This window comes from Ruminococcus sp. 1001136sp1_2201st1_G3_2201SCRN_220225, assembly GCF_040924365.1.
Lineage (GTDB): Bacteria > Bacillota > Clostridia > Lachnospirales > Lachnospiraceae > Blautia_A > Blautia_A faecis.
This window is the reverse complement of sequence record NZ_JBCOME010000013.1, coordinates 1-57,671: the sequence shown is the minus strand read 5'-3', so window position 1 is coordinate 57,671 and position 57,671 is coordinate 1. Positions and strand designations below refer to the sequence as shown.

Sequence of the window (57,671 nt, the reverse complement as noted above, 5' to 3'; positions counted from 1 at the left end):
AAGTGGCCAAGATGTTGATGGATAAGAGAACTTACCTTGACATTTCTGAGAAGACCGGTGCTTCCACAGCCACGATCAGCCGTGTAAACCGTTCTCTGAATTATGGCAATGACGGTTATGATATGGTATTTAAGAGAATGGAAGAGAAAAAAGAGCAGAACCGTTCTCTGGATCAGAAGGACGAATAAGCGTCAGAGGATCTGAATCCGAAATAGAATAAAATATACGAAAGAAAACCCGCGAAATTGTGCTATGAGATAATTTCGCGGGTTTTGTACTGTTATTTGTCTTTATTCTTCTTATGTTTGTCCCTGGGCTCAGATGGGGAAATGTCATCGATCATTTTCTCAATGATCATCTTCTTAATGTAGACATCAAAGCTCATGAGACAGATAAAACTGAATCGCTTCAGAAATTCCTGATCTTCCTCATCTGCATCCTGGAAAGTGGCGCTGGAGAAACGGTAATCCTTCAGAAGATTCTTGATCAACTGGTCAATCTTGCGGTTCTCCATTCCAAAAACTTCATTATATACATAGGTCATGTCCTTGCCTGGCTCACCTTTAAAGTATTTCGCTGTGATGGGACCGAGAAGCTTCTGGATGTCTGTGATGGACAGAATATTCTTAAAATAATAAATGAAGATCAGCATGAGCAGATGATCTTTGGAATAGCGCTTCTTCTCAGGGGAAGGGAGCAGGTTATTCTTGGCGTAGTTATTGATCATGGTCTTTGTCAGGATCTTGTCATCATCGTGACGCTTTGTGGACGCAAGCTGATCCTCCATAAACGTGGTGACCTGATCCATGTACAGGTCGATGTTTGGAAGATCTTCTGGTTTTATATAATCCATTCCGGAAATGTGCTCCAGAATGCTCTTTAATATGGATTTATCATCAGCTGTCATTTTTATCACCTCTGCTCCTTATTATATAGTTTTTAAAACTACTTGTAAACTGTTTTTTTCAGATCTTGTGAAAAACAGAAAAAAACCAGAACTTTGTTTACAAAAAACACCTCACGGAATGTTACTGGTAAACAGTAAAAACCCGAATCTATGTTTGGATTTTCTGCACGTTCGGGGTTGTGGGAGATAAGGATTTCATGTATAATGAGATTTAACTATTTGAAAAATCATTCCCGCAATCTGCATGCCCCATTTGACGGTATATTTCGTCCGAATTCAGTTGTCGCAGTCCGCTGTGACGCCCTCATCAGGGCGGAAGCTCCTACAAATTGTGGCGCACATCCTGCAGAAAGCTTTTTTCAAACATGCGTTAGCGAAAAAAGGAGAACATAAATGAGCATATATGATACATTAAATCCCCCTCAGCGCGAGGCGGTAGCACAGACAGAGGGACCAGTCCTGATCCTGGCGGGAGCTGGTTCCGGCAAGACAAGAGTGCTGACACACAGGATTGCCTATCTGATGGATGAAAAGGGAGTAAATCCGTGGAATATTCTGGCTATTACTTTTACCAATAAGGCTGCTCAGGAGATGAGAGAGCGTGTGGATAAGCTGGTGGGCTTTGGTTCTGAGAGTATCTGGGTGTCTACTTTCCACTCAGCCTGCGTAAGAATCCTTCGGAGACATATTGATAATCTGGGATATGACACGAATTTTACAATCTATGATACAGATGACCAGAAGTCTCTTATGAAAGATGTGTGCAGGAAGATGAACATTGACACCAAGATTTATAAAGAGCGTTCCCTTCTTGCCCAGATTTCCCATGCCAAGGACGAGCTGCTTACACCAGATGATATGGAGATGAAAGCTGCCGGAGATTACAATATGAAGAAAGTGGCTTCTGTTTACCGTGAATACCAGGCTGCTCTTCGCAAGAATAATGCACTGGACTTTGATGATCTGATCGTAAAGACGGTGGAGCTTTTTGAAAAATGCGGTGCAGTGCTAGAGTACTATCAGGAGCGGTTTAAATACATTATGGTGGATGAGTATCAGGATACCAATACTGCACAGTTTAAGTTTATCAGTCTTCTGGCCCAGCGGTATCAGAATCTTTGTGTGGTAGGTGATGATGACCAGTCCATTTATAAATTCCGTGGGGCTAATATTGGAAATATTCTTGGATTTGAGCATGTTTTTCCAGATGCCAGGGTAATCCGTCTGGAGCAGAACTACCGCTCTACAAGGAATATCCTGAATGCAGCGAACCAGGTGATCGCGAATAATACAGAACGTAAGGCAAAAACCCTGTGGACAGAGAACGAAGAAGGCAGCAAGGTGCATTTTCGCCAGTTTTTGAATGCTTATGAGGAAGCAGAGTATGTGGCAGGGGAAATCGGCAAGTTAAAAAGAAACGGTCTTGGGAACTACCGTGATTGCGCTATTCTTTATCGTACCAATGCCCAGTCCCGTATTTTCGAGGAGAAATTTATTGCAGCCAATATTCCATATAAACTGGTAGGAGGCGTTAATTTCTATGCACGTAAGGAAATCAAGGATCTTCTCTGTTATCTGAAAACGATTAATAATGCCAGAGATGATCTTGCTGTGCAGAGAATCATAAATGTGCCAAAGCGTGGAATCGGTGCAACGACACTTGGACGTGTTCAGGATTATGCGGACAATATGGGAATCAGTCTGTATGAGGCATTGCGCGTGGCTGAAGAGGTTCCTTCTATTGGAAGAAGCTTGTCAAAGATCGATGGCTTTGTAACTTTTATACAGATGCTGAAAAGCAAGGCAGATGTGATGACTGTGGAGGAAATCCTGCAGGAGGTAATTGATTCCACAGGTTATGTGGCAGAGCTGGAAGCTGAGGATACAGAAGAATCGAGAGCAAGAATTGAGAATATTGATGAGTTGATTTCCAAGACTGTAGCTTATCAGGAGGCTATGGAGGAGCAGAATCAGTCGGCTACGCTTTCAGGCTTTCTGGAAGAGGTGGCTCTGGTAGCAGATATTGATACTGTAGATCCGGATCAGGATTATGTGCTCCTTATGACTTTACATAGTGCCAAGGGTCTGGAGTTTCCGAAGGTGTTTATGGTAGGAATGGAAGACGGCATTTTCCCTAGTCATATGACCATCAGCTATGGCGATGACGGGGAGATGGAAGAAGAGAGAAGACTTTGTTACGTGGGAATTACCCGTGCAATGAAAGACCTTACTTTGACTTGCGCCCAGCAGAGGATGATCCGTGGAGAGACTCAGTATAACAGGGTTTCCAGGTTTGTGAGAGAGATTCCAAGAGAACTGGTAGATCTGGGACACACTATTCAGGAGAAGAAGCCGAAAGTGGAGGAACTAATCCCAACACCGGCGAAATACTCCAAGATGAAAGAGATTCTCCAGGGCAGAAATTATAAGCCAAGAGAATTTAAAGTAACAAAAGCTAATTCGCTGGATTATGAGGTGGGAGATACGGTACGCCATATTAAATTTGGCGTTGGAATTGTGAAGGAAATCGTGGAAGGCGGCCGTGATTATGAGGTTACAGTAGAGTTTGATAAGGTTGGTGTGAAGAAGATGTTCGCAAGCTTTGCCAAGCTGAAGAAAATTTGATTGGAAATTGGGTTTGGAAAAATTTAAAATTAATATATTAACTATGGTAAAATAATTGCAAAAGTGGTATAATAAATAAACCTAATGAGTACTTTGAAAGAGAGGATGGTATCACATGAACATTAAAATGGATAAGCTCGAGGAATTATTATCATTACTTAAGAAAAAAGAAGATGAGAAGCAGAAGAATACAGTCCTCTGGGTACTGGCTATCATTGGCGCTGTAGCTGCTGTTGCAGGAATTGCATTTGCAGTATATCGCTTCTTCGCACCGGATTATCTTGAAGACTTCGAGGAAGATTTTGATGATGATTATGACGATTATTTCGAGGATGAGGAGAAATAAGTAAGGCGTTTAGCGGATATCCACGGTCGTCCACAATTTTTGGAATACAAATCTGGTTTGGATGTGGATAATTTCGGGGATTTTTTATAAGTGAGTGCATATTAAATGAAAAGGTATACGGGCATATAGCAGTTATGCTCCCCCGTATACCTTATTTTTGATTTAAGGTAACTGTTCAGTATCTTCATAGTAATACGCTTCGCGCTGCACAGAAATCATGCATTCGCATGATTTCGCGCCGCAATTTTCGGGTTTTCTGTGAACTTTGTTCACAAAAAACACCTCGCGGAACGTTACCAGTGAACAGTAATCTATTGGCGACAGTATTATATATAAAAGACAGCTGCGGAATAGTTACGATCTATATACAATTATTTTATGGAGGATTTATGAAAAAAGGAGAGATTTACGAAGGAATTATCGAGAAAGTTGATTTCCCTAACAAGGGATATGTGAACATAGATGGAGAAAAAGTAATTGTAAAAAATGGAATTCCAGGTCAGAAAGTTCGCTTTATGATCAATAAGAAGCGTTCGGGCAGGGCAGAAGGCAGGCTTTTGGAGATTCTGGAGAATTCTACCCTTGAGGTAAGAGAGCCTGTATGTAAGATTTTTCCAGCATGCGGTGGCTGCATGTACCAGACAATGTCCTACGAAGAACAGTTAAAAATGAAGGAAACTCAGGTGAAAGGACTTCTCCAGGAGGCAGTAGGTATTGGTACAGACCTTCACTGGGAAGGAATCCACGGAAGTCCTATTGAATTTGGTTACCGTAATAAGATGGAATTTTCCTTTGGAGATGAATATAAAGATGGTCCTCTTTCTCTTGGTTTGCACAAGAAAGGCAGCACTTACGACGTACTGACAGCGTCTGACTGCAAGCTGGTGCATCCGGATATGACGGCGATCCTTTCCAGTGTGCTGGACTTTTTTACAGAGCTTGGGGCTGTGCATTATAAGAAAATGCAGCATACTGGTTATCTGCGCCACTTGCTTCTGCGCCGTGGTGTGACCTCTGGTGAAATTCTGGTACATGTGATCACCACAAACCAGGCAGAGTACGACTATGCGCCGCTGGTATCAAGGCTTCTGGCTCTTCCGCTGGAGGGAAAAATCGTGGGAATTATGCACATTATCAATGATTCTCTGTCTGATGTGGTGCAGAGCGATGAAACCAGATTACTTTATGGACAGGATTACTTCTATGAAACGTTGCTGGGTCTGCGGTTTAAGATTAGTACATTTTCCTTCTTCCAGCCAAACTCACTGGCAGCCGAAGTATTGTACTCCATTGTGCGTGATTACATTGGTGACACCAAGGATAAAGAAGTATTTGACCTCTACAGCGGTACTGGAACTATTGCCCAGCTTCTTGCTTCTGTTGCGAAAGAGGTTATCGGCGTGGAAATTGTTGAGGAAGCTGTGGAAGCTGCAAAAGTAAATGCCGCCTTAAATGGTCTCACCAATTGCCGTTTCATCGCAGGTGACGTCCTGAAAGTCCTAGACAATCTTACTGAAAAACCAGATATGATCATTCTGGATCCCCCTCGCGATGGAATCCACCCCAAAGCGCTGCCGAAGATCCTGGCATATGGAGTAGAAAACATCGTCTATATCTCCTGCAAACCAACAAGTCTTGCAAGAGATTTACCAGCATTTCTGGCAGCTGGTTATGAGGTTCAGCGCAGCTGCAGCGTGGATCAGTTTTGCGAGACGGTGCATGTCGAGACGGTAGTCTTGATGTCAAGGAAAGATAAATAAGTGCCAGAAAGCGGCGTATTTCCGGGCTTTTTCGGAAGTTAGGAATAGAAGCCTAACTCTTGAAAAAGCTCGGTTGTTTTATATGGAAACATATCTACCGCGAAATCTGTGTCAGGTTGTAACATCGGATTAGATGTCACAATTTGAGACAGTGGATTAGATGTCAGGCATTTGGGGATGATTTTGGGAAAATGAAAACGGATGACAACCAATCCGGCAATTCGACCATTTGGGGTGTTTGTAGGCAGTGGATTAGATGGCAAGGAGGAATGAATGAGTGGCAGATATTAAATACCTGTTGAAATTTGGAAAGAGAGAACATTTGGAAAGTCTAGTAAGTGGAAATATATATTGTTCAAATGCAATTACTTTCTGGGGGATTGAAGATAAACTGAAAATCAAAGGACAAGGAGATATTCTTGAAGCTGGTACTAGAATGTTTGCTCAAAAAATGATAATGCAGCATCCAGATACCAAAGAGGTAATTGCAAAATGTGGAAAAGCAAATGGCTTGGTGAGAATAGAACCAGCAGAGAAAATGCCAGTTTTTTGTATGTTTGCTGTTTATGAAGACGATTGCAAAGTCGATATTACTGGAGCTTCAATCATCAATCTTTCAGATGATAAAAAACAGACTATTAGGGAACACTTCCCTAATGCTGATGCTGTTGCAGTAATTCCGAATCCTGAGGAATTTATTGAAGATGTTAAAAGAAGTATCGGTACTGAGATTAAGGCTGAAAAAGTCAATTATTTTCATATAGATAAAGGTTACGAAACCACCGATGGTGAAATAGCTATGGACATGGAGTATATGAAATATTTGATGCAAGATGCATCTCCAGAAAAAGTAGACGGAGGAATAAGATATACTTTTTATGCGGATTATGCATTTAGAGTTTTATTCTGCAAAGATGTATTTTTTGAGCAAGAACAGGAGTATAGAATAGTTCTTCCAAATGAGACTATAGAGGCTGGAAAGAGTTATCCCGTGCGGCTTTCAAAAGATTACGAAATAATTGATTTACATACTTTCTTTGATAATTAGAGGAGGGCGTAAACATGCCAACAACGATAGAAGTAAATAAACAAAGCGTGGAAGCGCTCCTGGGTAGCGGAAAATCAAAACCGTTTGTCATTCCTGAGTACCAGCGACCATATGCTTGGACGGATGAACAGGTAGAAACACTTTTTGAGGATTTATGGGATTTTACTGCTACAAGTGGCGGTACAGAAAGAGAGAGTTCCTACTTCCTCGGAAGTGTGGTTTCCTACGAAAATGAAGATGGTGAGCAGGAAATAATTGATGGACAGCAGCGTATTACGTCTTTGTTTCTGCTGCTACGTGCAATTTATACGAAGCTTGTTGCTACGCCTGCATCAGAGAGAACGGCAGAGGCCAATAACTTTATTGGAAAGATTGAGCCTACTATCTGGAGAACCAATAAACTTACTGGAACGGTGGATTTCAAAAATATCCTTTTGACCTCACGTGTTGTGAATAACGAAGGAAATGAAATTCTGCGATCAATCTTGGAAACCGGAAAAGCGGATGAGGATGCGAAAGATAACTATTCAAAGAATTATCGCCATTTTCAAGAGTTGTTTGATAAGCATTCCACAGAGAATCCATTGATGGTATATCAGTTTATCTATGCGCTCTTGAACCAGGCTATTCTGCTTCCTATCACAGCAGACACCCAGGATACTGCGTTGACTATTTTCTCAACGTTAAATGATAGAGGTCTTCCTCTGTCGGACGCAGATATTTTTAAGGCAAAGATTTACAACCAGCTTGCGCCGGATGATAAGAAGGCATTTATTGACCGCTGGAAAGATTTAGATGAGCAGTCTACAGATGCTAATGAAAGCATCCAGCAGCTGTTCTACTACAATATGTTTTATTATCGAGCACTGGATAAGGATACGAAGACGACTACTCCTGGTGTCAGGAAGTATTATGCGGTTAATAAGTTTGAACGCTTGTATAAGCCTGAATTGTTGGATACTCTTTTTGTTATCCTGAATCTGTGGAAGGTTGTAAACAAAGGAGAGGAACTTGAAGATGAAGCCTGGTCCAAGAATATTAAAATTAGGCAGACACTGGATATTCTGACTTCATATCCGAACGAGTACTGGAAATACCCGGTTGTTATTTACTATGTTTGCTACAGGAATGAAGAAAATTTTGAAACACGATTTGCTCGGTTCTTGAATAAGCTGCTCATGGAGCTGATGACAAAATACTTGATGATACCGACAATCAATGCTGTAAAGCCGGATATTCTGAAGCTGAATTCTGCAATTGTAGCATCGGATATACCTACGTTTGAATTTAAGACTGTCGATATGACACAGCTGGAGCCATATATCCAGAATCCGAATCGTAATGTAGTGCGTATGCTTCTGAAGACGCTTGCGTATGAACATCAGGATGATTTGCTTCCGGCTAAGTGGGAGATAGAGCATATCTTTCCACAGAAGTGGCAGACGAATTATTTTCCGGATGAGCCAGACGCAACCATCAAAGAGAAAATTGAGCATATAGGCAATAAGCTCCCATTCGAAAAGAAGCTGAACATTGTCGCTGGTAATGGATATTTTGGCAAGAAGAAAAAAGAGTACATAGCTTCCAAAATTGTAATTACTAAGGCAATGGGAACCTCTGATGTAATGGATTGGAACCTGGAATCCATCACGAAACGTGATATTCGTGTATCTGATGAGGTTGTCAAAATCATGAACAGATGGAATAACGAATATTTAAACACTCCGGTCAGCGAGGGTAAGGCGGGCGAACCATCTGAGGAAGAATTAGCTCAAATTGAGAAATTTAAAAAGAATGGCTGGATCTAGTGATATGTAGAAGGGAGGCATTCTATTTGGCAAAGAAAAAAGATGAAATAACCATCCGTTCCAGCGCAGCAGAGTACCTGACCTATGTTGCCTCTGTAGGTGATCAACAGGACAGCATAGAGATGCGCTATGAGGATGAGAATATATGGCTGACACAGAAGATGATGGCCACATTGTATGATGTTGGTTCACCAACGATAAATGAACATATTAAAAAAATATATGCGGATAGTGAATTGGAAGAGGCCGCAACTATTCGGAATTTCCGAATAGTTCAAACCGAAGGTTCTCGCCAGGTCACACGCGATACCAAGCACTATAGCCTTCAAATGATCATTGCCGTAGGCTTCAAGGTCAATTCCGAGCGTGCGGTACAGTTCCGAAAATGGGTAAACCAGATCGCAAAGGACTACACCATCAAAGGCTGGGTCATGGATGATGAGCGGCTGAAGCGCGGAACGTATCTGACAGAAAAGTATTTCGATGAGCAGCTAGAGCGCATCCGAGAGATCCGTGCCAGCGAAAGAAAATTCTATCAGAAGATCACTGACCTGTATGCGACAGCCATTGACTATGATAAAAATGCTGCAACAACGAGAAGATTCTATGCGACTGTTCAGAATAAAATGCATTATGCCGTTCATGGACATACGGCGGCGGAGATGATCGTGGAAAGAGCGGATCACACAAAAGAGCACATGGGATTAACCACCTGGGCAGATGCTCCTGACGGAAAGATTAAGAAAAGCGATGTCACGGTTGCTAAAAATTATCTGAGTCAGGATGAAATGAAGCAGCTGAATCGTATGGTGACGGCATACCTGGATTTTGCGGAAAACATGACCTTACGACATATTCCGCTTACGATGCAGGACTGGGAAAAGAGGCTCAACAGCTTCATTGAAATGTTTGATTATGGCATTTTACAGGATGCGGGTAAGGTGTCCGCAGAAATTGCAAAGCTTCATGCTGAGACAGAATTTGAAAAATATCGCGTGATCCAGGACAGTTTATTCATGTCCGACTTTGATAGGTATATGCTGGAGTTGGAAGAAAGCGCAAAGAAATAAGGATCAGATATCAGGTCGAGACGGTGAAATCAGGCAACTCAACTCCCTGCGAGTGTATGGCAAATCCGTGGTTTGAACGGATGGATTGTGTAGAAGTTAAGCGGCCTTCACTGTCTCAACGGTCGAGACAGTGGCAGGTGGCAGCAGTGTAAACTTGCCTTGCATTGTATAGGTAGAAAAGGCCTTATACCGACTTGTTCCCATAGACTTCAATGGTTAAGACCGAGCATAAGGTGCTGTGGGAGCTTGCTCACAAAGGCACCATTATGCGATGGGCTGTATGCGGCGAATGCCGCGGATAAGCGTAGGAAGCTTTGCTTCCGTAGCGCATCCGGCGTGGCGTAGACAAATTAAAAAACATAGATTCCGAGCTTTTTCGGAGGTTTGGATTTGAAGCCAGACTTTTGAAAAAGCTCGGTTTTCTTATATGGAAACATATCCGCTGCAAAATGTGTGTCAGGTTGTAACCCCGGATTAGATGTCACGATTTGAGACAGTGGATTAGATATGTGGAGAATTGTTTAAATCGGAAGTTGATGGAATGGCCTGGTAGAGATGGTTTCAGCGATGGGGGACGTATCTAACCGAGGCGAAATAATCCCTGCGGAATAAAAGAGGAAGGCAGAGATGCTGATGAATTTCAGTTTATTACAAAAAGGAGAATTAGTCATGATAAGACGAGCAATAGATAGAGATGCATCGAGAATTGCTGAGATATCAGTATTCTCCAAGCGGATGAACTATAGAGAAATTTTTCACGATGATATGGTTTCATTTGGTGAAATACAAGTTTATCCGTTGGCAAAAGAATACATCGAGCACCCAGAGATACTTAAGGAATTTTATGTATATGAAGATGATTTTGTTAAGGGGTTCATTCATATTCAGGGAACGCAAGTCTTGGAATTGTATGTAGATACGTTTTTCGTGGATCAGGGAATCGGAGGTAAATTATTAGATTTTGCCGTAAGTAGGAATTGTAATTCACTATGGGTTCTTGAGAAGAATACAAAAGCGCAGCACTTTTATTTGCGACACGGTTTTACTCCAAGTGGAGTAAGGCAATTGGAAGAGGGAACAGAACAATTTATCATTGAAATGATACGTTGAAGTAAGTAGGTTATTCTAGAAGTTAACTGTACCAAAAACATACAATGGAGAAGCTGTAATCCATTGATATGTTTCCACAAACTGATGAGACGTTGGACATATTTTCGCAAACCAACGAGTAAAAAAGAGAGCAGTTCAGACGTCTCAACGCATGTTGAGACGGTAGTCTTGATGTCAAGAAAATAAAATCAAGTGCCAGAAAGCGGCGTATTTCCGGGCTTTTTCGGAAGTTGGGAATAGAAGCCTAACTCCTGAAAAAGCTCGGTTGTTTTATATGGAAACATATCTACTGCAAAATGTGTGTCAGGTTGTAACCTCGGATTAGATGTCACGATTTGAGGCAGTGGATTAGATGGCAAGGGAAAATTCGGTGAATCGCGATTTGTCAGAGCGTTATAGAGGATAAAATTATGTTTTTTGGATATTATCAATTTCACGAAAGTAATTATGCAATCCTTCATATGCAGAAGGGTGCCATTGCTTCGCAAGAGAAGCATATAAAGGGTATCCAATTTTAAGAGACAACAGGTATAAAATATATCTAATTTCCTGTTGTCTCAAATCAACGTATGAAGGGAATTAGAAAAATGAATAATCCATTTAAAAGAATGACCAAAAGAGAATGGGCACTTTGGTTCGTGTCTATTGCTATTGTTGTTATGTCCAATATTATGGCAGGAAGAGTAGATGCTTTGACACTTACTGCAACTTGTATTGGTGTAACTTCACTGATATTTGCCGCACAGGGAAATGTATGGGCACCGATATTGATGACGATTTTCTGCATCCAGTATGCGATAATATCATACCGTTTTCGCTACTGGGGAGAGATGTTTACTTACTTATTTATGTCACTTCCGATGTCTGTTTGGTCGATTGTGACATGGCTGAAAAATGCGAGAAACAGTAGTGATGGAACAGTAGAAATACGAAAAATTACAAGAAAAGGAGCAGGAGTTCTTGTTCTTTGCAATGTGGCAGTGACAATTGCATTTTATATATTACTAAAAAAACTTAACACGCCGAATCTGATATTTAGTACCATTTCGGTAGTAACAAGTTTTTTTGCTGCATCACTCACTATGTTACGGTCTTCCTATTATGCTTTGGGATATGCATCGAATGACATCGTGCTGATTATCTTATGGATACTGGCATCAATTAAGGACCCGGGGTATATTCCAGTGGTTGTAAATTTCTTGATATTTTTTCTTAATGACATGTATGGATTCATATGTTGGAAGAAAAGAGAAACAGCACAGTGTTAAGACAATTCTGGTTTGTGGATGTAGAAAATACCCTCCCGGTATTCCCGGTAGATGCGCTTTACCACCTCTGCCTGTTCCGGATCGATGATGAGATTCTCATCTGCATCCTTGGTGTAGCCGAGGAAGTGATTGTGATTTACCTGTACCTGGCCATTCTGGTAGCGAAACTGGAGTCCCAGCTTCACATTCTGACTGAGGGATTATGATTCCTGCTGCGCAAGGGAAGCCATAATCGTAATCAGAACCTCACCCTTGGCATCCATTGTATTGATGGCTTCCTTTTCAAAGAAGACGGGAATGTTCTTATCCTTCAGCTGGCGGATGTATTTCAGGCAGTCCAGCGTGTTTCTGGCAAATCGGCTGATGGACTTGGTGATAATCATGTCGATGTTTTCGGCTTCGCAGTCGCCAATCATCCATTGCCTTTGTATTTGCGTTAGAGCTTGCCGCTGCAAGGATATCTGCGAAATGCCCAGAATCTTTGGCTGTCAGACCAAATGCAGTCAGTGCATCGGTTACGATATCCGATGTGGTGGCGAGGTCCTCACCAGATGCCGCAGCAAGGTTCATGATACCTTCGATACCATCCAGCATGTCGGAGGTTTTCCATCCAGCCATCGCCATGTAGTTCATAGCATCCGCAGCCTCGGATGCTGAGAACTTGGTTTTCGCACCCATCTCATGAGCCTTTGCACGGAGCTTATCGAAATCATCTCCGGTTGCACCAGACACGGCGGCTACCTGGCTCATAGAAGAATCAAAATCGGAGTCTGTTTTTACAGCAGCAACGCCAAGAGCTGTAACTGCAGCAGAGGCAGGAAGGAGCTTTTCGCCGGTGGAGGAAACCTTATCGCCTGCAGACTTCAGGTTTTCACCAGCAGTAGCAATCTTCTGCACAGCAGTGGCAGACTGATTGGCCTGCGCTTACAGCTTTTTGAGATATTCTTCCGTTTCGATGATCTCCCTCTGAAGAGCATCATATTTCAGGAGCTTTTCGACATTCTTAAGTTGTGACTGCGTATTCTTGATTTCTGAATTGACACCCTTTAAGGCACTCTGAAGCTTGGTAGTATCGCCACCGATCTCGACCGTGATACCCTTGATTCTACTTCCCGCCATAGCGCACCTCCTTTCCTGGATTTGGGCATAAGAAAAGCACCTACCATTTCTGATAGATGCTTTCTGAATTGCTATTCTGTTTTTTAAATCTATTTTTTGAATAGTTCTGAGTGCGTACCAAGCCTATAAAGCATGAGTACTAAAACGTTGTTCTGAATCTCATAAATGAGCAACCAGTCCGGTTCGATGTGACACTCACGCGTGCCTTTATAGTTTCCTGTAAGGTCATGATCCCTGTATTTTGCATCCAGCGTACCGCCATTCGCCAGAATATCGATTACCTCAAACAGCTTATCAAGATTTTTATTTTGCTTTTTGGCAAGCTTCAAATCCTTTTTAAACTGATTGGTAAACTGAATGTCGTATTTCATACGTCGAGAGCTGCCTTAAGCGCATCCATACTGGAATAACGCGGAGCAGAAGGATCCTTCATCATTTTTCTGCCATCCTCAATGGCAGCGGCTGTCGTATCATTCGGTACTTCCAGTTTTAATTCAAAAGGAATACCATGCTCACGGATAGCGGTTCTCAGGAACATATTTACAGCAGTTGTCATATTCAGACCAAGCTCATTGAAGATTTCCTCCGCCTGATCCTTGATTGCCTTCTCTGTACGAATATTTAAATTAGTTGTTGCCATACAGAACACCTCCATTCAAGTATAGTATACTCAAATGCGTGTCTAATGTCAACACACTGTCATTATATAAGGCACATAAATTTGCTAAAATGCATCAAAATCCCTCTGCGTAGCGATCTGCGCATAGCCTTTGTACTCATCATTGCTGCTTTCTGCGTACATGTCGTTCACCATCCCAATCGTAAGAAGATCCAGATCCCGGCTGGAGATTCCGAGCTGTACGCAGCGAAGCAGAAACAAGGGTGTGGTCATCGGGCGGTCAGTTGCGTGAAGCTTTTTTTAGACTCCACATCCGTCTGGATATTCTATAGATTGAACAGGTGATCCGTGCCGGGACAGCAGACATCGGAGAAAAGTATTTGGCTGTAATCCGTAAGGCTGCCAGTGATTACACAAGAGAAATCTTTCATAAGCTGAGAGAAAGGGAATACAATCCGGAGCTGATGCGTTTATATGTAGTTGTTGGTGGTGGCTGCTGCATGATTCAGAACTTCGGGGAATATGACAAAGACAGAGTAACGATTGTGCGAGACATCTTCGACTTTGCGAATGGTTCATAAACACAGATTTTCTATCAAAATATTATTGACGCACCGGAAACTTCATGGTATTTTATTTTTGATGAAAAATGGGAATTATTTAAAGGCAAACTTGCTGAAAGGCAGGGACGCAAAGCCAGAAGGGGCTAAAGTCAGAAAGTCTGACCATGTCAGCCGGTTGCTGCTGTTTCCATATATAGAAAAGACGTGAGAACGGAAGCGATTCCGATACCTTTTATACTATATGTATATGGATGTGTGAGTTTAAAAAGATGTAGCAGGGACACTGGCAGGATGTTTGTCAGGTGTCCTTTTTATATGCCAAAATATGTACGAGAACTTGCCGGAGCATGTTCTGGAGCGTGGTTGAAAAAGCATTCCTACAATCTGCGCGCCACATTTTGCAGAAAGCCTTTTTCAAACACGCATCAAACAGAGTGAGGGTTTTTATAAAATGTTATATAAGGAAAATTATGAGGATAAAATATATTCTTTAAACAAGACGGTACCTGGACAAACACAGGATTTATCACAGGCAATACAGAAAACACTGGAAAATAATGGCGGGGTAGGCATGCTGACCGGATACTATGATCAAAATCTGTCTATTCTGTCTGTGAGTAATCTGCTGCTACATAGTACAGGACATACATTCGATTCTTTTATGAAGCAGACAAAAGGCTCATTAAAGAATTTTTTTTATGGCAAGGATATAAGTATATTGGATCGAGACCGTTTTTTGCAGCTTCACGGAGCAGGGGAAGCACAGATCCTTACAGCAGACGGTACAGTGAATAATGTACGGCTTTATAAAGAGGATGCGACAGATGAAGCAGGCAGACAGATCTGGATTATGTCCGTACAGGTCAACTGGGATCATGTAAATCTGGCACTGATCAATGAGGCTATCTGTTCCGGCTTCTGGTATTTTGACTGTGACGAAAACAGTGAGATTGTGAATGCAAACTGGAGCCATGAGTTCCGAAAAATGCTTGGCTATCATGATACTCTGGATTTTCCGAATAAACTGGAATCCTGGTCAGATCTTCTGCATCCACAGGATAAAGAAAGAGTAATGATGCAGCTTCAGGCGGCAATTGCGGATAAGACGAATCAGGTAAAATACCAGGTAGAGTACCGTATGAGAATGAAGGATCATCAGTACCAGTGGTTTCGGGCATCAGCAGAAGTAATACGCCGGCTGGATGGTTCTGCCAGCAGGATTGCCGGGATTTTTATTAATATTGATGCGGAAAAAAAAGAAATTATGCAGGCACAAAAGTCAGCTGCTTTCCACCGTGCCTTTACGAAAACAGATCTGTGCGAATATTATGTTAACCTGGAGGCAAACACATTTGATACCTTTAAGGTTGAACCGTCCCTGATGACTGTTTTTGAACAGAGTCATACATGGGATGAACTGATCCGGCATTTTGTGGATTCCTATGTTGTGGAAACAGATAAGAAGGAAGTATCCGCTTTTTATGATCGTGGCTATATTGCGGAAAAACTGAAGGGTCTGGAAACCGAATTGTCTTTGGAGTGCCGAATCACTCTGAAGGGAGAAGAACGATGGGTCCGTAATGTGATCATACGTGGCGAGATAGAGGATTCAGAATATGCCATGATTTTTCTGCGGGATATTACGGAGGCAAAGGTAGAGAGCGCACGGCATCTGCAGATGGCAGCGGATAATGCTTCCATGGAGCAGCTGATTCAGAGCATAGTGCGTCTGGTTGACCGTTTTGTTGTCTGTGATCTGGAAAATGACAGATATGAATTCTACAATCTGAATGGACAGATGATATATAAACCTCTGGGCTTCTATCATGATTTTCAGATGCAGGTTCTTGAAAAGTATAAGACACTGGAACCGTTGGAAGCTATAGATATTCTGATAGCCCCGGAAAATATCCGGGAAAATCTGAAAAGCGAAAATGATATTTATAAGTTTGAGTATTGCAGCCTGGATGAAAAGACTTATAAAATCGCTTCTTATATTCCCTTGGAATGGAAGAATGGAAAGCTGGAAAAGGTATTGCTGGCATCCATGGATGTGACACAGGAGAAGAAAGCAGAGATTGAATCCCGTCAGGCACTGAAAGAGGCTTACCGGTCCGCAGAAAATGCAAATCGTGCAAAAACAGAATTCCTTTCCAATATGTCCCATGATATCCGAACACCGATGAATGCCATTGTGGGTCTGACAGCAATCGCCGGAGCAAATATTGAGAGTCAGGACAGAGTTATTGAATGTCTCAGCAAGATTACAGAATCAAGCCGTCATCTGCTTGGGTTGATCAATGAAGTGCTGGATATGGCACGTATTGAAAGTGGAAAAATGACACTGGCACAGGAAGATTTCAATCTGTCAGAGTTGGTGGATAATCTTATTACACTTACGCGACCGGTGCTTGATGAACATAAACATAATTTTGATATACACATTAATCATATTGAACATGAGGATGTCTGCGGTGACAGTCTGAGGATTCAGCAGGTATTTGTGAATCTGATGAGTAATGCGATCAAGTATACACCGGATGGCGGGAATATTACTTTTTCCATAGAGGAAAAGCCAAATGGATTTTCGGAGCTTGGATGCTATGAATTCACGATTGAGGATAATGGAATCGGTATGTCGCCGGAATTCCAGAAAATCATGTTTGATCCCTTCAGCCGCGCAGATGACCATCGGACAACCAGAGTTCAGGGAACTGGTCTGGGAATGGCAATCAGCAGAAATATTGTAAATCTGATGAATGGTAATATTAAAGTGGACAGCACCTTACACAAGGGAACTAAAATTACGGTAACAATTTATCTTGAACTTCAGGAAAAAGAGAAAGAAAAGGATGAAAATCTGATGAATTTGCCGGTTCTGGTTGTGGATGATGATAAGACATGCTGTGAAAGTACAGTTGCGACATTGAAGGAGATTGGAATTACAGGCGAATGGGTCCTCTCCGGCAGAGAAGCCGTTGAGCGCTGCTATGCACGTCATGAGTTAAAAAATGATTACTTTGCTGTTATTTTGGACTGGAAGATGCCGGATATGGATGGCATAGAAACTGCCAGACAGATTCGGAAACGGATAGGGAAGGAGATTACCATCATTGTACTGACATCTTATGAGTTCAGCGAGATTGAAGAAGATGCAAAGGCAGCAGGTGTAGATGCTTTTATTGCAAAACCGTTATTCCGTTCCAGGCTGACCGCTACACTGCGGCAGTTTGTTTCTGACAAAAAAGAAAAAACAGCAAGGAATTATCTGGAGAATCTGTCAGAAGCAGATTACACAGGAAAAAGGATTCTGCTGGTCGAGGATAATGAGTTAAACAGAGAAATTGCAGTGGAAATCCTGCAGATGACAGGGGCAGAAGTTGAGACAGCCGAAAATGGAAAAATTGCAGTTGAAAAAGTGGAGGTTTCTCCAAAAGACCGGTATGACCTTATTTTTATGGATATCCAAATGCCTGTTCTGAATGGTTATCAGGCAACCGCAGCAATTAGAAGCCTCCCCGGTGAAAAAGGAGAACTGCCAATTGTTGCCATGACTGCTAATGCTTTTGCAGAAGATGTACAGCTGGCAAAAAATACAGGTATGAACGGACATATCGCAAAGCCGCTGGATATGAATAAGCTGAGTGATGTTTTGAAAAAATGGCTGTAATGATACTGCGAACGGAGTGAACAGGAACGCTGTAATTTATTTATGTGTAGGCGAAAAAATAATTGACAGAAAAACACAGTCATTATAAAATATTTCCGAAAGGTAATGTGGACAAAAGTCTGGGTGGATAAGCTTCCCAGGCTTTTTATGTGAAGATAGAACAGACCGCAGTTTTCTTATTGAAAGAGAAATGTCTGTTTGAAAGTCTGTTGCCTGTCTTTCATTGAGGAGAGAAAAATTTATGTTAAATCAGTTTTCAAGAACCCAGCTTCTTCTTGGAGAAGAGGGGATGAAGAAGCTTGCCGGTGCCAGAGTGGCAGTATTTGGAATCGGCGGTGTTGGCGGATATGTGTGTGAGGCGTTGGTGAGAAGCGGGGTAGGTGCTTTTGACCTGATCGATGACGACAAGGTATGCCTTACGAATCTGAACCGCCAGATCATAGCAACGCGAAAAACAGTGGGAAAATACAAGACGGATGTTATGAAAGAGCGTATGCTGGAAATCAATCCGGACGTGAAGGTGGAGACACATAAGTGTTTTTTTCTGCCGGAGAATGCAGACGATTTTCCATTTGAAGAATATGATTATATTGTAGATGCAGTAGATACCGTTACTGCAAAAATCTCCCTTGTCATGAAGGCGAAGGAGAAAGGGGTTCCGATCATCAGTTCTATGGGTGCCGGAAACAAACTGGATGCAAGCCAGTTTAAAGTTGCGGACATTTATAAGACTAAGGTCTGCCCTCTTGCCAAGGTTATGCGCCGCGAACTGAAGAAACGTGGCGTCCGTAAGCTGAAAGTGGTTTATTCCGAGGAAATCCCTACAAGACCGATAGAGGATATGTCCATCAGCTGCAGAACCCACTGTATCTGCCCGCCAGGTGCCAAGCACAAATGTACAGAGCGTCGTGATATTCCGGGAAGCGTAGCATTTGTGCCGTCTGTTGCAGGACTGATCATTGCCGGAGAGGTTGTGAAGGATCTTTGCAAGCCTTGAAAGATCCCACAAAGTGGGGAGTGCAGGTAATTGAGGATTATGCTCTGAAACGTGACGATTATGCAGATTTCTCCCCGAGAGGGAACGTTGTGTTATAATAAACTAGTCAAGTACAAGGAGGCTTTGGGAGAGCTTTGGTAAACAGAATTGCCATATGTGACGACGTGGAAGTTGAGCGTTTTGTGCTGAAGCGTCAGTTGATGGTGTACTTTCAGACAAATGGCAGGGAGGCGCAGATCCAGGAATATGAATCTGGAGAGAGCCTCCTTGCAGACATTGAAGAGGGCTATATATGGCCAGATCTGATTTTTCTTGATATTTATATGGGCGATCTGAATGGAATGGACACGGCACGGAAGCTGCGTGACCTGGGAGTAAAAGCGCCTATTGTATTTCTGACTGCTTCACCTGATTTTGCGCTTGAAAGTTATGAGGTAGAAGCATCCGGCTATCTTCTGAAACCTGCAGAAGAGAAGCAGACCACAGCAATTTTAAACAGACTGCTGAAGTCTGAGCTTCGCAGGCGGATTTCCGTGAAATGCAGAAGACAGTATCGTTATCCTTTCGTGGATGAAATTTTATACCTGGAAAGTGACCGCCATACAGTAACCTTACATATGCTGGATGGTTCGGTGCTTGAAACTGCGGAAAAACTTGGGAATCTTGAGAAAAAGATAGAGGATCCCCGTTTTTTGCGTTGCCACCAAAGCTTTCTGGTAAATATGGATCACATTACAGATGTAGAAGAGGAGTTTTTACTCCGAAATGGAGAACGGGTTCCCATTCGCGTGAGAGGACGTAAGGATGTGCTGGATGCTTATAATCACTATTTCAGGATAAAGTCATCCGGCAATTGAAAGAGAGCAATTGCCAGTATGGTGAATAAAAAACGGATTTCATAGACAACAGGCAGGAAACACAGTGATTAAACGGAGCTATTGCTCTCTTGAACGCTATGTTTCCTGCCTGTTTTTGTATGGTGCAGATTGCGGTATATTTTGCTCGAATTCGACCTACGCAGCCCGCTGCGGCGCCCTCATCCGGGCAAAATCTCCCACAAATTGTGATGTACATCTTGCGGAAGCCTTTTTTAGACACGCTTTCGTTTCTTAATCCCTGGAAAACAGATCCCTTGTATAAACCTTTTTCTTCACATCGTCCAGGACCTTGTCATAACGGTTCGCCAGAATACACAGGCTTTTTTCTTTAAACTCTTCCAGATTATTTACAACCTTGCTGCCAAAAAATGTGGAACCGTTTTCCAAATTGGGCTCATAGATGATGACAGTGGCGCCTTTTGCCTTGATCCGTTTCATAACACCCTGAATGCTGCTTTGCCGGAAATTATCGGAATTACTCTTCATAGTGAGGCGGTAGACGCCGATAACCACTTCTTTTTCCAGGCTTGACTGATAAAGGTTGTCCTCATTGTAGTTGTAATAGCCGGCTTTTTGCAGTACCTGATCAGCAATAAAATCCTTTCGGGTACGGTTGCTTTCCACGATTGCGGACATCATATTCTGAGGAACGTCGTTGTAATTGGCAAGAAGCTGTTTGGTGTCCTTAGGCAGGCAGTAGCCGCCGTAGCCAAAGGAAGGATTATTGTAATGAGTTCCGATCCGGGGATCCAGACAGACTCCATTGATAATATCGCGGGTGTTCAGCCCCTTCATTTCCGCGTAAGTATCCAGCTCATTAAAATAGGAAACACGAAGTGCCAGATAGGTGTTGGCAAAAAGTTTTACAGCTTCTGCTTCCGTATATCCCATGAACAAGGTGTCGATATTTTCTTTAAGAGCACCCTCCTGAAGAAGTGCTGCAAAAGTATGAGCTGCTTCTCTGGTGTGTTCATCACAGGAGACAATGATCCTGCTTGGGTAAAGATTGTCGTACAGGGCCTTGGACTCTCGGAGAAATTCCGGGCTGAAAATAATATTGTTATTGTGAAGCTTCTTTCGGATAGATTCTGTGTAGCCTACAGGAATCGTAGATTTGATCACAATTGTGGCAGCAGGATTCACCCTTGTGACCAGGCTTAGTACAGCTTCAACAGCGGAAGTGTCGAAATGATTTTTCCTGCTGTCATAGTTGGTGGGGGTGGCCACTACCACAAAATCAGCCTCTGCGTAGGCGGATTCTCCGTCTGAGGTGGCCGTAAGATCCAGTTCCTTTTCCGACAGGTATTTTTCGATATATTCATCTTGGATTGGAGATTTCTTCTGGTTTATCAAAGCAATCTTCTCCGGAATTATGTCAACTGCAACAACATGATTATGCTGAGCCAGCAGTACAGAAATAGAAAGCCCTACATATCCGGTACCTGCGACTGCAATAGATTTATTCATGGTAAGTTCCTTTCTTAAAAATGTGTGAAATCGGGAAAAAAGAGTTTAAATTTTCACAGTTTGTGCTACAATATATAACACTAATTGATGAACCGTTCATGCACAATTTTTATAAATAATAACATGACAGATTGGAAAATACAACGCCTTGGGAACTTTTTGGAATATGCAGATTACAGAACGTTACCAGTGAACAGTAATACAGAACTGACTTTTAAACAATCTCTGATGAATGGAGGAACAGAAGATGTGTACAGCAGCAACCTATAAAACAAAGGATTTTTATTTTGGAAGAACTCTGGATTATGAGATTTCCTATGGAGACCAGGTAGTGATCACGCCTAGAAATTATGTATTTGATTTAAGAGAAGGCGGTCAGCTGAAAAGTCATTATGCCATGATCGGAATGGCATGTGTTATGGAGAACTATCCGCTGTATTATGATGCGGTCAATGAGAAAGGTCTTGGAATCGCCGGTCTTAATTTCGTTGGAAATGCCAGCTACAAGAAGCCTGTAGAGGGGAAAGACAATATTACTCAGTTCGAACTGATCCCATGGATTCTGGGAAAATGTGCTACAGTGAAAGAAGCACGCCAGCTTCTTAAGAATATGAACCTGATTGACACCCCATTTCTTCCTGATCTGCCAGTTGCGCAGCTGCACTGGATTATTGCGGACAAAGAGGAATGTATTACCCTGGAGTCGTTGGAAGAGGGAATGAAAATATATGATAATCCAGTAGGTGTCCTCACAAACAATCCGCCCTTTAACTATCAGATGTTTAATCTGAACAATTATATGCAGCTGGCTGTGGAAAACCGCAGTAACACGTTTTCAGAAAATCTGAAGCTGAATCAGTACAGCCGGGGAATGGGTGGCATGGGACTGCCGGGAGATCTCTCCTCCCAGTCAAGATTTGTGCGGGTGGCCTTTGTAAAAATGAACTCTCTGTCCGGGGATTCAGAAGAAGAAAGTGTAAGCCAGTTTTTCCACATTCTTGGCAGCGTAGACCAGCAGAGAGGCTGCTGCAAGCTGGGAGAAGACAAGTATGAGATTACGCTATATACTTCCTGCTGTAATACAGATAAGGGAATCTATTATTATAATACTTACGACAATCACCAGATCAGTGCTGTGGATATGTACAAGGCGGATTTGGATGGTGAGAAGCTTTATACCTATGCGCCCATAAAAGGGGAACAGATCAGAATGCAAAATTAGCTCCCGTTTCGAAATAAATGTTTCAAAAAACTACCATGTTCCAGAAAGAATGTTCGATTTTTATTGCAAAATTTTAATTTAGTGCTATAATGAACTATCATAGATTCAGATGGCGAATTCATATGAGTTCGCCATTTTCTATAGAATAAATCTGGCACTCATATTAAAGGAGTGCTGACAATACAAGGAGGAAACATGTATGATTACAATACCAGTTTATGAACTTCTTCTTTTACCGGAAGTTACATTTTTCTTTAAAAAAGATATGTTTCCGGAAGGCAGAATTAAAGAACAGAATATCGGAGAAGAAATTCTCTTCGTTTTACAGAAGAAAGAAATAGCCCCAGAGGAAATTTCCATGGAAAATATTTTTCCAGTGGGCGTGATGGGAATCATTGAGAATATAGACGAGGAAGGCAGCGTCAAGATTACTACCAGAAGAAGAGTGCAGGTGACTCATGTAGAATATTCTGACGGTATGGTTCAGGCAGAAGCGGTAGATCTTCCGGATATCCAGGATATCTCCCCGGAAGAAGAAAAGGAGAAATTTGATAAGATCAAGAAAGAACTGATGGATTTTGCAAAAGGCTTTCAGTGGGGCGTCTGGGTACGAAGCATGATCTACCATTGGAAAAGCTATCCGGAAGCCGTCAGTGCCCTGGCTGGTTACATGAGCCTTTCCTGGGAAGAAAAATACCATATGATCGAGGTGGATTCCAGGAAAGAACGCATGCATCTGATGGAAGAGGCTGTCTATGAGCTGATGGAGATTTTCCGTGTCAGTGAGGAGGCTGAGACTGCGCAGAAGAACTCCAATGAGAAAGTTTACCGGGAGTCCGCTATCCGGAAGCAGATCGAATTTCTTCAGCAGCAGTTGGACGAAATGCATCCGGAGAATATTTCTGATGTGCGCCGTTTCCAGAAGAAAATCCAGGAATCCGGCATGAATGAGGAAGCACGCAAAGAAGCTGAAAAGGTGCTGAACCGCATGAAGCAGGAAGGAAAAGACAGCCATGAGTATGGCATGCTGTACGATTATCTGGATTTTGCCACAAGTCTTTCCTGGAAGACAGAGGAACCTGCTGAAATTGATTTGAACGAGGCAGAAGAAATCCTGAATGAAGACCATTATGGGTTGAAAAAAGTAAAAGAGCGAATTATCCAGCAGCTTGCTGTTATGGCTCTTAATAAGAAACAGTCTGGTTCCATTTTATTGTTTGTAGGTGCGCCTGGAACTGGAAAAACCAGTATCGGACAGAGTATTGCCCGTGCGCTTCACCGTAAATACGTGCGTATCAGTCTTGGTGGAATCCGTGATGAAGCGGAAATTCGAGGACACAGAAGAACCTACATAGGTGCTATGCCAGGCAGGATTATGGAAGGAATGAAGAGAAGCGGAGCTGCAAATCCGGTTATGGTACTGGATGAGGTGGACAAGCTCGCCAAAGATTACGGCGGTGATCCGGCAAGTGCTCTTCTGGAAGTGCTGGATCCGGAGCAGAACGGAAGCTTTACAGACCATTATATGAATGTTCCTTATGATCTTTCCAATGTGCTTTTTGTGTGTACAGCCAATTCCACCGATACCATTCCTGAGCCATTGCTCAATCGTATGGAAGTAATCCAGTTTCCTGGATATACTGCAGTAGAGAAGTTTCAGATCGCGAGACGTCATCTTTTGCCGAAAGCAATGAAGAGCATGGGAATCAAAGCCCAGAATCTGAAGGTGACAGATGAGGCAATCCGCCGCATTATTGAAGAGTATACAGCGGAGGCTGGTGTCCGCGGACTGAAGAAGCAGATGGATGTGCTATGCAGATATGCAGCTGTGAAGCTGGTAAAGGGTGAGCAGAAGAGTATTACGGTAAGTGAGAAGCGTGTAGCAGAATTTTTGGGACATGGAATCCATCATGAGAAGATTCTGGAAAATCCAGTGCCTGGAGTTGTAACCGGTCTTGCCTGGACCAGTGCCGGCGGAGAAATCCTTTTTATCGAAACTTCTTTTACAAAAGGCGATGGAAAGGTGATCATTACCGGACAGCTTGGAGATGTGATGAAAGAGTCCGCCCAGATTGCCATTACTCTTGTGAAGTCCCTCTATCCGGAATTCGCGGATAAATTCAAGGAAAATGATCTTCACATCCATGTGCCGGCAGGAGCAGTTCCTAAGGATGGCCCATCAGCAGGCATCACGCTGGTAACTGCTTTATCCTCTCTGGTGACAGGAAGGCCTGTACCTGCAGAAATTGCAATGACAGGAGAAGTTTCCCTTCGCGGCGGTGTTATGCCTATTGGCGGACTGCCGGAGAAGCTGATGGCTGCCCAGAGAGCTGGCGTAAAGCATGTGTTTATTCCATATGAGAATATGGATGATCTTGATGATGTGGCCGATGAGGTAAAAGAGAAGCTTGAGATTACACCAGTTAAGACCGTGCAGGAGGTTCTGGATTACTGTTTACAGCCTGCACGGTAACAGGCTCTGGAAAAGCTGCTGATATAATAATTTTTTTACCAAAACATATTTTCATGTTCAAAGAGAGAATTAACAATTAAAATTACAAAAACTATAAGAAGTATGTTATAATAAGTGTACTAAATGAAACAACTGCAAAGACAGAAGTGCAGTGCATGGAAGCCGTTACAGAGTATGAGGCTTTCATTAAAGATCAGATTATAACCCAGACAGAAAGTTGGAGGAAAAGTTATGAAGAAAGGCAAATTATTAGCTACGCTACTCTGCAGCGCATCAATGGTTATGGGAAGCATGGTTTCCACAGTACCGGCTATGGCAGATGCTATGAAGGTTGTTACACTTGGCGCAGATCTTTCAGATGAGCAGAAGAACACCATGCTGAAATATTTTAAAGTAGATTCCAGCCAGGCACAGATTATCTACGTTACCAATCAGGATGAGAGGGATCACTTAAGTTCCTATGTTCCGCTGGAGCAGATTGGTACAAGAACAGTGAGCTGTGCTTATGTGAAGCCTACCACATCCGGTGGTATCAAGGTTCGTACCGCCAATTTGAACTGGGTTACCTGCAATATGATTGCAAGTTCCCTTTCCACATCTGGTGTTACCAACTGTGAGGTTGTTGCTGCATGCCCATTCGAGGTATCCGGTACAGGAGCACTGACTGGTATCCAGATGGCATATGAGACTGCCAGTGGACAGAAGCTTGACGAGACCAAGAAGGAGCTTGCTACTGAGGAGATGGTAGTTACAGGTAATCTTGCTGATTCAGTAGGACAGAATGACGCTACCACTGTTATCAACCAGGCGAAAATGCAGGTTATTGCAGACAATGTTCAGAATGCAGATGATATCTACAATATTGTTGTAAATATCTCCAATAATAACAATGTAACTCTTACAGATGATGAGATTAATACCATCGTAAACCTGCTTCAGCAGATTTCCCAGCAGGACTATGATTACTCTGAGATGCAGGAAACTCTGGAGCGTGTAAATGACAATGTAACAGGAAAGGCAGAGGAGAGCAGTGATTCATCAGATGATGAGGACAGTATTGTGGATAATGTAGACCAGAGTGCTCTTGGTGACAATGTTATCGAGAGTTCTACAGAGGATCCGGGACTTGCTGAGGAGACTGGAGCTGCAGACGAATCCGGTGAAGAATCCTGGGAAGAATTTCCGGCTTCTGATGATTCCGGCGAGAACACAGATGGAAGTACAGATGAGCCAGCTGATGGTGACATCAGTGAAGTTGGCGGAACAGATACTGGTGATGGCAGTGATTCTTCCGAAGAGATCACAGATATATCCCAGCTGAATACAGATTTCCTTGGCGATGATGCGAAAGCGAAATTTGAAAAAGCGAAGACCTTCTGTCAGGGAGAGTACAGCGGTGATGAGGATGCTCTTTACGAAGTAATGGGAGATGATGCTGCAGTTACTGTAACACTTGATTCTGACACAGCCAACAAGCTTTCCATCAAAGTTCTTCAGAAATACCTTGGTATCCTTGGAAATGGTGCTGTTTCCTATCAGGAGGATGGAACTGAGAAATACATTACACCAGAACTGAATATGCTGGATAAAGAGATGAAGAAACTTTTCGGCATTGATGTGATCGATGATGGTGAGTCTTCTGAGGATATTGATGTTCTTGGCGATGCAGTATCTTCTGATGATAAAGATACCCTGTATAAAGATACTATGAAGTTCTTTGAGAAACTTTATGGTGAGAGTTCAGAATCCAGTGATTCAGCTGACGGCTCTGAAAATGTGACAACAGATGAAAGTGCTACAGATGAAGTAGGCGATGAGTCTTATGACGAGACTATTGATGAAGAGTCCTACGAAGAATAACAGACCTGAATTCGGAAGAATACTGTTGAATAGTATGTGTTGATGCTCCAGGAGATGACATGTCTGCTGGTGGAAAAGGTACAGAAACTGATATCCAGTGGGATATTGGGGACTGTACCTTTTTTTGCAGAAAATAACTGTCCTCTTAAAAATAATCAAAACTGTCTATTGAAGACATACCAGTATCTCGCTATGATAAGTGCTAATTAGATACTGCAGTATAAAAAGCAGTGATTAAACAGGAAACATTGGAGCTTGTTTGAGAAATCATTCCTGCAACTTGTGAGGCACATCTTGCAGAATGTTTTTCAATATGTACCAGGTTTCCGGGAAAGAGAGAGAAACCTATGAACAAACAGAATTCTACCATTATGAAACTTGCAGAGACTGCACTTCTTGCAGCACTTTGCTATGTATCTTTTACATTTTTGCAGATTAAGATTCCGGTACCGGGTGGAGATGCTACTTCTCTTCACATCGGAAATACCTTCTGCGTGCTTGGAGCTCTGCTTCTTGGCGGTTGGTACGGCGGTCTTGCTGGTTCTATTGGAATGACTATTGCAGACCTTATGGATCCGGTTTACATTACAGGAGCACCCAAGACTTTTGTCCTGAAGCTTTGCATCGGTCTTATAACAGGTCTTGTAGCCCACAAGATTGCAAAGATCAATGAGACGAACGACAAGAAATACGTATTCAAATGGAGTCTGATCGCTTCCATTGCAGGTCTTGCTTTTAATGTGATCGCAGATCCCATCGTTGGCTATTTCTACAAACAGTACATTCTTGGTCAGCCCCAGGAAGTAGCGAGCATCCTTGCAAAATTAAGCGCCGGTGCTACATTTGTAAATGCAATTGTATCTACAATCCTGGTTGTGATTATTTACAATGCAGTTCGTCCAGCCCTTATTAAGGCAAATCTGATTCATGTATATGTAACTGCAGCGAATGCGAAATAAGAAGAAAATAACCATCTGGAAAAGTCAGAATATAAGACAAGTGAAAGCTCTGGAATGTCTGAACCGTGTACCGCCATTGAAAGTCAGATTTAGAATCTGACGATAGGAAGCGAGTTCAGGCAGTCCGGAGTTTTTTGTGTTGTTAATGAGACTGAGATGTCTGTTAAAAAAAGAAGATGAATGGCTGGCAGTTTATAAAATTTTAAGATTAGTGAAATTTTTATGACTTTTTCTCAGAACCCCTGGAAACACTGGCAAATTGAGAAATTGTGTGCTACAATGTTACCTAAATCGCAAAAGCAAAGGAGTAGTGCTATGAGTCTGGCAGTAGTAACCCTGAAAAAGGGAGAAGGACGTCTTTTGAAATCCGGCGGAATGTGGATTTTTGATAATGAAGTAGCTTCTATTATGGGAAGCTTTGTAAATGGAGATATTGTACTGGTTCATGATTTTGACGGATATCCTCTGGGAAGAGGATTTATCAATACGAATTCCAGGATTGTGGTACGTCTTCTTTCAAGAGATGAGAATACTGTGATCGATGAGGAGTTTTTTGAGAAAAGAGTGCGGGATGCATGGGAGTATCGTAAGAAAGTAACGGATACTTCAAGCTGTCGCGTGATCTTTGGAGAGGCAGATTTTCTGCCAGGTTTTATTGTGGACAAGTTTTCTGATGTACTGGTGGTACAGTCCCTTGCACTTGGAATCGACCGTTATAAAGAGATGCTGGTGGAACTTCTGAAGAAAGTTCTGGCAGAGGATGGTATCCGGATCTGCGGCGTTTACGAGAGAAGTGACGTGAAAGTACGTAAGCAGGAGGGAATGGAGCCATATAAGGGCTTTATTGGCGAAGAGTTCCCTACTTTGGTTGAAATTGTGGAAAATGGTGTAAAATATCAGGTAGATGTAAAAGACGGTCAGAAGACAGGATTTTTCCTGGATCAGAAATACAATCGTCTGGCAATCCAGAAGCTTTGCAGGAATGCCAGAGTTCTGGACTGCTTTACCCATACTGGTTCTTTTGCTTTAAATGCAGGATATGCAGGAGCGAAAGAAGTAACAGGTGTGGATGCCTCACAGCTTGCAGTTGATCAGGCTACAGCCAATGCAGCTTTAAACGGACTTTCTGATTCTGTAAAATTTATCTGTGAGGACGTCTTTGATCTTCTTCCGAAACTGGAAGAGAAAGGCGAGAAATATGACGTGGTGATTCTGGATCCACCTGCATTTACCAAGTCAAGAAGCTCTGTTAAGAATGCGGTGAAAGGCTATCGTGAGATCAATCTTCGTGCTATGAAACTGGTGAAAGACGGCGGCTTCCTTGCAACCTGTTCCTGTTCACATTTTATGGATTACCAGCTTTTTACCCAGACCATCGGTCAGGCTGCCAGAAATGTGCATAAACGTCTTCGTCAGGTAGAATATCGCACCCAGGCACCAGATCATCCGATCTTATGGTCTGCTGATGAATCTTATTATCTGAAATTTTATATTTTCCAGGTCTGCAGCGACAGATAGGAAAAGGGCTGAATGATTGCCGATTGTTTTGTGAACCATATACAGAATCAGGGATAGGGAAATAATATAATAACAAAAGAGAGACAGAAACTTATTTCAGGAAGATAAGTTCACAAGAAAGAAGGTATTTTATTGAAAGAAAAATTTATGAGATTTATGCAGGGACGCAATGGAGTGGATCAGTTCGCGAGATTCACCATGGGAGTGGCACTGGCTGCTATTGTGCTCACCTTATTTACTGGGACCAGAAGTGGAATCGGCGCATTTCTGGATCTGTTTGGAATGGCTGCCATTGTTTATACTTATTTCAGGATTTTTTCCAAAAATATTTCCAAACGTTATCAGGAGAATCAGAAGTATCTTCAGATGACGGATAAGCTAAGAGCCCGTTTCCAGAAAGAGAAGCGAATGATGAGCCAGCGCAAGGACTATCATATTTACAGCTGTCCTGGCTGCGGTCAGAAAATCCGTATTCCCAGAGGCGGATTTAAGAAAGTGGAGATTGAATGTCCCAAGTGTCATACCAAATTTATAAAGAGGCGCTGATATGTTTGGATATATTGTAATGAACAAGCCGGAGATCAAGATGAAGGATTTTGACATGTACAGAACCTTTTACTGCGGACTCTGCAGGGAACTGCGTGAGAAATACGGGATATCCGGCCAGATTACATTAAGCTATGATATGACTTTTGTGATCATGCTTCTTTCCGGCCTTTATGAGCCAAAGACGTACAAGGGCACTACCAGATGCATTCTTCATCCTGTGAGAAAACAGCCAGTTCGAAAGAATGTGATGACAGAATACTGTGCAGACATGAATATACTTTTAACTTATTATAAATGTCTGGATGACTGGAACGATGACAGAAAATATGTGAAGCTTGGTTACGCCAGGCTTCTCGAGGGGAAAAATAACCGTCTGTTAAAACTTTATCCAGATAAGGCGAAGCGGATCGTCGAACTTCTGGATGAGCTTTCCGCTTTGGAGAAACAGGGAGAGACAGATATAGACAGAATGTCCGGGATTTTTGGGCATATTATGGAGGAGATTCTTGCTTACAGGCAGGATGAGTGGGATAAAAGCCTTCGAAGAATTGGCTTTTATCTTGGCAAATTCATCTATCTTCTGGATGCATATGATGATGTGGAAGAAGATGTGAAAAATAAAGATTACAATCCTTTCGCAGAAAAATATACAATGGAAGGGTTTGAAGGGGAAGTACGCCAGATCCTTATGATGATGATGGCAGAAACCTGCAGAGAATTCGAGAAGCTTCCTATTATTAAATATGGGGATATTCTTCGGAACATTTTATATTCCGGTGTGTGGTGCCGCTTCGAGGAAGTGAGCAGGAAACGCAAGGAAGAACGGGAGAAAGAACATGTTGGATCCATATAGCGTACTGGGAGTTTCCAGAAATGCAACAGATGAAGAAATAAAGAAGGCATACAGAAAGTTAAGCCGGAAGTACCATCCGGATGCGAATATTAACAATCCAAACAAAGATCAGGCAGAAGAGAAGTTTAAGGAAGTACAGCAGGCATATGAGCAGATCATGAGAGAACGCGAGTATGGAAGCAGTGGTGGATCTTCCGGCGGATACGGTAGTTATGGATATGGAGGATTTGGCGGCTTTGGAGGACAGCAGCGCCAGAGCACTTACGAAGATGAGGAAAGTGTGCGCAGACGTGCAGCAGCTAATTTTGTTCAGAGCGGACATTATCAGGAGGCTATGAATGTGTTGAATTCCCTTTCCCAGAAGAATGGAGAGTGGTATTATATTTCCTCCATGGCGAACATGGGAATGGGGAATAATGTAAAAGCGTTGGAGCATATTCGTGAAGCTGTGCGCCAGGAGCCGAATAATCAGCAGTACCGTATGCTCCTGAACCGGATGGAAGGTGGCGGAAGCTGGTATGAGACACAGCAGGGACCGTTTGGAGGAATGCCGGTGGCAGGGGATGATATGTGCCTGAAGCTTTGTCTGGCGAATGCGCTTTGCGGAATGTGCTGTCCGGGAAGCGGAGTGCTGTGTTGTTGATAAAGTAGAAGTTTATGATACTGTACCGTGGAGAAGGATGCCATTGTACAGTATTCTTTTTTGAGGTGTTTTGATGTTACCAGAGAACAGTAACCTTTGAATGACAGATTTTGTTAAAAATCAATTGACAAGAAAACTCGCACGTATTAAACTGTTAAAGCGTGAAATAGATATAGATACCGCAGACGTGAAGCATCTGACGTTCGTATGGGATAATACAGCTTTTGGGGGCTGCATGACCATTTGTGGGGATTGTGCATCTGGCGTGCGGTAGTATAGGAGGAATCAGATAATGAGTATTCGTATTGGTATCCTGGGATACGGTAACCTGGGACGTGGCGTAGAATGTGCGATCAAACACAATCCTGATATGGAACTGGTGGGAGTTTTTACCCGTCGTGCTCCTGAGACTGTTAAAATTCTGACAGAGACAGCGAAGGTATATTCTGTAGATGATGCTGAGAAGATGAAAGACCAGATTGATGTTATGATTCTTTGCGGCGGAAGTGCTACTGACCTGCCAGAGCAGACACCTAAGTATGCCCAGTGGTTCAATGTGGTAGACAGCTTTGATACCCATAAGAGAATCCCGGAACATTTTGCAAATGTGGACAAAGCAGCTTCTGAGAGCGGTCATGTTGGAATTATTTCTGTAGGCTGGGATCCGGGAATGTTTTCTCTGAACCGCATGTATGCAAATGCAATCCTGACAAACGGCAAGGATTACACATTCTGGGGAAAAGGCGTAAGCCAGGGACATTCTGATGCAATCCGCCGTATCAAAGGAGTAAAAGACGGCAAACAGTACACCATCCCAGTTGAGTCTGCTCTGGAAGCAGTAAGAAGCGGAAAGAATCCGGAGCTTACTACAAGAGAGAAACATACCAGAGAGTGCTTCGTAGTAGCAGAGGAAGGCGCTGATCTTGCAAGAATTGAGAATGAGATCAAGACTATGCCGAATTACTTTGATGAATACGATACCACAGTACATTTTATTTCCGAAGAGGAACTGAAACGTGACCACAGCGGAATTCCGCACGGTGGATTTGTAATCCGCACAGGCAAGACCGGTTGGAATGATGAGAACGGCCACGTGATCGAATATAGCCTGAAACTGGATTCCAATCCGGAATTTACTTCTTCTGTAATCATTGCATATGCAAGAGCTGCATACCGCATGAACCAGGAAGGACAGAATGGCTGCAAGACGGTATTTGATGTAGCACCTGCTTACTTAAGCGCTCTGAGCGGAGAAGAATTAAGAAAACATCTGTTATAATTACTTTATAACAGAAATATTACAGAATTTATAAAAGGACAGTTCTTTCACATTGTGTGGGGCTGTTCTTTTTTTATGGAAAATACCTTTGAAAACATTGCTTTTAAAGAGAAAATAATACGAAAATATTGTGAAAACTTTACAGAGTTTTACTTTCGGGTTGACGATAGATGGAAACTGTAATATAATGAGCTACATAAAGCTGTAACAACTTTGTAAAAACTTGAAGATGATAATAACAGGGGTTGTGTTTGCTGGACAGCAGTATTACCTGTGGACAGCAACAGATTAATTAAAAAGGAAGGTAAGTATGCAAAACAAATGTAAAAAATTCAGACTTTGGAGTATCCTGCTGCTGGTAATGCTTATGGCAGCCGGTTTTACATGCCATAGTACATCAAGAGATGTACAGGCTGCCACGAAGAATGGATTCCGTACAGTAAAAGGAAAAACATACTACTATAAAAACGGCAAGAAAGTCAAAGGATGGCTTACCCTGAACGGTAAGAAATATTATTTTAATAAATCTACCGGTGTTCAGGTGAAAGGCTGGGTGAAAGATAAAAAGGGCAGAAAGCGTTATTTCACAAGCAAAGCAGGTGTTATGGTAACTGGATGGCTTTCCAATTCCAAGGGACAGCGCCGTTACTTTGCACCGTCAACCGGATACATGAAGAAAAAGTGGCTGAAGCTTGGCGGAAAGACCTATTACCTTTACGCGAAATCAGGCGTTGCAGCTACCGGTTTTGTAAAGGACAGCAAAGGAAATATCCGCTATTTTTCCAAAACGGGAATTATGGCCACAGGCTGGCTGACTAGCTCATCAGGAGTGAAGCGGTATTTTGACACTACATCGAAAACTGCTACCAATGGAATCATGGCAGTTGGATTTAAGACAATTAATAATGTTACCTATTATTTCTACAGCGGCTCCGGAGCTATGGCGACGGGCTGGGTGGAGAATACAGACAAGGGTACAAAGTACTATTTTGATCCTACTACAGGCGCGATGTACACAGGCACACAGACTATTGATGGTGTTACATATACATTTTCCAGTACTGGTGTATGTCAGGGAGAGAAGAAGGATGATCCTTCTCCGAATGGAAATACAGGAAATAAGACCATCAAGAATTATCTTGCAGGAGCACTTTTACCTGTTGGAAAAGCACTTTACGTATGGGGCGGCGGATGGAATGATTCCACAAGAAAGGGTCTCAGCGATACCATGACCAGCTGGTATAATAAATGGTCAGCGAATCCATCCAGTTATGATTACAATAATTACCGTGATCTTTCTACTTCCAATCGTGCGAAAGGATTTGACTGTTCAGGCTTTGTAGGCTGGTCTGCTTATCAGGTAATGCAGACACAGTCCGGTGTAGGATATGGATACACAGTGGTTTCAGGTGAAATTGGAAGCTATTACAAGGGGAAAGGCTGGGGATCAATCGTAAATCAGTCTTATCTGTCACAGAATGGATGGGAGCTGAAGCCTGGCGATATCGGATACAATGATGGTCATACATGGATCGTTCTTGGACAGTGCAGTGATAAGAGTGTTGTTATCATTCATTCCACTCCGCAGGCAGGTGTCCAGATTTCCGGAACTACCACACCTACGGGAAGCTATTCCAGTGAGGCTGCAGCCCTTGCGAAGAAGTATATGTCCTTGTATTCCGGATACAGCATCTTCAACTATCATCCATCCGTTGGAAACTATATCCGAAATGGAAACTATCTGAGATGGAATGGAGATACACTTTCCGATCCGGATGGTTATTATAATATGACAGCAGACCAGATTTTGTACGATCTGTTTGGAAAATAATGGTTAAGTAATATACAAGAGAGAATCAGTGAAAATACTGGTTCTCTTTTTATGTAACAGCGGAAATCTTTGAATTCCCCCTCTGTTGCACAAACACGCTCTGTGTTCTCTTATTTAGACAAATGTATTACGAAATGTTACAAAGTTTTAAAATTTATTGCGATTTAGGGTTGAAATCTTTGCGAGAGTGTGCTAATATGTAGCAAGATTGAATGAAATGTTGCAAACATATTACAAATTGAGCTTTTTAGATTATCAAAAAGATTAACGAGGGTGATGAAACATGAAGAAAAGAATTGTATGTCTGACACTGGCAATTTTAATGTGCGGCTCACAGGTTGTAAGCGTAATGGCTGACCGTGAGAGCGATTTAAGAGAAGAGCAGGCCTGGACAAGCCAGCAGCTGGATGCTACATACGCACGCATGAGTGCCCTGTGGGATCAGAAGCAGCAGCTTGAGAGCCAGATCGAATCTTTGAATTCTGATCTTGTAAATGTAATGGTTTCCATTCAGACTCTTGAGAGTGATATCGCTTCCAAGGAAGCAGAAATTGAGAAAACACAGGGTGACCTGACCAAGGCTCAGAATGCCAAGGATAAACAGTACGGCGCCATGAAGAAACGTATTCAGTATCTTTATGAAAAAGGTGGAAACAATGCATGGTTCCAGATGATGTTAAATGCAGATAACCTTGCAGACCTTCTTACCAGAGCTGAGTATACACAGCAGATGTATGAGCAGGACAGAGAGAGCCTTCAGAAATATGCTAGAACGATTGAGGAGGTTCAGAAGTTAGAAGATCAGTATGAGCAGGAGAAAGCTGATTTTGAGACCATGAAGGAAGAATATGAGGCTCAGCAGTCTAACCTTCAGTATCAGTTGGATGTAACCCGTGCGAACAGTGCTGATTGCGAGAATGAGATCGCATACGCACAGCAGCAGGCTACTGAGTATGCGAACCTTCTGGAACAGCAGCAGGCAGAAATTGAGCAGCTTGAGGCAGAACGTATTGCAGCAGAAGAAGAGGCAAGACGTCAGGCAGAGGCAGAGGCCGCAGCGGCTGCAGCAGCACAGGAAGCAGCTCAGAACGGAGATAATTCCTCAGAAGAGGTTCAGTATGATGAAGATGGAAATGTTGTAAGTGGTTCTTCTGATGGATCTTCTGATTATGAATATGATGAGTATGGTAATGTAATTGATACTGACAATACAGTTGATTACAATTCCGATGCAAACAGCTCCGACAGTTCCTCAGATAGTTCTTCTGACAGTTCATCAGCCAGCAGTTCTTCAGGTTCCGGCTCTTCTGTTGTATCCTATGCAACACAGTTTGTTGGAAACCCATATGTATGGGGAGGAACAAGCCTTACCAGTGGTGCTGACTGCTCCGGCTTCGTGCAGAGTGTATATGCAAACTTTGGCGTAAGTCTTCCAAGAACATCTTATGAGCAGCAGAATGCAGGATACGAAGTGTCCTATGCAGATGCACAGCCAGGCGACTTGATCTGCTATGGCGGACATGTTGCAATCTATATGGGAAATGGACAGATCGTACATGCATCCAATGCCAGAGATGGTATCAAGGTCAGCGATAATGCTGCATACAGAACGATTACTTCTGTAAGACGTCTTGTGTAATCTGAATAAATGAATTTGTGAGCCCTTTCCGGAAATGAAAATCCGGAAGGGGCTTTTTACTGAAAATAATGTGGAAAAGCAAAGAAAAAAGAAGTATAGTAAGAATAAAAGTATTGTCTGAAAATCGTAACATAAATATTTCGTATAGCCAGATGAGAGGTGGAGAAAAATGCTTAGCCATTATCAGATGAAGGAAATTCCATATTTAAGAATATTAGGAAGAACGAATGGCAGTCTGGAACCGGTAACACTATTTTGGACCGCTTCCGGAATTGAACTGAATGTAAAAGCAACAGAAATATGGGTGAAAATCCGCTCCGATTATGATGTTTTTGAGCCATGGGTGGATGTGATCGTAGACGGCGTATTGTCCCAACGGCTTATGGTAAATAAGGGAGAACAGGAAATCTGTCTTTTCCGTAATATGGAAAGGGATAAGGTAAGAAATGTAAAGCTTCTTCGTGATACTCCTGCGTTTCCCACAGATGAAAAAACATTGCTTCAGCTTCTGGAGGTTGAAACTGACGGTGAGTTTTTACCTCTTGAAACACCAAAGCTCAGATTGGAGGTAATAGGGGACAGCATTACCTCTGGTGAGGGCGGCAGCGGTGCAGGAGAAGAAATGACATGGAATTCCTTTTGCTTCAATGCCGTGGATAATTATGCATATATGGCAGCAAAAGAACTGGGCGCGGTGTACAATTGCATCAGTCAGAGCGGCTGGGGCGTTTTCTGTTCCTGGGAAGGCAATGAGCAGCAGGCAATCCCGCTATATTATGAGCAGGTGTGCGGTCTTTTAAATGGAGAAAGAAACAAACAACTGGGTGCTATGGAAAAATGGGATTTCCAGAAGTTTCAGCCTGATGTGATCGTAGTGAATCTGGGGACAAACGACAGCAGCGGCACGAAGAATATGGACAGAGTTGGAAAGGCTGTGGAAGACTTTTTGAGAAAACTGCGCGTATGTAATCCAGAAAGCTATATTCTGTGGTGTTATGGAATGCTTGGAGATGAGATTTTGCCTACGCTTGAGAAAGCGGTGGGGAATTATAAAAGAAAAACAGGGGATGAGCGCGTGGAATTTGTGAAGCTTCCGGATACACAGGAAGGAGAATTTGGATCAAGGCAGCACCCAGGGCACAGATCTCATGAAAGAACAGCGAAAATCCTGGTGGAGAAGATTCAGGAAAAAATGACGCTGCTGGTCACGCCGTGACTAGCAACACCAGGTTGATAAAAAAATAACAAAAATCCTTCCAAAGGGTTGACAAAGACAGTGACCGGTGGTACTATGATGTTAGTATAATTCCATAGTGAACATATTAAGTGCTGACAGCTATAAGCTGGCAGAAAGAGGGAATCAGGTGAGAAACCTGAGCGATCCGGTCACTGTAACAGAGGAGCGAATCTCATAGTCCATTGTGCTTACGCATGAGAAGGAGAGAGGAAGTGATGATTCTGGAGCCAGGAAACCTGCTTGGTATGGCGAGGTTAAACTTCCGATGAAAGTGTAACAACCAGTTTTGGGGAATCCGCAGCCCTGAGATGTTGTCCGCTTTTGTGAGTGGACATTTTTTATGGAATGATCGCCTGTTCAGAAGAATTATACAGATTAAATGGCAGGCGATACTACTTCGGATGAAACCGTTCCCTCCGCGTATATATGAACGGATCATATTCTACCCCGGAGTAGCATCGCTCCCTCTTAAATAATGATGATCCAGAAGCCGCATATGCGGTATTTTTTTTACACTTTTCCAGAGCATGCTTGAAGAATCATTCCCGCAATTTCCCGCAAATTGTGACGTACATCTTGCAGAAAAACTTTTTCAAACACTCTCTGGCCGTATTCTATTCCTGTAAGCGGGATTCTTTTTTAGCATTTGATTTTTGGGCATTACGAAATAGAATATAAAGAATATTTTGCTTTGAGTTGTATGAGATAAGGAGAGAAATATGGAGAAAAAATATTGGGAAGACAAAGAATACGCTTATTTCAGTCATAAAAAATGTGAGTATTTTCCCTGTCATAGAGGAGCTGATCCGGAGGACTTTAACTGTCTGTTCTGCTATTGCCCGCTTTATGCCCTTGGAGACAAATGCGGCGGAAATTTCAAATATAATGAGAAGGGATTTAAAGATTGTACGAATTGTCAGCTCCCTCATAAGAAGAAAAACTACGGTTATGTGACAGGAAAATATCAGGAACTTGCTGCGATGATGCAGAAAGTAAGAGAAGCAGATCATAAAAATGAAAATGAGTAATCAAAGAAATAAGTATAAAAAACTCTCCGGAATATATACGAAGTTAAGCTTACGTATTTATATTTCTCGGAGAGTTTTTGCGTAATGCGAAATTCCATTGGAATTCTGCAAGCTGGATCCTTTTTATCGTATGCTTAACAGCATCTTTAATTTCGGAATCTGGTTGTTGAGGATCAGACCCTCTGGAAACATAGCATCATGAACGAAATCAGCGGCATAAGTGAAGTCTCCAATATGCTCTGTTCCATGACTGTCACTGGAAAGCACGATTGGAACCAGATACTTCCGGCAGCAGGAAAGAATCTGCGCACAGTTGGCATGTGTATCGCCCCGATATCCGTAAGGCGCCAGGGAAGCTTCGTTGATCTCAAGGAGAACACCGTTTTCACCGGCAGCCTTTACAACTGCGTCGTAATCTATGTCATACTGGGGATTATCAATGTGTCCCAGGATTTTTACAACCGGATTCTTCATTACGTTCAGAAAAGCAGCAGTATTTTCTTCCCTGGTCTTAGGACGGAAATTCTGATAATGCATGCTGGCAATTGCGTAGTCCAGCTTATCAAGAAGCTCCTGTGGCAGATCTGTTTTTCCATCGGTATCCAGAATGTTCAGTTCAATTCCATATAATAATTCCACATCGAAACGCTTCCTGGGCGAATAGATCAGGCTTCGGAAATAAGAAAAAGTTCCTGCAGCCAGAGTGGCTGGTCCGTGGTCTGTGATTCCAAGAAGCTTCAGCCCTTTTTGAGAAGCAGCCTTTGCCATGTCACTGATGGTGCAGGTTGTGCCGTGTCCGCTGGCAATGGAATGTGTGTGTATATCAGAAAGATACATAAAATCATCTCCTAGTCAAGATTACGTGAATATATGCAGTTGGTAATTTCGCTATAAAAGTGTTTTGAAAAGCCATTTACAGTTAACTTTAGTATGCCAGAGGGCAAAAAACATGTCAATCATAAATAAGAAAAAACAGAGAAAACAAATAAAAACAACATTACACTACAAGAAAAACCACATATAACATGCCAGGAAATGTTGCTTTTTGTTGACACTTGGAAATCAGAAAGGTATAATCAAATCAGATTATAAAAACTCTTTATTCAGGAGGAGAAAATGGGATACACAGATAATATGTCTCCGGAAATGAAACAGAGAATCGTACAGGAGCTTGTACCAGGCAAGCAGATTTCCTTGGCACATATCATTGCCAATCCGGATAAGATTCTTTACACCAAGCTGGGCCTTGATCCGTCGCTGGACTACTCAAGAGCGGCCATTGGGATCATGACTGTAAGTCCGGCAGAAACTGCTATCATTATGGCAGATATTGCGATGAAATCATCTGGCATTGAACTGGGGTTTGTTGATCGTTTCAGCGGAAGCCTGATCATCACAGGTACTGTGTCGGAAGTAGAAGCTTCTACCAGCGCAATTCTGGATTATGTGGGAAATAAACTGGGCTTTACTTTATGCCCCATTACAAGGACCTGACAGAATATGAAGAAACTTGTTCTGATCGGTCGCAGCGAGGCTGGAAAAACTACTTTGACCCAGGCCCTGCGTGGTGAAAAAATACATTATCATAAAACACAATATGTAAATAATTTTGATGTGATCGTAGATACGCCAGGAGAGTATGCCCAGACGAAAGGTCTGGGACACGCCCTGGCGTTGTATACATATGAATCAGATGTGGTAGGTCTGCTGGTATCTGCCACGGAACCTTATTGTCTTTTTCCACCTTGCATTACCTGTATGGCCAACCGTGAAGTAATTGGAATTGTTACCAAAATCCACAATCCGGATGCAAATGTAAAACTTGCCACGTCCTGGCTGGAGCTTGCCGGCTGTAAAAAAATCTTTTATGTAGACTCCAGGCAGCAGGAGGGCATTCCGGAGATTTTGGAATATCTCAGGGAAGATGGCGATGTAATGCCATGGGAAAAAGATGCCTCTGATCCTGTGAATTAGAAAATATCTGTCAAATGTGGAAAAAACAGCAAAACCACGAAAAACAACATAGCAATCCAGAAAAAAATCCACATAAAACAACATAAAACAACGGAAAAACCTTGACTTATAATGTGGAATGGTGTAAACTTACAACATAACCTAAAAAGTAACAGGCTAGCTATGCCTAGCCATGATAAGTTACCCGGTGCGGTACTATAACTTACATAATCCACCGCACCTGAATGTGCTTAAGGAGGAAAAAAGCATGGTAAACGAATACGAAATCAAAAAACAGATTTGCGACATCGGAAGAAGAATCTATAACCGCAACATGGTTGCAGCAAATGATGGAAACATCTCTGTAAAACTGAATGACAACGAGTTCCTTTGCACACCTACTGGTGTATCCAAAGGCTTTATGACCCCAGAGTTCATCTGTAAAGTAGATGCCAAAGGAAATGTTCTTCAGGCTAACCCGGGATTCAAACCATCATCTGAGATCAAGATGCATATGAGAGTATATGAGAAGAGACCTGATGTAGGATCTGTTGTACATGCTCATCCAATTTATGCAACATCTTTTGCTATTGCCGGTATTCCGCTTACACAGCCAATCATGCCAGAGGCAGTTATCGCTCTTGGATGTGTTCCGATCGCTGAGTATGGTACACCTTCTACAATGGAGATTCCGGATAACCTTGAGAAATATCTTCCATATTTCGATGCAGTTCTTCTTGAGAACCACGGAGCTCTTACCTGGAGCACAGACCTGAACGCTGCATACATGAAGATGGAGTCCGTAGAATTCTATGCACAGCTTCTGTATCAGAGCAAACTTCTTGGAGGCCCGAAGGAATTTGATAAAGAGAACATTAAGAAACTTTATGAGATCCGTCGTAAATTCGGTATGCCTGGAAAACATCCGGCAAGCCTTTGCCAGAACAAAGATGGCATGAACTGCCATAACTGCGGTGGTGCATGTCACAACGAAGACTATAAACAGTTCCCAGGATATCAGTATGATTTCGTTGGCGGCAACTGCGATGCTCCGGCAGCAGATACAGCTAATGCAGATGCAGAGTTAGTAGCTAAGATCACCAAACAGGTTATGGCTCAGTTAGGACTGAAATAATCAGAAAATATAAAGGCCGGCAGCTGTGAGAAAATCAGGCAGCTGCGGGCAATTGTTAAGGAGGAACAATCTCATGCCAATCAGCGAGAGCATGGTACAGGATATTGTACAGGAAGTTATGGCGAAAATGCAGATTGCAGACGCTCCGGCCGGTAAACATGGAATTTTCAAAGATATGAACGAAGCCATTGAGGCAGCGAAAGCTTCTCAGAAGATCGTTCGGAAAATGTCCTTGGACCAGAGAGAAAAAATTATTACCTGCATTCGAAGAAAAACAAAAGAAAATGCAGAAATCCTTGCTCGTATGGGCGTTGATGAGACCGGAATGGGAAATGTAGGAGATAAGATCCTGAAACACCATCTGGTAGCAGACAAGACCCCAGGCACAGAAGATCTCAGCACTACAGCTTGGTCAGGCGACAGAGGACTTACTCTGATCGAGATGGGACCGTTTGGCGTAATCGGAGCGATCACTCCGTGTACGAATCCAAGTGAGACCATTCTGTGTAATACGATCGGTATGCTGGCAGGCGGAAATACAGTTGTATTTAACCCACATCCGGCAGCAATCAAAACATCTATTTATGCGATTAACCTTCTGAACGAAGCATCCCTGGAATCAGGCGGTCCGGACAATATCGCAGTTACAGTAGAGAAACCTACATTAGAGACAAGCAACATCATGATGAAACATAAAGATATCCCGCTTATCGCAGCAACAGGCGGTCCTGGCGTTGTAACAGCAGTCCTTTCCTCTGGAAAACGTGGAATCGGCGCTGGCGCAGGAAATCCTCCGGCAGTTGTAGATGAGACAGCAGATGTAAGAAAAGCTGCTCAGGATATCGTAAACGGATGTACATTCGATAACAACCTTCCGTGTATCGCAGAGAAGGAAATCGTAGCAGTTGCTTCTATTACAGATGAGCTTATGCATTATCTGGTAAGTGAGAATGACTGTTACCTTGCTTCCAAAGAAGAGCAGGATAAACTTACAGCAGTTGTTCTTGCAGGCGGCAAGCTGAACCGTAAATGCGTTGGACGTGACGCAAGAACATTACTTTCCATGATCGGAGTAAATGCTCCTGCAAATATCCGCTGCATCGTATTTGAAGGACCGAAGGAACATCCACTTATCGCTACAGAGCTTATGATGCCGATCCTTGGCGTTGTAAGGGCAAAAGATTTTGATGATGCAGTAGAGCAGGCTGTATGGCTTGAGCATGGCAACCGCCACTCTGCACACATTCATTCCAAGAACATTGACAATATCACCAAATATGCGAAAGCAATCGACACCGCAATCCTTGTTAAGAATGCACCTTCCTATGCAGCACTTGGATTCGGCGGAGAAGGTTACTGTACATTCACAATCGCAAGCCGTACTGGTGAAGGACTTACAAGTGCAAGTACATTCACCAAGAGAAGACGCTGCGTAATGGCAGACAGCCTTTGCATTCGCTGACAGGAGGAAACATAAAAATGGACATGAATAACGTAAATATCGAAGAAATCGTAAAACAGGTTCTTGCTGGAATGGCTGGAACAGCACCGGCAGCTTCTGCATCAGCAGCACCAGTTGCACCAGCTGCAGCACCGGCAGGCGCAATCCCGAAAACTGCACACGTTGCAGTACTTACTGAAAAAGAGCATTTTGATATTAAAGAGTACCCGATTCCGGCACTTGGTGATGACGATATCCTTGTTAAAGTAGAAGGCTGCGGCGTTTGCGGTACTGATGCTCACGAATTCAAGAGAGACCCATTCAACCTGATCCCGGTTGCACTTGGACATGAGGGAACTGGTGAGATCGTTGCCATGGGTAAAAATGTTAAGACTGATACAGCTGGAAAACCGGTTAAGATCGGTGACAAAGTTGTTACCTGTATGATCTTCAAGGATGATCCGGAGATCACTATGTTCGACCTGAACAAGAAAAACGTTGGCGGAGCTGACGTATACGGACTTCTTCCAGATGATGACATTCATCTTAACGGATGGTTCTCTGATTACATCTTTATCAGAGGCGGAGAGTTCGGAAGCACATTCTTCAACGTAAGTGATCTTGATCTGGATTCCCGTATCCTGATCGAGCCATGTGCAGTTCTTGTACATGCAGTTGAGAGAGCAAAAACAACTGGTATCCTTCGTTTTAACAGCAGAGTTGTTGTACAGGGATGCGGACCAATCGGTCTCATCTGTATTGCAGTTCTTCGTACCATGGGTATCGAGAACATCTGTGCTGTAGATGGAAATCAGCAGCGTCTTGATTTCGCCAAGAGAATGGGCGCTACCATGAGCGTAAACTTCATGGAGCACAAAGGAATCGAAGCACTTTCTGAAGCTGTTAAAGATCAGTTTGGCGGACATCTTGCAGACTTTGCATTCCAGTGTACAGGATCACCTGTTGCTCATGCAAACATCTACAAATTCATCCGTAACGGCGGTGGCCTTTGCGAGCTTGGTTTCTTCATCAATGGTGGAGATGCTACAATCAACCCGCACTTTGACATCTGCTCCAAAGAGATCACAATCGTAGGCTCCTGGGTATACACCTTAAGAGATTACGTTACAACATTTGACTTCCTTAAGAGAGCAAACGCAATCGGACTTCCAATGTCTGAGCTGATCACAGACAAGTATCCGCTTGAGGAGATCAATGAAGCATTAAAGAAGAACCTTGCAATGACCGGTCTTAAGATCGCAGTTGTAAATAAATAATTGCCGGATAAAGGAGAATCAAGATGGCAGAAGCTGTAGGAATCTTGGAGGTGTTCGGACTGGCAACAGCATTTGTGGCGGCCGACGCCGGCTGCAAGGCAGCAAATGTCCATCTGGAGGTTTTTGATAAAAATAAACCTGCAAATGCGGACAGTCTGCCGGTACCGCTCCTTGTCTGCATCAAGTTCCGCGGAAGCGTTTCTGATGTAACAGAGGCTGTGGAAGCTGGAATCAGAGTAGCAGAGAGTATGACCGGTGTGGTACAGCACTACGTAATACCAAATCCGGAACCCGGTACACAAAAAATGCTGAAAATCAGCGCACTGGATAAGGATTAATGATTGCTAACCAGTGAATTTAAGTCTATAATAAAAACGAACAAAGTCATGCGGAGCATGGCAGGTACCTCACAGCAAGTACGCTGGAGCGTACTTGAAAAGTCGAGATATATCAGGAGGAATTCATCATGGCACAGGAAGCTTTAGGAATGGTAGAAACCAGAGGACTTACAGCTGCAATCGAGGCAGCAGATGCAATGACAAAAGCAGCAGAGGTTACACTGGTTGGTACAGAGAAAATCGGATCCGGTCTTGTAACTGTTATGGTTCGCGGTGATGTCGGAGCTGTTAAGGCAGCAGTTGAGAGTGGAAGCGCAGCAGCATCCAGACTTGGAGAGCTTGTAGCTACACACGTAATCCCAAGACCTCATACAGATGTGGAGAAAATCCTTCCAAGCATCTAATGAACTATAAGGAGTTCGCTCATGAGTAAATCATATGGTTTTATTGAAATCACAGGTGTTGTAGCGGCCATGGATGCCCTGGACATCATGTGTAAAACGGCAGACGTTGAGCTGGCGTCATGGGAGCGTAAGCTGGGCGGACGACTGGTGACCATTATTGTACAAGGCGATGTGGCAGCTGTTACAGAAGCCGTGGAAGCGGCAGCAACAAATGCCATCAAGAAACCGGCAAGCTATGCAGTAATTGCCAATCCCCATGAGGAAATCGTCAAAATGGTGGAGCTTAGCGCAAGTCGATGGAGAAAGAAAAAGGGGGATGAATAATGGCTGACGAAGAAAAGAAAGAGACAGCGAAAAAAACAGCCCCTAAAAAGGCAGCCGCTCCGAGAAGAACGGCCAGAACAACCAGAGCAAAAGCAGCAGAAGTAAAGGCAGAAGAGCCGAAGACCACTGCAGCTGACAAAGAGATTACAGAAACCAAACATATAGAAGCTGAGAAACCAGCAATTCATAAGGAGGAAAAAATCATGACACAGGAAGCATTAGGAATGGTAGAAACCAGAGGACTTACAGCAGCTATCGAGGCAGCTGACCAGATGTGCAAAGCAGCTAACGTTGCATTAGTTGGAACAGAGAAGATCGGATCCGGTCTTGTAACTGTTATGGTTCGTGGAGATGTTGGAGCAGTTAAATCTGCAGTAGAGAGCGGAAGCGCAGCAGCATCCAGACTTGGAGAGCTTGTAGCTACACACGTAATTCCGAGACCTCATGCAGATGTTGAGAAAATCCTTCCAGTTCTGAAATAATATAAAAGTTCCAGACAGCAGCCATGAATGAGCCGTGCTTGCATGAGCGAATTCATGGATGCTCCTTACTTTTATAATGTCTGCTACGGCAGACATTACCGAATTTCAGGAAGAAAGCAGGTGTACTTTTGGAAACCAATAATGTTGAGCTGATTACCAGAATGGTACTGGATGCTCTCAATAAAAAAGAAGAAAAAGGCAATGGCTTCATGGTGCCCATCGGAGTTTCCGCAAGACATATCCACCTGACGCAGGAACATGTTGAAGCTTTATTTGGACCAGGATATCAGCTCACCAAGAAGAAAGAGCTGATGGGCGGACAGTTTGCCTCCAATGAGACAGTAACTATCGTTGGACTGAAGCTCCGTGCAATTGAGAATGTACGTATTCTCGGACCGGTCCGCAAGGCTTCACAGGTTGAAGTATCAGCTACAGACGCAATCAAGCTTGGTATGAAAGTACCGGTGCGTGAGTCTGGAGATGTTAAGGGAAGTGCTCCTATTGCAATTGTCGGACCGAAAGGTGCGATTTATCTGAAAGAGGGATGTATCGTAGCAATGCGTCACATTCACATGTCCCCGAAGGATGCCCAGGCAGCCGGTGTGAAGGATGGAGATATCGTATCTGTTAAAGCAGACAATGAGAGAGGAACCATTTTCAATCAGGTGAAGATCCGTGTAGACGACAGCTTTACACTGGAGATGCACATTGATACAGATGAAGCAAATGCAGCAAAAATTGCCACAGGCAATACAGTTACAATTATAAAGTAATGTTTTGGAAATCATTTCCTCATTACTAAAATAAAGTGTTCAGCCATGCTGGTTCTGAAAATGACAGATGCATGGCTGAACTGATATAAAATTTGGAGGTTCACATGATAGTTGGCAAGGTAGTAGGAAGCGTTGTTTCCACAAGAAAAAACGAAAAGCTGATCGGCAATAAGTTTATGATCGTGGAACCGGTTCATCACATGAAAGGTGACCTCAGTCAGATTGTTGCGATCGATATTATCGGTGCAGGAATCGGAGAATATGTATTGGTGGCACAAGGAAGCGCGGCAAGAATTGGCTGCGGCGTAGAAACAGCACCGGTAGATGCCGCCATTGTAGGTATCGTTGATGACGGTGCAGGATTGGAGTAACGCCATGGATATCAAAGAATTACAGAATATTATACAGGAGAATGGTGTAGTTGGTGCCGGTGGTGCAGGATTCCCTACATACATGAAGCTGACAGACAAAGCAAATACCATTCTTATGAACTGTGCAGAGTGCGAACCTTTACTGAAATTACACAGACAGTTATTAGAGAAGCACGCTTACGAAATTATGAAAACCTTCCATATGGTTCAGGAAACGGTTGGAGCTTCTGAAGCCATTATTGGAATCAAAAAATCTTACGTTCAGACAGTAAATGCTCTGAAACAGCATATTGAAGAGTTCCCTGGAATGCGCATTCACCTTCTGGATGAAGTGTATCCGATGGGAGATGAGGTTGTACTGATCTACGAAGCAACTGGTAGAGTTGTAAGACCTGGCGGACTTCCTATTGAGCAGGGAGTTGCTGTATTTAACGTAGAGACATTGTATAATATATACCAGGCAGTAGAGAAAAAAGAGCCTGTAACAGCCAAATATGTGTCTGTTGTAGCTGAGGTAAATCATCCGGTAACTGTAAAAGTACCTCTTGGATGTACTATGGATGATGTTGTTGCCCAGGCAGGCGGAACTACTGTAAAAGATCCGGTTTACTTTATTGGTGGACCGATGATGGGAAGAATCGGAAAAGGTTCTGACCCTGTGACGAAGACAACAAATGCGATTCTGGTTCTGCCAAAAGACCATTTAATCGTACAGAAGAAGATGCGGACTTCTGCTATAGATTTAAAACGTGCAGCATCTATTTGCTGCCAGTGTAATACTTGTACAGATCTTTGCCCACGTAACAATCTGGGACATCCGATTGATCCAGCCCGCTTCATGCGTGCAGCTTCCAATCAGGATTTCAGAGATGTTAATCCATACATCAATGCAAGCTTCTGCAGCTCCTGTGGAGTTTGTGAGATGTATGCATGTCCTCAGAGCCTTGCTCCAAGAACACTTCTTGCAGACATGAAGGGCGGACTTCGTAAGGCAGGTATTCGTCCTCCTCAGGGAGTACAGCCAGTACCAGTTAAGGAATCCCGAGAATACCGCAAGGTTCCGGAAGAACGCCTGATGGCACGTCTTGGTCTTACAAAATATGACAAAGACGCACCGATGGACGAGACACTGGTTGATATTCCAAAGGTTAAAATTCTTCTTAGCCAGCATATTGGAGCACCTGCTCAGGCAATTGTAAAAGTTGGAGATCAGGTGACAAGAGGTCAGATGATCGCTTCTCCTGCCCAGGGCTTAAGTGTTGGTATCCATGCAACCATCTCCGGTAAAGTTACCGAGGTGACAGACCGCTGGATCGTAGTTGCAAAGAATTAGAAAGGACGTGCAGAAAATGAGTAAAGCAATCGGAATGATTGAATTCAAAACTACAGCTACCGGCGTTACTGCAGCAGATGCAATGGTTAAGACATCTGATGTAGAAATCGTTGAGGCGCAGACCGTGTGTCCGGGTAAATATATTGCAATTATTACCGGTGATCTCAGTGCGGTAAAAGCTGCCGTAGATACAGCTGTAACAACATATGAGGACAAGTGCATTGACAGTTTTGTACTGGGTAATCCGCACGAGTCTCTTTTCCCGGCTATTTATGGAACTACTCAGGTTGAGGAGATCAGTGCGCTGGGAATTCTTGAAACATATGATGCAGCTTCCATTATTGAGGCTGCAGATCAGGCTGCAAAGACTGCAATTGTAGATCTTATTGAGCTTCGTATTGCAAAAGGCATGTGCGGAAAATCTTACATGATGATCACTGGTGAGGTTTCTGCTGTATCCGCATCAATCGACAGAGCGAAAGAGCTTGTTGCTGAAAAAGGCATGTATCTGGATTCCTCTGTTATTGCACATCCGGATAAGAGAATGATCGACAGCCTTCTGTAATTCTGGTCTGACCAATAAAATGAACGCGGAGGGGACCTGAACATGCTTGCGTTAGAGAGACGGAATCTGATCCTTGAGAAATTACAGAATGAGAAGCGCGTAGTAGTAAGTGAACTGAGCCAGTTATACGGTGTCTCTGAGGAAACCATCCGACGGGATCTGGACAAGCTGGAGAAGGAAGGGCTTGCCATTAAAAGTTATGGCGGAGCTGTGATCAATGAAGATGTGAGCATTGATCTCCCTTTTAATGTGCGCAAGAATCAGAATGTAGTTGGGAAACAGAAGATGGCGGAAATTGTAGCCTCTCTTGTGCATGACGGGGAACATCTGCTTCTGGACGCCAGCACTACTGCAGTGTTTGTGGCAAAGGCATTAAAAGAGAAGGAGCGTCTGACTGTGATCACCAATTCCATGGAGATCCTTCTGGAACTGGCAGATGTGTCAGGATGGAATATTATTTCCACAGGTGGGATGATGAAGGAAGGCTATCTGGCTTTCCTTGGATCCCGGACAGAAGAAGTCATTCGCTCTTATTTTGTAGATACCGTTATTTTTTCCTGTAAGGCTCTTGATGAGAACTGGGGAGTAATGGAATCACAGGAAGCTTTTGGAACAGCAAAGAGAGCAATGCTGGATTCAGGACGTAAGAAAATCCTGGTTGTGGACAATACGAAATTTGACCAGACCGCATTTTCCGTTGCCGGAAGATTGCGGGATGTTGATATCGTCGTGACAGATGCGAAGCCTTCTGAAAAATGGCTGAAGCTTTTTAAAGAAGAGGGCGTGGAGTGCAGATATCCGGAATCTGTCCGATAGAAGCTTTCTGCTTACAAAAGAAAGCTGCAATAAAGGAGCATTGAATTATGAAAACTTTTGAAATGAAAACAGTCATCCATTTTGGTGACAATGCCCTGGATAGACTGGCAGAACTGCCATACAAAAAAGTTCTGGTGATCACAGATCCATTCATCGCAAAAGGGAAAATGATCAAGCTGATCACAGACCCATTGAGACGCGGTGGCAAGGAGTTTGAAGTATTCAGTGATGTTGTGCCGGATGCACCGGTAGGAAAAATCGCAGAAGGTGTAAAGAAGTTCCTGGAGTATCAGCCGGAGGTTGTAGTAGCTGTCGGAGGTGGCTCTGCAATTGACTCATCCAAGGCAATCCGTGAGTTTGCCCTGAAGATCAACAATTACGGCAAAGTAGGTCTTATTGCAATTCCTACTACCAGTGGTACCGGATCTGAGGTTACCTCTTTTGCAGTTGTAAATGATACAGATAATCATGTGAAGTATCCGCTGATCTCAGACAGCCTTACAGCTGATGAGGCAATCCTGGATGCAGAACTGGTAAAGAGCGTTCCGCCCTCTATCACAGCAGATACAGGTATGGACGTACTGACTCATGCAATTGAGTCTTATGTAAGTATCAATCACAATGAATTTTCATCTGCTCTTGCTGAAAAGTCAATTGAAATCTGCGGAGTCTTTCTGTTAAGAGCATACCTTGACGGCGGCGATATGCATGCCCGTCAGAAAATGCATGTAGCTTCCTGTCTTGCCGGACTGTCTTTTAATGCTGCAGGACTTGGAATCACACATAGTATGGCACATCAGCTGGGAGCTATTTTCCATATTCCGCATGGACGTGCCAATGCAATGCTGCTTCCGCATATTGTAGAATTTAATGCAAATATCAACAAACATAGCAGAAGCCAGCAGGAATATCTTCCGGCAGTAAAGCGATATGCCAATATTTCACATATTCTTGGACTGAGTAACTACAACAAAGTAATGTCTGTAAGATCTCTTGTAAACTGGATTCAGTTTATGCAGAAGGAAATGAATATTCCGCTTACGATTAAAGAAATGGGAACTATTTCTGAGGATGAGTATTTTGCAGCAATTGACAAAATGGCAAACCTGGCGCTTGCTGATGCCTGCACAACTGCCAACCCAAGAGTCCCAACAAAAGAGGATATTGTGAAGATTTACAAGAAATTGTGGTCATTTTAATGAATTTAAGAGTTGCTGTCTAGCAACATATAAGAGGCTTTGGACAGATACTGTGGAATTGCGGTTATTTGTCCAGAGTCTGTTTATAACTAATGTAGTGAATGTAAGATAATGTGGATTATTTTCTGTTTTTGCACAGATATTGTCTTATATTCAGTGTATTGGTGCATAATAAAATCCATTTTGCCGGATGGGTAAAATGTCAGGAGAAAGTCGTATGAGTATTTATACAAAGAATGGTGACAAGGGAACTACCAATCTTGTCCATACGAAAAACGTTTCCAAAGCGGATGATCGAATCCAGCTGGAGGGAACCATAGATGAACTTTCCTGCCATATTGGAGTGTTGAAAACCATGATCAGAGATGGAGATACCATCCGTTTTCTGGAGAAGATCCAGGAAAATCTGACCAGAATTGATGCAGGAGTGGCAGATCCATATAATAGAGAGTATAAGATCAATGATGACAAGACAGAGCTTTTAGAGGAAGAGATTGACCGTTTGACGGGGCTTTTTCATATGCCGAAGGAGTCCTCATTACCTGGGGCTTGTCGCTTGTCTGCTGAGATTGATGTGACTTGGGCTGTGGCCAGAAGAGCGGAGCGTGATCTTGCCGCTGTAAGTGTAAAGTTTGGTTCTGACACAGGAAGCAAGAAATATATGAACCGTCTGGCCGACTATCTGTATGTGCTTGCACGCTACGAAGAAGCGGAGGCAGCAGGTCAGAAGACGGGAACGTCAAAGCTTGTAGAAACTGACGCATCTTCTGAAAATACGGAACTACATGCAAGTGGAACTGAGAAAGTGGCAGGAGGAAGCGTGAGCGTGGATACGAAAGTTGAAAATTCTCTCATATCTGGTACCTCTGATTCTGTAGACGAAGCTGTAATTCAGGCAGTACTGCGCCGCATGGGTATGCAGAATAAGATTACACTGGATGGAGCGAAGAAGCTGATCGGGAAAATCGAACAGGAAGCCCTTCGTCGCGGTAAGAAAGCGGTGATTGCAGTTTGTGGTCCGGAAGGAAATCCAATTGCCGTTCATGTAATGGACGGAGCATTTCTGGTAAGCTTTGATGTCGCTTTGAAAAAAGCTTATACTTCTGTTGCGGTGAAAATGTCCACCATGGAATTATCTAAACTGGCTCAGCCAGGCGGAACTTTTTATGGCGTAGATAAGATGGATGGTGGAAAAATCGTGATTTTCGGAGGCGGTGTGCCGTTGAAATCCGGAGATACGATTATCGGAGGTCTTGGTATAAGCGGAGGCACAGGAGAGGAAGATCACAGCCTGGCAGAATATGCATTGTCCGTATTACCGGAAATATTGTAGTTGGAATATAGTACAAGGATTATGACAGGGAAAGGCTATTTTTTCAGGAAAGAGAAAAAGCCTTTCTTTTTTTCGTACGGAGCTTTTGAGACAGAAAGCAGTTTATAACCTGTTTTATCAATAGTCTCTTTCAGTTTTGCTTCATCAAGATCATTTTCTGTAAGGATAATCGTCTCTCCTTTTGTATGGGATGAGGTGACTTTTTTTACAGAAAAGTTATTACGAATACTTTCGTTAATGTGGGATTCACACATTCCACACATCATTCCGTCTATTTTTAATGTAATCTGCTGCATAATTTAATCTCCCTTTTTTAATAGATTTGCCATAAATGTCCTGGCGGTATGTTTTCAAACACGCTCTAAGCTGTGTAATCAAATTTCACAAAGGACAGCTCGCAGTTTGCAATACGGCTGCAGATATTTACTGCTGAATACATTACCACGGAAAATTCTCCGTCAATAGTATCCACATGAAGATAACGTCCGTCAGCGGAGATTCTGGCGTGTTTTACATCGCCTCGCTCTGTCAGTTCTTTTATGATTTCATTTGCCAGGTCTTCCGTAACAGTTTTTGATAAATGATAACATCTTCCCATGATTCAACAGCTTCCTTTCGTCATACTTATGTTAGTTGCTTCTAATTGAAAATATTATAGCACGTTTCAGAAAAAAGAAAACTTCAGTTACAGATAAAATTTATCATTTAAGTGTCGAATTATGTGAGAATTTTACGACCGAATTTCGTTGTAATGGCAACCGGCTTTTGTTAGAATAAAAGAAACGAAAGAGAAAAACAATTTCTGATTTTCTGCGGCGTTCTGCAGCAGTATGTGCGGACAGTTTTCTGCCATGGGCTAATCTGCCTGATCAGCAGCAATTCCATCATCCGGTTACTTGAAAACCTGCTACATAAGGGTCCTGGAATAAGAGACCATTCTGGAAAAATGGCATATATAGCGAAAACAAGAATAAGCTATGGCTTTTTTCGAGTCTTAACAGCAAAAGAAAACGCATAAAATGCGTCAACGTAGCCTGTAAAAAATACAGGAATGATTCTCTGTCGTTTTTCTTACGACGAAAAAAATCACATCTTTAGCATATCTGAGAAATAAGAGAAAAAGAAGTCAATTCTTTTTTTGTGGGCGGGCATCCGGCCAATGCTCGCCCTCCTAATCAGCTTTTCTTATATTTTCCTGGTGTAGTTCCTTTGTATTTTTTAAATGTACGTATAAAATAGCTCAGATCATTAAATCCATTTCGATATGCAATATCTGTAATAGAATCATCGGTTGTGGAGATTTCATAGCAGGCTCTCTCAATGCGCTGCCTGTTCAGATAATCCATGGGAGTCTGATGGGTCATTTCGGAGAAAAAACGGCAAAAGTATTTGGGTGACATGGATACGGAGGCCGAAAGCTGTTTTAGTGTCAGAGCCCCCGTATAGTTGTGCTCAATGAAATCAAGTACCTGTTTCAGCTGTAAAATTCTCTTATAATCACGTCTTGCGCGTGTTATACTTTCAAGATAGTAATGATTACTAAAAATAATGCCGAAAAAGTGGTAAAATTGTCCAATTACAGTGAGCTCGTAGCCAGGTTCTCTTTTCCAAAGAGAATCAAAAAGACTGTTTATTGTATTGCAGATTTCTATATGCTTTGGTGTAAAATGATGATAGATCAGAATTTCCTGATGAATAATCTTCTGCATATATCCTGCACAAACAGAATTATTTTTGAGGAAAACATTTCCGTCGAAAACAATGCACTGATAAAGACAATTATCAGGAATTCCACTGTGAAGAATTCCACTATGTACAAAAATGATGTCTCCAGCTGTTGCAATGAAACTTTTTTCGTCTAAAGTGACAGTGAGAGAGCCCTCAAGAATACGAATGATTTCATATTCTACATGCCAGTGATAGGACATTACATAGCGCGGATGAGCCTGATCAATATGATGAAATTCAAAAGGAAAATCATATGTTCCCCTTAAACGGTCTTCATTATGGTCCAGATCCTGCAAAATAAATTCCTCCTTAAGTTAATTTGATGGATTTTTTACAAAATGATCAAAAAAGTGAATATTGTACTATTTTTTGCCATTATATCACAAGTAATTACGGTTTGGCAATTGTATACTATGAACTATAGGAAACAGGGAGGTTTTTTAGTGAAACCTCTTAAAAAAGAATATATTTATTATGGAGGTAATGAATCATGGCAAAGAGCAGATTAGTAGGCAGCTATCCGGTTATCGGTATCAGACCAACAATCGACGGACGTAGAGGAGCACTCGATGTCAGAGGATCTCTTGAAGAGCAGACAATGAATATGGCTAAATCCGCTGCGAAACTTTTTGAAGAAAACCTGAGATATTCCAACGGTGAGCCTGTTAAAGTTGTTATCGCTGATACAACAATCGGACGTGTAGGTGAAAGTGCTGCATGTGCTGACAAATTCCGTAAAGAAGGTGTAGACATCACACTTACTGTTACACCGTGCTGGTGCTATGGCGCAGAGACAATGGATATGGATCCTCAGACAATCAAAGCTGTATGGGGCTTCAACGGAACAGAAAGACCAGGAGCAGTTTACCTTGCATCCGTTCTTGCTACACATGCACAGAAAGGTCTTCCGGCATTCGGTATCTATGGACATGATGTTCAGGAAGCTGATGACACATCTATCCCGGCAGACGTTGAAGAGAAATTACTCAGATTCGGACGTGCAGCAGTTGCAGCTGCTTCCATGAGAGGCAAATCCTATCTGCAGATCGGTTCCGTTACAATGGGTATCGGCGGATCTATCATTGATTCCGATTTCATCGAATCCTATCTTGGAATGCGTGTTGAATCCGTTGATGAGGTAGAAATCATCCGTCGTATGACAGAAGGCATCTACGATCACGCAGAATTTGAGAAAGCTCTCAAATGGGCGAAAGAGACCTGTAAGATTGGTTGGGACAAGAACCCTGAAGAACTGCAGTTCTCCCCAGAGAAGAAAGAAGAGCAGTTTGAGTTCGTAGTTAAAATGGCAGTTATCATCAAAGAGCTGATGAACGGCTGCGATAACCTTGATCCTGCATTCTCCGAGGAAGCAATCGGACACAACGCTCTGGCAGCTGGTTTCCAGGGACAGAGACAGTGGACAGATTTCTATCCAAACGGTGACTTTGCAGAAGCTATGCTGAACACATCCTTCGACTGGAACGGAGCTCGTGAGCCATACATCCTCGCTACAGAGAATGACGTTCTCAACGGACTTGGAATGATGTTCATGAAACTTCTTACAAACAGAGCTCAGATCTTCGCTGATGTTCGTACATACTGGAGCCCAGAGGCTGTTAAGAAAGCTACAGGATATGACCTTGAAGGCGTAGCTAAAGAAGCTGGCGGATTCCTTCACCTGATCAACTCCGGTGCTGCTTGCCTTGACGCTAACGGCGAAGCTAAAGATGAAAACGGCAATGCTGTTATGAAACAGTGGTGGGATATCACAGAAGAAGACCAGAAAGCTATCATGGAAAACACTGAATGGTGTATGGCTGACAACGGATACTTCCGTGGAGGCGGATACTCCAGCCGTTATGAAACAAAAGCTCAGATGCCTGCAACAATGATCCGTTTGAACCTTGTTAAAGGACTTGGACCGGTTCTGCAGATTGCTGAAGGATGGACAGTTGCTCTTCCAGCAGAAGTATCTGACAAACTTTGGAAACGTACAGACTACACATGGCCATGTACATGGTTTGCTCCAAGATGCGATGGCAAAGAGGGACCGTTCAAGACAGCTTATGATGTAATGAACAACTGGGGAGCTAACCACGGTGCTATCTCCTACGGACATATCGGAGCTGACCTGATCACAATGTGCTCTATGCTTCGTATCCCGGTATCCATGCATAACGTTCCGGAGAAAGATATCTATCGTCCGGCTGCTTGGAATGCATTTGGAATGGATAAAGAGGGTGCAGATTTCAGAGCTTGCAAGAACTATGGACCTCTTTATAAATAATTAGCTTTTTATAATTTAACTGCTTTCTTTCACTCCCCCAGGACAATGAAGGAAAGCTGAGAGAGCGGGACTTTTGTCTCGCTCTTTTATTGTCTGGGGCTCTTTATCGGACATACATTCGCATGATTTCACGCCCGGATTCCCGATTTTTCTGTGAAATTGTTTATAAAAACACCTCGCGGAACATTACCGGTGAATAGTAACTGTTGCTGTAAAATAATGGGAAAATATGAGAAAAATGGTTGCAAGTTTTTCCTGGTGTGTTACAATGAAAAACAGAAAATGTATATAAGAGGGAAAAGAGGATATATATGAAGAAAAAGCTGGGAATGTTGCTGGCTGTGCTTCTTACTTTTTGCATGACTGTGGGAGTTTTTGCAGATGCAGGAAAGACACAGCAGGTTGATTATAAAACAGATTACTATATGATTGTAGAATCGCCTGATGGCGGTGTTGACATGTATTCAGAGGCAGATGCTTCCAGCCCGAAGCTGAATGATGAGCTGATTCCTAATGGAACTGCGATCCATGTAGAAGGAGAGGTCACAGATGAAGCTGGAAAGGTATGGGTATATGCTCAGCTTCATGGCATGTTTGGTTTCCTGGAAGAGAATTATCTGAAGCCGGCCACTCTTGCCGAGACAGTGGCATCAGAGCTTGCCTTATACGGAAGCAAGGATGCGAATTACAGTATTACAGTCAATGCTAAGGAAGACGGTTCCGTTTGCCTGTATAAAGGACCTGGAAAAAAGTACGGCACAGTTTCCGGAGGCTGTAATATAGCGAATGGTGAGAAGTTATATATTGATACAGAAGTAGATACTGGTAAAGATGGTATCTGGGGACACACAGAGGCTGGTGATGTTTCTGGCTGGGTAAATATTGCAGAAGCCACCAATACGGAAGAGAGTACAGTAGAACTTGTTCCTGAAACTGAGAAAGAAGCGGAAGACAGTTCAAAATCTGTTCAGGATGGAGAGAATACTTCTGAAGTTGGAAAAGCAGGTACCGAAGGCAAAGACAGCAGTGATGTGGAGGCAGAGCCAACAGGCACTCCTACCCCGAAGCCTGAGAAGACAAGTACTCCTGCTCCGAAGCCAACTGAGACGAGTACTCCTGCTCCGGAACCGACTAAGAAAGCAACTGCAGCTTCAGAGCCAACAGAGACAAGTACTCCTGCCCCTGAGCCGACTGAAGCGAGCACTCCTACCCCGGAGCCGACTGAGACAAGTACTCCTACTCCGGAACCAACAGAGACAAGTACTCCCACCCCGGAGCCAAGTGTGACTATTGCGCCTACAGAAGAGGCAACAGTAACAGTTGCTCCTTCAGAAAGTGCAGAACAGGAAGCATCCAGCAAAAATGTGGAGAGCACAGATAAGGGAATGAATTCTGTTATCTGGATTCTGGTTGTAGTTATTATCATTGGCATCGCAGTGGTAATCTGGCTCCTTAAGAAAAAAGGAAAAAATAGTGAATCATAATAAACATGAATAATAAAAGCTCCGCCGGGAATCCGACGGAGCTTTTTAGCTGAAATAAAAAATTATTTGTTGATAACAACAC

The 57,671-nt window shown here is 42.9% G+C and carries 56 protein-coding genes, 3 pseudogenes and 2 riboswitches (1 of these 61 running past the window's edge); of the genes and pseudogenes, 46 read left to right on the top strand and 13 right to left on the bottom strand.

Annotated features, from left to right (window positions below; all coding sequences use genetic code 11):
• Positions 1–188 carry the 3' portion of a YerC/YecD family TrpR-related protein gene (locus AB5642_RS06365; protein WP_118578214.1) on the top strand. It extends 139 nt beyond the left edge of the window, so 188 of the gene's 327 nt are visible here — the last part of the coding sequence; the start codon falls outside the window, past its left edge; its stop codon occupies positions 186–188.
• Positions 189–280: 92 nt separating this feature from the next.
• On the opposite strand, the gene AB5642_RS06360 is transcribed toward AB5642_RS06365, so the two are convergent.
• On the bottom strand, positions 281–907 hold the full coding sequence (locus AB5642_RS06360) for a DUF1836 domain-containing protein (RefSeq protein ID WP_118578215.1): 627 nt from the start codon (positions 905–907) through the stop codon (positions 281–283).
• A gap of 150 nt (positions 908–1,057) precedes the next feature.
• Here AB5642_RS06360 and AB5642_RS06355 point away from each other — a divergent pair, with 150 nt between their 5' ends.
• The 9 genes from AB5642_RS06355 (at position 1,058) to pnuC (ending at position 11,942) form a co-directional block, all read left to right on the top strand.
• Entirely contained in the window at positions 1,058–1,300 is a 243-nt protein-coding gene (locus tag AB5642_RS06355) for a DUF6783 domain-containing protein (protein ID WP_368369432.1), read from the top strand.
• Positions 1,301–3,532 (top strand): DNA helicase PcrA, encoded by a 2,232-nt coding sequence (gene pcrA, locus AB5642_RS06350; RefSeq protein ID WP_118578217.1) that lies wholly within the window; start codon positions 1,301–1,303, stop codon positions 3,530–3,532.
• A 115-nt stretch (positions 3,533–3,647) separates the two neighbouring features.
• Positions 3,648–3,878 carry a hypothetical protein gene (locus tag AB5642_RS06345; protein ID WP_173716615.1) on the top strand — a complete coding sequence of 77 codons (231 nt, stop codon included), beginning with the start codon at positions 3,648–3,650 and terminating at the stop codon, positions 3,876–3,878.
• 389 nt (positions 3,879–4,267) lie between these two features.
• Positions 4,268–5,638: a 23S rRNA (uracil(1939)-C(5))-methyltransferase RlmD gene (gene rlmD / locus AB5642_RS06340; RefSeq protein WP_148461147.1), complete on the top strand. Its 1,371-nt coding sequence runs from the start codon at positions 4,268–4,270 to the stop codon at positions 5,636–5,638.
• Positions 5,639–5,915: 277 nt separating this feature from the next.
• A complete protein-coding gene (locus AB5642_RS06335; RefSeq protein ID WP_148461148.1) occupies positions 5,916–6,686 on the top strand; it encodes a hypothetical protein in 771 nt (256 codons plus the stop codon).
• A 14-nt stretch (positions 6,687–6,700) separates the two neighbouring features.
• A complete protein-coding gene (locus AB5642_RS06330) occupies positions 6,701–8,494 on the top strand; it encodes a DUF262 domain-containing protein (protein WP_148461149.1) in 1,794 nt (597 codons plus the stop codon).
• Between the two features lie 26 nt (positions 8,495–8,520).
• Positions 8,521–9,564, top strand: coding sequence for a virulence RhuM family protein (locus AB5642_RS06325; protein ID WP_148461150.1), 1,044 nt, complete (start codon positions 8,521–8,523; stop codon positions 9,562–9,564).
• Positions 9,565–10,233: 669 nt separating this feature from the next.
• Positions 10,234–10,674, top strand: coding sequence for a GNAT family N-acetyltransferase (locus AB5642_RS06320; RefSeq protein WP_148461151.1), 441 nt, complete (start codon positions 10,234–10,236; stop codon positions 10,672–10,674).
• 587 nt (positions 10,675–11,261) lie between these two features.
• The gene (gene pnuC, locus AB5642_RS06315) at positions 11,262–11,942 is read left to right on the top strand and encodes a nicotinamide riboside transporter PnuC (protein WP_148461152.1); all 681 of its coding nucleotides are present in this window, start codon (positions 11,262–11,264) and stop codon (positions 11,940–11,942) included.
• A gap of 29 nt (positions 11,943–11,971) precedes the next feature.
• Here the strand turns inward: pnuC and AB5642_RS06310 are convergent.
• The 5 genes and pseudogenes from AB5642_RS06310 to AB5642_RS06290 form a co-directional block, all read right to left on the bottom strand.
• Positions 11,972–12,334, bottom strand: a pseudogene (locus AB5642_RS06310) (recombinase family protein); the annotation flags it as partial.
• A gap of 34 nt (positions 12,335–12,368) precedes the next feature.
• Positions 12,369–13,061 (bottom strand): annotated as a pseudogene (locus AB5642_RS06305) (phage tail tape measure protein); the annotation flags it as partial.
• A gap of 89 nt (positions 13,062–13,150) precedes the next feature.
• Complete coding sequence (locus tag AB5642_RS06300) at positions 13,151–13,432, bottom strand: type II toxin-antitoxin system YafQ family toxin (RefSeq protein WP_148461153.1); 282 nt, start codon at positions 13,430–13,432, stop codon at positions 13,151–13,153.
• Positions 13,429–13,701 (bottom strand): type II toxin-antitoxin system RelB/DinJ family antitoxin, encoded by a 273-nt coding sequence (locus tag AB5642_RS06295; RefSeq protein ID WP_118578232.1) that lies wholly within the window; start codon positions 13,699–13,701, stop codon positions 13,429–13,431. Before AB5642_RS06295 ends, AB5642_RS06300 begins: the two co-directional genes overlap by 4 nt.
• Before the next feature lie 84 nt (positions 13,702–13,785).
• The gene (locus tag AB5642_RS06290; RefSeq protein WP_173716616.1) at positions 13,786–13,953 is read right to left on the bottom strand and encodes a hypothetical protein; all 168 of its coding nucleotides are present in this window, start codon (positions 13,951–13,953) and stop codon (positions 13,786–13,788) included.
• A 107-nt stretch (positions 13,954–14,060) separates the two neighbouring features.
• Here AB5642_RS06290 and AB5642_RS06285 point away from each other — a divergent pair, with 107 nt between their 5' ends.
• Positions 14,061–14,261 carry a hypothetical protein gene (locus AB5642_RS06285; protein ID WP_226815622.1) on the top strand — a complete coding sequence of 67 codons (201 nt, stop codon included), beginning with the start codon at positions 14,061–14,063 and terminating at the stop codon, positions 14,259–14,261.
• Positions 14,262–14,335: 74 nt separating this feature from the next.
• Positions 14,336–14,426, top strand: a riboswitch (cyclic di-GMP riboswitch).
• A 78-nt stretch (positions 14,427–14,504) separates the two neighbouring features.
• Here AB5642_RS06285 and AB5642_RS06280 read toward each other — a convergent pair.
• Positions 14,505–14,639: pseudogene (locus AB5642_RS06280) on the bottom strand (DUF6783 domain-containing protein); the annotation flags it as partial.
• 55 nt (positions 14,640–14,694) lie between these two features.
• Here AB5642_RS06280 and AB5642_RS06275 point away from each other — a divergent pair.
• The 3 genes from AB5642_RS06275 (at position 14,695) to AB5642_RS06265 (ending at position 19,767) form a co-directional block, all read left to right on the top strand.
• On the top strand, positions 14,695–17,913 hold the full coding sequence (locus AB5642_RS06275; RefSeq protein WP_368371499.1) for a response regulator: 3,219 nt from the start codon (positions 14,695–14,697) through the stop codon (positions 17,911–17,913).
• 241 nt (positions 17,914–18,154) lie between these two features.
• Positions 18,155–18,910 (top strand): ThiF family adenylyltransferase, encoded by a 756-nt coding sequence (locus AB5642_RS06270; RefSeq protein WP_148461155.1) that lies wholly within the window; start codon positions 18,155–18,157, stop codon positions 18,908–18,910.
• 134 nt (positions 18,911–19,044) lie between these two features.
• Entirely contained in the window at positions 19,045–19,767 is a 723-nt protein-coding gene (locus AB5642_RS06265) for a LytTR family DNA-binding domain-containing protein (protein ID WP_226815623.1), read from the top strand.
• Here the strand turns inward: AB5642_RS06265 and AB5642_RS06260 are convergent.
• Both AB5642_RS06260 and AB5642_RS06255 read right to left on the bottom strand, forming a co-directional pair.
• On the bottom strand, positions 19,742–20,008 hold the full coding sequence (locus tag AB5642_RS06260) for a DUF6783 domain-containing protein (RefSeq protein WP_148461156.1): 267 nt from the start codon (positions 20,006–20,008) through the stop codon (positions 19,742–19,744). The two genes, AB5642_RS06265 and AB5642_RS06260, sit on opposite strands and share 26 nt — an antisense overlap.
• A gap of 11 nt (positions 20,009–20,019) precedes the next feature.
• Positions 20,020–21,255, bottom strand: coding sequence for a nucleotide sugar dehydrogenase (locus AB5642_RS06255; protein WP_148461157.1), 1,236 nt, complete (start codon positions 21,253–21,255; stop codon positions 20,020–20,022).
• 247 nt (positions 21,256–21,502) lie between these two features.
• Between AB5642_RS06255 and bsh the strand changes: the two genes are divergently transcribed.
• From bsh to AB5642_RS06185, 14 genes are all read left to right on the top strand, one after another.
• Complete coding sequence (gene bsh, locus AB5642_RS06250; protein ID WP_173734856.1) at positions 21,503–22,477, top strand: choloylglycine hydrolase; 975 nt, start codon at positions 21,503–21,505, stop codon at positions 22,475–22,477.
• 199 nt (positions 22,478–22,676) lie between these two features.
• The gene (gene lon / locus AB5642_RS06245; protein WP_173734857.1) at positions 22,677–24,950 is read left to right on the top strand and encodes an endopeptidase La; all 2,274 of its coding nucleotides are present in this window, start codon (positions 22,677–22,679) and stop codon (positions 24,948–24,950) included.
• A gap of 231 nt (positions 24,951–25,181) precedes the next feature.
• The gene (locus tag AB5642_RS06240; protein WP_368371498.1) at positions 25,182–26,810 is read left to right on the top strand and encodes a DUF1002 domain-containing protein; all 1,629 of its coding nucleotides are present in this window, start codon (positions 25,182–25,184) and stop codon (positions 26,808–26,810) included.
• A gap of 347 nt (positions 26,811–27,157) precedes the next feature.
• Positions 27,158–27,769, top strand: a complete 612-nt coding sequence (locus AB5642_RS06235; protein WP_118577788.1) for an ECF transporter S component — start codon at positions 27,158–27,160, stop codon at positions 27,767–27,769.
• Positions 27,770–28,084: 315 nt separating this feature from the next.
• Positions 28,085–29,287 carry a class I SAM-dependent rRNA methyltransferase gene (locus AB5642_RS06230; RefSeq protein ID WP_148461162.1) on the top strand — a complete coding sequence of 401 codons (1,203 nt, stop codon included), beginning with the start codon at positions 28,085–28,087 and terminating at the stop codon, positions 29,285–29,287.
• Positions 29,288–29,419: 132 nt separating this feature from the next.
• Entirely contained in the window at positions 29,420–29,833 is a 414-nt protein-coding gene (locus tag AB5642_RS06225) for a hypothetical protein (protein ID WP_118577786.1), read from the top strand.
• A 1-nt stretch (position 29,834) separates the two neighbouring features.
• Positions 29,835–30,689 carry a DUF5685 family protein gene (locus AB5642_RS06220; RefSeq protein WP_173734860.1) on the top strand — a complete coding sequence of 285 codons (855 nt, stop codon included), beginning with the start codon at positions 29,835–29,837 and terminating at the stop codon, positions 30,687–30,689.
• Complete coding sequence (locus AB5642_RS06215) at positions 30,673–31,332, top strand: J domain-containing protein (protein WP_173734861.1); 660 nt, start codon at positions 30,673–30,675, stop codon at positions 31,330–31,332. The genes AB5642_RS06220 and AB5642_RS06215 overlap by 17 nt, the downstream gene beginning before the upstream one ends.
• Before the next feature lie 292 nt (positions 31,333–31,624).
• The gene (locus tag AB5642_RS06210) at positions 31,625–32,611 is read left to right on the top strand and encodes a diaminopimelate dehydrogenase (RefSeq protein WP_195391727.1); all 987 of its coding nucleotides are present in this window, start codon (positions 31,625–31,627) and stop codon (positions 32,609–32,611) included.
• A gap of 310 nt (positions 32,612–32,921) precedes the next feature.
• Complete coding sequence (locus AB5642_RS06205) at positions 32,922–34,442, top strand: N-acetylmuramoyl-L-alanine amidase family protein (protein WP_148461164.1); 1,521 nt, start codon at positions 32,922–32,924, stop codon at positions 34,440–34,442.
• 283 nt (positions 34,443–34,725) lie between these two features.
• Positions 34,726–36,081 (top strand): C40 family peptidase, encoded by a 1,356-nt coding sequence (locus tag AB5642_RS06200; RefSeq protein ID WP_148461165.1) that lies wholly within the window; start codon positions 34,726–34,728, stop codon positions 36,079–36,081.
• 169 nt (positions 36,082–36,250) lie between these two features.
• Positions 36,251–37,297, top strand: coding sequence for a GDSL-type esterase/lipase family protein (locus AB5642_RS06195; protein WP_118577781.1), 1,047 nt, complete (start codon positions 36,251–36,253; stop codon positions 37,295–37,297).
• Positions 37,298–37,388: 91 nt separating this feature from the next.
• A riboswitch (cobalamin riboswitch) is annotated at positions 37,389–37,577 on the top strand.
• 268 nt (positions 37,578–37,845) lie between these two features.
• A complete protein-coding gene (locus AB5642_RS06190) occupies positions 37,846–37,944 on the top strand; it encodes a DUF6783 domain-containing protein (RefSeq protein WP_368072608.1) in 99 nt (32 codons plus the stop codon).
• A 93-nt stretch (positions 37,945–38,037) separates the two neighbouring features.
• Positions 38,038–38,346 carry a cysteine-rich small domain-containing protein gene (locus AB5642_RS06185; RefSeq protein ID WP_173717923.1) on the top strand — a complete coding sequence of 103 codons (309 nt, stop codon included), beginning with the start codon at positions 38,038–38,040 and terminating at the stop codon, positions 38,344–38,346.
• A gap of 123 nt (positions 38,347–38,469) precedes the next feature.
• Here the strand turns inward: AB5642_RS06185 and AB5642_RS06180 are convergent, their stop codons facing one another.
• A complete protein-coding gene (locus tag AB5642_RS06180) occupies positions 38,470–39,183 on the bottom strand; it encodes a phosphatase (RefSeq protein WP_368371497.1) in 714 nt (237 codons plus the stop codon).
• Between the two features lie 279 nt (positions 39,184–39,462).
• Between AB5642_RS06180 and AB5642_RS06175 the strand changes: the two genes are divergently transcribed.
• The 16 genes from AB5642_RS06175 to AB5642_RS06100 all read left to right on the top strand — a co-directional run bounded on the left by AB5642_RS06175 (position 39,463) and on the right by AB5642_RS06100 (position 52,090).
• Positions 39,463–39,840 (top strand): BMC domain-containing protein, encoded by a 378-nt coding sequence (locus AB5642_RS06175; protein ID WP_021924989.1) that lies wholly within the window; start codon positions 39,463–39,465, stop codon positions 39,838–39,840.
• A 6-nt stretch (positions 39,841–39,846) separates the two neighbouring features.
• On the top strand, positions 39,847–40,320 hold the full coding sequence (locus AB5642_RS06170; RefSeq protein ID WP_148461167.1) for a EutP/PduV family microcompartment system protein: 474 nt from the start codon (positions 39,847–39,849) through the stop codon (positions 40,318–40,320).
• A 247-nt stretch (positions 40,321–40,567) separates the two neighbouring features.
• Positions 40,568–41,434: a class II aldolase/adducin family protein gene (locus AB5642_RS06165; RefSeq protein ID WP_118577777.1), complete on the top strand. Its 867-nt coding sequence runs from the start codon at positions 40,568–40,570 to the stop codon at positions 41,432–41,434.
• A 73-nt stretch (positions 41,435–41,507) separates the two neighbouring features.
• On the top strand, positions 41,508–42,896 hold the full coding sequence (locus tag AB5642_RS06160) for an aldehyde dehydrogenase family protein (RefSeq protein ID WP_148461168.1): 1,389 nt from the start codon (positions 41,508–41,510) through the stop codon (positions 42,894–42,896).
• Between the two features lie 17 nt (positions 42,897–42,913).
• Positions 42,914–44,152 carry a zinc-binding dehydrogenase gene (locus AB5642_RS06155; protein ID WP_148461169.1) on the top strand — a complete coding sequence of 413 codons (1,239 nt, stop codon included), beginning with the start codon at positions 42,914–42,916 and terminating at the stop codon, positions 44,150–44,152.
• A gap of 23 nt (positions 44,153–44,175) precedes the next feature.
• The gene (locus AB5642_RS06150) at positions 44,176–44,490 is read left to right on the top strand and encodes a BMC domain-containing protein (RefSeq protein ID WP_118577774.1); all 315 of its coding nucleotides are present in this window, start codon (positions 44,176–44,178) and stop codon (positions 44,488–44,490) included.
• A 128-nt stretch (positions 44,491–44,618) separates the two neighbouring features.
• Positions 44,619–44,894: a BMC domain-containing protein gene (locus AB5642_RS06145; RefSeq protein ID WP_118577773.1), complete on the top strand. Its 276-nt coding sequence runs from the start codon at positions 44,619–44,621 to the stop codon at positions 44,892–44,894.
• A gap of 21 nt (positions 44,895–44,915) precedes the next feature.
• Complete coding sequence (locus tag AB5642_RS06140; protein ID WP_118577772.1) at positions 44,916–45,218, top strand: BMC domain-containing protein; 303 nt, start codon at positions 44,916–44,918, stop codon at positions 45,216–45,218.
• A gap of 203 nt (positions 45,219–45,421) precedes the next feature.
• The gene (locus AB5642_RS06135) at positions 45,422–45,700 is read left to right on the top strand and encodes a BMC domain-containing protein (RefSeq protein WP_022387788.1); all 279 of its coding nucleotides are present in this window, start codon (positions 45,422–45,424) and stop codon (positions 45,698–45,700) included.
• 128 nt (positions 45,701–45,828) lie between these two features.
• Positions 45,829–46,473, top strand: a complete 645-nt coding sequence (pduL, locus tag AB5642_RS06130; protein WP_117850748.1) for a phosphate propanoyltransferase — start codon at positions 45,829–45,831, stop codon at positions 46,471–46,473.
• Positions 46,474–46,577: 104 nt separating this feature from the next.
• The gene (locus AB5642_RS06125) at positions 46,578–46,844 is read left to right on the top strand and encodes a EutN/CcmL family microcompartment protein (RefSeq protein WP_117850917.1); all 267 of its coding nucleotides are present in this window, start codon (positions 46,578–46,580) and stop codon (positions 46,842–46,844) included.
• 4 nt (positions 46,845–46,848) lie between these two features.
• Positions 46,849–48,177: a 4Fe-4S dicluster domain-containing protein gene (locus AB5642_RS06120; RefSeq protein WP_118577771.1), complete on the top strand. Its 1,329-nt coding sequence runs from the start codon at positions 46,849–46,851 to the stop codon at positions 48,175–48,177.
• 16 nt (positions 48,178–48,193) lie between these two features.
• Entirely contained in the window at positions 48,194–48,742 is a 549-nt protein-coding gene (locus AB5642_RS06115) for a BMC domain-containing protein (RefSeq protein ID WP_118577770.1), read from the top strand.
• Positions 48,743–48,784: 42 nt separating this feature from the next.
• On the top strand, positions 48,785–49,558 hold the full coding sequence (locus AB5642_RS06110) for a DeoR/GlpR family DNA-binding transcription regulator (RefSeq protein ID WP_118577769.1): 774 nt from the start codon (positions 48,785–48,787) through the stop codon (positions 49,556–49,558).
• 47 nt (positions 49,559–49,605) lie between these two features.
• Complete coding sequence (locus AB5642_RS06105; protein WP_368371496.1) at positions 49,606–50,757, top strand: 1-propanol dehydrogenase PduQ; 1,152 nt, start codon at positions 49,606–49,608, stop codon at positions 50,755–50,757.
• A 217-nt stretch (positions 50,758–50,974) separates the two neighbouring features.
• Positions 50,975–52,090 (top strand): cob(I)yrinic acid a,c-diamide adenosyltransferase, encoded by a 1,116-nt coding sequence (locus AB5642_RS06100; protein ID WP_173717927.1) that lies wholly within the window; start codon positions 50,975–50,977, stop codon positions 52,088–52,090.
• Between the two features lie 35 nt (positions 52,091–52,125).
• Here AB5642_RS06100 and AB5642_RS06095 read toward each other — a convergent pair whose 3' ends face one another.
• From AB5642_RS06095 to AB5642_RS06085, 3 genes are all read right to left on the bottom strand, one after another.
• Positions 52,126–52,386 carry a heavy-metal-associated domain-containing protein gene (locus AB5642_RS06095; RefSeq protein WP_173734867.1) on the bottom strand — a complete coding sequence of 87 codons (261 nt, stop codon included), beginning with the start codon at positions 52,384–52,386 and terminating at the stop codon, positions 52,126–52,128.
• A gap of 65 nt (positions 52,387–52,451) precedes the next feature.
• Positions 52,452–52,688 (bottom strand): hypothetical protein, encoded by a 237-nt coding sequence (locus tag AB5642_RS06090; protein WP_118577765.1) that lies wholly within the window; start codon positions 52,686–52,688, stop codon positions 52,452–52,454.
• Between the two features lie 577 nt (positions 52,689–53,265).
• Positions 53,266–54,114, bottom strand: coding sequence for an AraC family transcriptional regulator (locus AB5642_RS06085; protein WP_173734868.1), 849 nt, complete (start codon positions 54,112–54,114; stop codon positions 53,266–53,268).
• 194 nt (positions 54,115–54,308) lie between these two features.
• Here AB5642_RS06085 and AB5642_RS06080 point away from each other — a divergent pair, with 194 nt between their 5' ends.
• Positions 54,309–56,105, top strand: a complete 1,797-nt coding sequence (locus tag AB5642_RS06080; RefSeq protein WP_118577763.1) for an L-fucose isomerase — start codon at positions 54,309–54,311, stop codon at positions 56,103–56,105.
• 311 nt (positions 56,106–56,416) lie between these two features.
• Positions 56,417–57,589, top strand: a complete 1,173-nt coding sequence (locus AB5642_RS06075) for a hypothetical protein (RefSeq protein WP_173734869.1) — start codon at positions 56,417–56,419, stop codon at positions 57,587–57,589.
• Positions 57,590–57,671: the final 82 nt, after the last annotated feature.

Excerpts from the sequence above, each read along its gene's own strand:
- AB5642_RS06360 (WP_118578215.1), bottom strand. The coding sequence starts at position 907 with ATGACAGCTGATGATAAATCCATATTAAAGAGCATTCTGGAGCACATT.
- AB5642_RS06355 (WP_368369432.1), top strand. The coding sequence starts at position 1,058 with ATGTTTGGATTTTCTGCACGTTCGGGGTTGTGGGAGATAAGGATTTCA.
- pcrA (WP_118578217.1), top strand. The coding sequence starts at position 1,301 with ATGAGCATATATGATACATTAAATCCCCCTCAGCGCGAGGCGGTAGCA.
- AB5642_RS06345 (WP_173716615.1), top strand. The coding sequence starts at position 3,648 with ATGAACATTAAAATGGATAAGCTCGAGGAATTATTATCATTACTTAAG.
- rlmD (WP_148461147.1), top strand. The coding sequence starts at position 4,268 with ATGAAAAAAGGAGAGATTTACGAAGGAATTATCGAGAAAGTTGATTTC.
- AB5642_RS06330 (WP_148461149.1), top strand. The coding sequence starts at position 6,701 with ATGCCAACAACGATAGAAGTAAATAAACAAAGCGTGGAAGCGCTCCTG.
- AB5642_RS06320 (WP_148461151.1), top strand. The coding sequence starts at position 10,234 with ATGATAAGACGAGCAATAGATAGAGATGCATCGAGAATTGCTGAGATA.
- pnuC (WP_148461152.1), top strand. The coding sequence starts at position 11,262 with ATGAATAATCCATTTAAAAGAATGACCAAAAGAGAATGGGCACTTTGG.
- AB5642_RS06300 (WP_148461153.1), bottom strand. The coding sequence starts at position 13,432 with ATGAAATACGACATTCAGTTTACCAATCAGTTTAAAAAGGATTTGAAG.
- AB5642_RS06295 (WP_118578232.1), bottom strand. The coding sequence starts at position 13,701 with ATGGCAACAACTAATTTAAATATTCGTACAGAGAAGGCAATCAAGGAT.
- AB5642_RS06290 (WP_173716616.1), bottom strand. The coding sequence starts at position 13,953 with ATGACCACACCCTTGTTTCTGCTTCGCTGCGTACAGCTCGGAATCTCC.
- AB5642_RS06275 (WP_368371499.1), top strand. The coding sequence starts at position 14,695 with ATGTTATATAAGGAAAATTATGAGGATAAAATATATTCTTTAAACAAG.
- AB5642_RS06270 (WP_148461155.1), top strand. The coding sequence starts at position 18,155 with ATGTTAAATCAGTTTTCAAGAACCCAGCTTCTTCTTGGAGAAGAGGGG.
- AB5642_RS06255 (WP_148461157.1), bottom strand. The coding sequence starts at position 21,255 with ATGAATAAATCTATTGCAGTCGCAGGTACCGGATATGTAGGGCTTTCT.
- bsh (WP_173734856.1), top strand. The coding sequence starts at position 21,503 with ATGTGTACAGCAGCAACCTATAAAACAAAGGATTTTTATTTTGGAAGA.
- lon (WP_173734857.1), top strand. The coding sequence starts at position 22,677 with ATGATTACAATACCAGTTTATGAACTTCTTCTTTTACCGGAAGTTACA.
- AB5642_RS06240 (WP_368371498.1), top strand. The coding sequence starts at position 25,182 with ATGAAGAAAGGCAAATTATTAGCTACGCTACTCTGCAGCGCATCAATG.
- AB5642_RS06235 (WP_118577788.1), top strand. The coding sequence starts at position 27,158 with ATGAACAAACAGAATTCTACCATTATGAAACTTGCAGAGACTGCACTT.
- AB5642_RS06230 (WP_148461162.1), top strand. The coding sequence starts at position 28,085 with ATGAGTCTGGCAGTAGTAACCCTGAAAAAGGGAGAAGGACGTCTTTTG.
- AB5642_RS06220 (WP_173734860.1), top strand. The coding sequence starts at position 29,835 with ATGTTTGGATATATTGTAATGAACAAGCCGGAGATCAAGATGAAGGAT.
- AB5642_RS06215 (WP_173734861.1), top strand. The coding sequence starts at position 30,673 with ATGTTGGATCCATATAGCGTACTGGGAGTTTCCAGAAATGCAACAGAT.
- AB5642_RS06210 (WP_195391727.1), top strand. The coding sequence starts at position 31,625 with ATGAGTATTCGTATTGGTATCCTGGGATACGGTAACCTGGGACGTGGC.
- AB5642_RS06205 (WP_148461164.1), top strand. The coding sequence starts at position 32,922 with ATGCAAAACAAATGTAAAAAATTCAGACTTTGGAGTATCCTGCTGCTG.
- AB5642_RS06200 (WP_148461165.1), top strand. The coding sequence starts at position 34,726 with ATGAAGAAAAGAATTGTATGTCTGACACTGGCAATTTTAATGTGCGGC.
- AB5642_RS06195 (WP_118577781.1), top strand. The coding sequence starts at position 36,251 with ATGCTTAGCCATTATCAGATGAAGGAAATTCCATATTTAAGAATATTA.
- AB5642_RS06190 (WP_368072608.1), top strand. The coding sequence starts at position 37,846 with ATGCTTGAAGAATCATTCCCGCAATTTCCCGCAAATTGTGACGTACAT.
- AB5642_RS06185 (WP_173717923.1), top strand. The coding sequence starts at position 38,038 with ATGGAGAAAAAATATTGGGAAGACAAAGAATACGCTTATTTCAGTCAT.
- AB5642_RS06180 (WP_368371497.1), bottom strand. The coding sequence starts at position 39,183 with ATGTATCTTTCTGATATACACACACATTCCATTGCCAGCGGACACGGC.
- AB5642_RS06175 (WP_021924989.1), top strand. The coding sequence starts at position 39,463 with ATGGGATACACAGATAATATGTCTCCGGAAATGAAACAGAGAATCGTA.
- AB5642_RS06170 (WP_148461167.1), top strand. The coding sequence starts at position 39,847 with ATGAAGAAACTTGTTCTGATCGGTCGCAGCGAGGCTGGAAAAACTACT.
- AB5642_RS06165 (WP_118577777.1), top strand. The coding sequence starts at position 40,568 with ATGGTAAACGAATACGAAATCAAAAAACAGATTTGCGACATCGGAAGA.
- AB5642_RS06160 (WP_148461168.1), top strand. The coding sequence starts at position 41,508 with ATGCCAATCAGCGAGAGCATGGTACAGGATATTGTACAGGAAGTTATG.
- AB5642_RS06155 (WP_148461169.1), top strand. The coding sequence starts at position 42,914 with ATGGACATGAATAACGTAAATATCGAAGAAATCGTAAAACAGGTTCTT.
- AB5642_RS06150 (WP_118577774.1), top strand. The coding sequence starts at position 44,176 with ATGGCAGAAGCTGTAGGAATCTTGGAGGTGTTCGGACTGGCAACAGCA.
- AB5642_RS06145 (WP_118577773.1), top strand. The coding sequence starts at position 44,619 with ATGGCACAGGAAGCTTTAGGAATGGTAGAAACCAGAGGACTTACAGCT.
- AB5642_RS06140 (WP_118577772.1), top strand. The coding sequence starts at position 44,916 with ATGAGTAAATCATATGGTTTTATTGAAATCACAGGTGTTGTAGCGGCC.
- AB5642_RS06135 (WP_022387788.1), top strand. The coding sequence starts at position 45,422 with ATGACACAGGAAGCATTAGGAATGGTAGAAACCAGAGGACTTACAGCA.
- AB5642_RS06125 (WP_117850917.1), top strand. The coding sequence starts at position 46,578 with ATGATAGTTGGCAAGGTAGTAGGAAGCGTTGTTTCCACAAGAAAAAAC.
- AB5642_RS06120 (WP_118577771.1), top strand. The coding sequence starts at position 46,849 with ATGGATATCAAAGAATTACAGAATATTATACAGGAGAATGGTGTAGTT.
- AB5642_RS06115 (WP_118577770.1), top strand. The coding sequence starts at position 48,194 with ATGAGTAAAGCAATCGGAATGATTGAATTCAAAACTACAGCTACCGGC.
- AB5642_RS06110 (WP_118577769.1), top strand. The coding sequence starts at position 48,785 with ATGCTTGCGTTAGAGAGACGGAATCTGATCCTTGAGAAATTACAGAAT.
- AB5642_RS06105 (WP_368371496.1), top strand. The coding sequence starts at position 49,606 with ATGAAAACTTTTGAAATGAAAACAGTCATCCATTTTGGTGACAATGCC.
- AB5642_RS06100 (WP_173717927.1), top strand. The coding sequence starts at position 50,975 with ATGAGTATTTATACAAAGAATGGTGACAAGGGAACTACCAATCTTGTC.
- AB5642_RS06095 (WP_173734867.1), bottom strand. The coding sequence starts at position 52,386 with ATGCAGCAGATTACATTAAAAATAGACGGAATGATGTGTGGAATGTGT.
- AB5642_RS06090 (WP_118577765.1), bottom strand. The coding sequence starts at position 52,688 with ATGGGAAGATGTTATCATTTATCAAAAACTGTTACGGAAGACCTGGCA.
- AB5642_RS06080 (WP_118577763.1), top strand. The coding sequence starts at position 54,309 with ATGGCAAAGAGCAGATTAGTAGGCAGCTATCCGGTTATCGGTATCAGA.
- AB5642_RS06075 (WP_173734869.1), top strand. The coding sequence starts at position 56,417 with ATGAAGAAAAAGCTGGGAATGTTGCTGGCTGTGCTTCTTACTTTTTGC.